Raw genomic sequence first — 57,671 nt, 5'->3', positions numbered from 1 at the left:
ATCGCCAAGTTACTGGTTCACGCTATCAAATCCTCTGCGAAGTAGGATTTGTTGCAGTAGAAGATAGAGTCAAAACAATATTTTTGAGGCGGAAAATTTTTGCGAGTTGCTGCTAGCTCCAGCTCAGCAGCAACTCGAAAAAGTTGGCTGATTCGAGATTTTTGACCTCTACCTTCTACGGTTGGGCAACGCTGCGTTAGAATTAGTGGATATAGGCTCGGCGTGCAATCTTGTACCAGAATAAAAAATCGAGCAGGCTCTAGAAGGCGGTAGCTGTGAAACCAATTCGTTCATTAGAAGATGCTTTAAACCGCTGTCAGGCGATGGGAATGCGCTTGAGCCGCCAGCGTCGATTTATTCTAGAACTTTTGTGGGATGCAAAAGAACACCTCTCGGCTCGGGAAATTTACGATCGCCTGAACCAACAAGCGCATTCGATCGGTCATACTTCTGTTTATCAAAATCTGGAAGCTTTGTCGAGAGAAGGGATTATTGAGTGCCTAGAACGCTCGGAAGGACGTTTGTACGGGAATGTCAGCGACTCTCACTCTCATGTTAACTGTCTGGATACGGCTCAAATTCTCGACGTTCACGTGGAACTGCCGATCGACTTGATCGAACAAATCCAACAGCAAACCGGTGTCAAAATTGTAGACTACCGGATAGATTTTTACGGATACCGCTCGTCCGTGTCGGCCACGGAAGCATCGACTGCGAGCGATACGCCAAAGGCTTCTTAGCCAGAAAAATCTAGGCTGTCCCCGGCAAAACCGAGGTGGCAATGCGGAGGGTGTGCGGTATAAAATAATTTTAGTATAGAGAGCAGGGCGGGTTTTGTACCGAGATTGTTTGCTGTCACAATCCTTGGCTAAACCCGCCCCTACAAATTATTCGTTCATTGGTAGGGGCAGGGCGGGTTTTGTACCGAGATTGTTTGCTGTCACAATCCTTGGCTAAACCGGCCCCTACAAATTATTCGTTCATTGGTAGGGGCAGGGCGGGTTTTGTACCGAGATTGTTTGCTGTCACAATCCTTGGCTAAACCGGCCCCTACAAATTATTCGTTCATTGGTAGGGGCAGGGCGGGTTTTGTACCGAGATTGTTTGCTGTCACAATCCTTGGCTAAACCGGCCCCTACAAATTATTCGTTCATTGGTAGGGGCAGGGCGGGTTTTGTACCGAGATTGTTTGCTGTCACAATCCTTGGCTAAACCGGCCCCTACAAATATGCGTTTTTTTCGCTTACTTACTTAGCTTGACAATAGGTTTCGTAAACACCATCAAGTGAAAGTCGATCGGCAATTTGCGATCGCTTGGGCAGAAAATTTCCGACTAAACCCCAAATTTATCTGGGGAGTAAAATCTAGAATGCGAAAATCTAGAATGCGAAAATCGAAAATCGATCGGGGCTCGATCGTGTTTTTTCTGGTAAACTGCCAGCGAGAGCTGTGAATAACAGTTGGATAACTGGTATGATTTACGTGCTTCGAGACCCAAAAAATCTCGGCAGCAAACAGTGGGGCCGGACACGAACCTCACTAGAAAACGCCGTAGAGGGAAAGATTGCCGGTACCTTGAAGGAAGTTCTCGATCTCCTTAACAGGAGTCAGAAGCTGACATCACAATCTATGATTTGATGTCGGAGTGTTACGCAGAGAGCGCATTACAGGACAGGCTGAAGTAATGGCGAGACGACAATCTGACCAATTCCACACACCACCCCCATACAACCCATCCCCCAAACCGACGGCACAGTTGAGTGCAGAGGCAACAGGCGATGCGAACTCCTCCCTCACGGCGCCACCAAAAGATGGCAAAAGAAGTTTTTGGCAGTGGCAACTGATCTGGCTGAGTCTCCTGGTGGGATTTGGAGTAACGGGTGCCGCTGCATTTCTGTGGTTGCTGACGATGCCGCCGCCGCCAAATTGCCAGCAACTGTCGCCGCTGGCGGCAGACGGAGAGCGACTTTACTGCGCTCAACAAGCGGCTAAGTCGGGCAAACTAGAACAGCTAGAATCGGCAATGGCACTGGTGCAGGCTTGGCCGAAAGAACACCCGCTGTACTCCCAGGGCCAACATTTGATCGGGGACTGGTCGAAATCCATGCTGGGATTTGCCAAGGCAAAAATTGAGCTGGGCGATTTGAAAGGCGCTCTGGCGATTGTGGCGAAAATTCCGAAAACCAGTCGGTCTTACCCAGAAGTACAGGAGGCTGTTACTGGTTGGGAAAAAAATTGGCAGGAGGGCCAAAAACTCTACGATACAGCCCTAACAGCTTTGAAAAGTGAGGATTTAAAGAAGGCGTGGGATTACGCTCAAGCTCTGTTTAAGCTGGAAAATATTTTCTGGAGTCAGAAGCGCTACAACGAGCTGATAGGGCAGATTTCTTTGGAAAGAAACGGCTGGCAGCGCTTGCAAGAGGCGAGAGATTTGGCGCAGGATGGAACTCCGCAAAAGTTCGCTGAGGCGATCGTCCTGGCTCGCAAAATAGACGCGAAGCTGTTTGCCCGCGCTAAAGCTGAGAAGGAAATTGAGGGCTGGAGCCGGACTTTGCTGGCAATGGCAAATAAGCGGTTGGGGGTGAAAGACCTCCCAGGGGCGATCGAGGCTGCTTCTGTGGTGCCGCAGGATTCGCCGCTGTTTGCGGAAGCTCAAGATTTGATGCAGTTGGGTCGAGCTCAGGCGGTGACGTGGAACCAGTCGATATCAACTCCGCTGGCGCAACACATTTTTATCTTGCTGGAAGGGCAAGGGGCTGCTAGCCAAATTGCTCCGGGCCGCCCTCTGTACAAGCAGGCTCAAGTTCAAGTTGAAAATTTGCAGGTGCAGTTTCAAGATTTGCTGCGGCTGCAAGTGGCGAGCACGATCGCCAGTTTCGGTCAGACAGGGGCGCTTCAGGCAGCGATCGAGCAAGCGCAAACGATCGGGCCTAAACAGCCGCGCCGGGTTCACGCTCAAACTTTGGTGGCTACTTGGCGCCGGGAAATTCAACGGATCGAAGACAAATCTTTTGTGAGTCTGGCGAAGCAGTTGGCACAACCGGGAACGGTTGAAGGACTCAAAGGTGGCATCGCTCAGCTACTTCTGATCGCTCAAAACCGCCCCCGCAGGGTAGAGGCGCAAACTCTTTTGGCTCAGTGGACGAAACGGATAGAAGTTATTCAAGATCAGCCTTTTTTGGATGAAGCTATCGCCCTGGCGAAGCAAGGAAAACTGGGCGCTGCTATTGAAAAAGCTTCGGAAATTAAGAGCGGCAGGACTCTGTACGCCAAGGCTCAGGATAATGTTTATCAGTGGGTGAGCGAATTGCAAGTGGCTCAAGACAGACCGATTCTCGATCGAGCTGCGGAATTGGCTTCTGGCGGTAGTCTCTCAGCGGCGATCGATATGGCTTCCCAAATCGGTTACGGTAGGGCGCTGCATTCCGAGGCGGCAGGGGCGATCGGGCGCTGGAGTGCCGAACTCAGAGCCAACACTGCACCGCCAGCTCGCGAGTACGCGCCGGCTCCGCGACAGGAGGATTACGCCCCGGCTCCGCGACAGGAGGATTACGCCCCGGCTCCGCGACAGGAGGATTACGCGCCTGCTCCCGAGCAGGCTCCTGCTCCGGAGCCTTACTATCCGCCCGCCAGACAAGAGGCCCCGGCTCCGGCTCCGGAACCTTACTATCCGCCTGCTCGGGAGGCGGAGCCTTACTATCCGCCCGCTAGGCAAGCGGAGCCTTACTATCCGCCCGCCAGGCAAGCGGAGCCTTACTATCCGCCTGCTCGGGAGCCAGAACCTTACTATCCGCCCGCCAGACAAGAGGCTCCGGCTCCGGCTCCGGCTCCGGCTCCGGAACCAGCGCCGCCCTCGATTCCTCAACCTGCTGGGCCTCCTGATGCTAATTTGATCCCCGAGTAATTGGGTTTTAGCTGAAGTGCTTCTCAAATCTCAAATCTCAAATTTAAAATCCAGTGAGTAATTTGCAACTGCTGTCGATCGATAGCGACCCCATTTTCCGGCTGGGGCTGCGAGTAGCCTGCGAGCAGTATCCAGACTTGCAAGTTGTCGCCTCGGTTGCCACCGCAACCGAGGCTTTGCGAGTTCTAGAAGATCGCTCGATCGCCTCTGGAGCAAGCCAGAAGCCCGCTGATTTGGTAATTTTGGCTGTTGAGACGTTAAATGTGCGATCGGGTCAAATAGAGGCGCTGGCAGTTTGTGGCGATCTCAAAAGTTTGTACCCCAACCTGCCGCTGTTGCTGCTAGGTGGGCCGCTGACACCAGAGTTGTTGGTGCACTTACAGGCTGCGGGCGCGAATGGCTATTGTCCTAAAGGTAGAGATATTTCCCTGACAATCGAAGCTATTCGCGCGGTGGCATCGGGACACAGTTATTGGCCGGCGGATGCGGCAGCTAACTCGGAATTAGAATTAAATTCAGCGGTGGTTCAAACAGTAGAAAACTCACCAGTAAGTGCAGACGAAAATGCGGATGATCCGACAGTCAATCAGCCCGTACACCAAAAACTACTGGCTTATTTTTGTCTCTCTGGATTGCGCGAAATAGATGCAGCTTTGGCGGTTGTCAAAGCTGATTTGCAACAGGTGAGAGCGGCAGATCCGACAGATTTGCCTTCTATTTTAGATGGGGTTGTACTCAGCGGGCGCCGCCGAGAATTGCTGGCTGCTCGTTGGATTGTCAGTCAGTTCTTGTTTGATGGAAGAGGAGAGAAGGAAGAAGGAAGAAGGAAGAAGGAAGAAGGAAGAAGGAAGAAAGAAGAGGAAGACGGGAGACGGAAGACGGGAGACGGAAGACAAGAGAGTTTGTTGAATAATTCTCAGTTGCAAGTCGCGAATTCCACAGTTTCGGGTGAAGCTTTGGCGGTTGCGAGTGATTGGCAAGGAAGTTTGTTTGACTCTGTGGCGGCTAAATTGCAGTTTGATTGGGTGAATTTGACTGGCGTGCCTTTGGAAATCGATATTTTGCGATCGACCAAAAAGCGCGAATTGATTAGTTCCATCCTGCGGAAGTTACAGGATTTGCTGGAAGAATTGCGCTTTTCGCAAGTAGAGCAAACTCAATTGTCGCAAAAAATGCCTGCTATTTTGCGGGATTTGTGGGAAGCGACAATGATTGATTTTTTTGGCAGGTACTATACGCTGCAAACGGGAGAACCTCGGGTTTTTGACGGCAGTCAAACAAGCTTGAAACTGCCAGAAATTCAAGGGGGAAGTCCTGCTTTTTTGATTTCCGGCAGCGGCGTAGAAGTTGTGCCGGTGCTGCTGGCAGATGAAAAAGCAGTTGCCGCAGAAATACTTGACAAAATCCCGATGATTGTTGATTTATTTGCACATTTGCTATTTGAAATTCCGCTAACTGTTGACAATATTTCTTGTCTTCCTGGCAGCCCGCAAGCGATGCAGCGAGCTGAAGCTTTGCTGGAAAATTTGGTAATCCAAGTTGCTAGCGGAGTGGTGCAGCCTCTGCTCAATAATTTTGCGGATATTGAGGAAATCAAGCAAAGTTTTTACGATGGCAAGTTGATTTCGACGCGAGAAATTGAGCAGTTTCGGAATGATTTATCGTGGAGATATCGCTGGGATAGCTATTTTGTGGAACCGAAAGCTATTTTTGAAAGCAGGTTTTGGCTGTTTGTTTTGGGCGATTCTGGAATTAAGAGGATTTCTATTTATGCTCCTAGAAATGGGGAGTTAGCACAGCTTTCTGGGTGGCAGTTGGCTTTGACTTTGCTGCTGGAAACTCGGGATGCGATCGCACCTAGAGTTCGGGCTGCTATTTCGCTATTGGGTGCTGCGGTTGTTTACGTTTTGACGCAGGTTATAGGGCGGGGAATTGGTTTGATCGGGCGGGGAATTATCCAGGGGATTGGTAATTCTTTGCAGGATGGCAAGTTTGGGAAAAATGGGTGAGTTGACAGTTGACAGTTGACAGTTGACAGTTGACAGTTGACAGAAGCAATAATGAAGAATGAAAAAGGCAGAGTTGACAGTTGACAGTTGACAGTTGAGCGAATAAAGAAGGAAGAATGAACAGGGGAATGTACGGGATTGAACTGATTGAGATGAATCAGTCGGATTTGATATAATTGGCAATTGGTAATTGGTGATTGGTGGTATTATAGATCGTGACTTAATGTTATAAGGTTGAGTTTTTATGAGTATTATGATAGCGGTAGATGCCGATCGCATAAACAGCTTAGATTTGTCTCCGGTGCGGACTGTGATTGAACAGTGGCTGGCGGCTGGGGCGATCGCCCAAAACGAACAACAGGTACAATTTGAAATTGAGTATCCGCGCGAAGAATTAGATCCGCGAGAAATCTCGGAACTTCCAGAAGTGCGGCTGTGGTTTATTCGCTTGGATGCTTGTTATCCTTGGCTGCCATTTGTTCTCGATTGGAAAGGGGGAGAATTGGCGCGCTATGCGGCGATGTTGGTGCCGCACCAGTTCCACCGCACCCAAGGCATTCAGTACAATCCTGAAGCTTTGGAAATGTTTTTGATGAGCAAAATTTTTGTGTTGACTGATTGGTTGAACCAGCAGGGAATTCCCAGTAAATCGAAGTTGATGGCGATGTCGCAGATGTTTGGTTATGATTTGGATGATGCTTTTTTTGATGTGATCGTCCCGCACAAATAAGCGATCGGATCTCTAATTAACATCATCCTAATTAGGTAAATGAGTCTATACCTTAAGACTTACGTACAAAGGTATAAACTCGGTTTTTTTCCTTGTGGGGCGAACTGGAAAAAAAACCGGGCGGTTGAAACCGCGGCTATACAAACAAAACCCGCATTGCCAAGGGTTGAATAACAGGCGGTGAAAATTACGTTTTACATTATTTTCTTGACACCGCGTCGGCGGACATCGTTTTTGTAGACGCGGTTTCAACCGTACGTCCGATCTTAATTAATCTTAATAGCAACCGCAAAACGGCTTTAATACAATGCTTTAACCATCTCGCCCAGCAATGCTGTTGCTTGACTTCACACTTTCCTCAGAATTTAGAGTTAGTTTAGATAAACACCGATCGCCCGATTCAATCGATCGAGGAAATATCCCATGAAAACAGATTACCTCATCGTCGGCAGTGGTTTATCAGCACTGGTTTTCGGAGCTTTGATGGCAAACTCCGGCAAAATCGTACACATCCTCGAAGCTCACGAGCACCCCGGAGGCTTTGGCCACACCTTTACAATGGCCAAAAAATACACGTTTAATGCCCAATTCCACTACGTTTGGGACTGCGGCGAAGGACATACAGTCAATCGAGTGCTCAAAAAACTCGGTCTCGATCGAGATGTCACCTTTGAGCGGTACGATCCGAATGGCTACGACCACATGAGAATGCCTGGGTATGCACTGGATATTCCCTCGGAACCAGAGGAACTAATCCGCAGATTGTCGGCGCTGTTTCCCGAAGCAAGCGAGAACATTCGCAAATTCGTCAACGAAGTCGAGCAAACCGGCGCGGGACTCAGAAAACTCGCTCCTCCCGTCAAACCAATTGAATTGCTCAAAAATTTCGGTGACGTATTCTGCGCCATCCAACACCTCAATAGTACACTTCAGGACGTTTTCGACAAGTTCCAACTCCCGCAAGCCGCCCAGACCCTATTAGCCCTGCAATGGCCGGACTTTTTGCTGCCGCCGAACCAACTTTCTTTCTATGCTTGGATTGCCTTATTTCGAGGCTATCAAGAAGGTGCATTCTACCCGACGCAGCATTTTGAAGATGTGATCAATTCTTTAGTTAAAGTCATTGAATCCAACGGGGGGAAAGTTCTACTAAATCATGAAGTCACAAATTTCAGGCTGACAGATAGAACTGTCACGGGAGTTGAAGCGATGGATTTGACCACGCATCAAACCCATGAATTCACTGGCGACACAGTAATTTGCAACCTCGATCCCAAACGAGCGGCTAAGATGATTGGAGAGGAACTGTTCTCTAAAACAGTGCGGCGGAAACTCAACTATGAGTATTCGGCATCTAACTACATGGTGTACTGTGTTGTCAAAGATATCGACCTCCGAGACTATGGATTTGGCAAGTGGAATACGTTTCATTCCGAACACTTGGATCTGAATGAAGCTTTTGCTCAAATGTATGATAAAAATGATTTTTCCCGTCCGAGTTTTGCGATTACAACGCCGACTTTTTTGACGGAAGCGCGGGGGGATTGTCCAGAAAATTGTCAAATTGTGGAATTTCTGACTGTTGCTAATTATGGTTATTTTAAGCAACTTTGGGAGAGCGATAAAAAAGCTTACAGGCAGAAGAAACAAGAGATTCTGGACTCGATTTTAGATGTTGTTGAAAAACACTATGTTCCAGATTTTCGCAAACATATGGTGTTTCATATTACCGGAAGTCCTACCACTAACGAGCGCTTCTGTTGGTGTCCTAATGGCAATTCCTACGGTTCTACCCTGACGCCGCGCAACATGGGGGTCGATCGGCTAAATCACGAAACCTCCCTCAATAATTTCTATTTCTGCAACGCTTCCTCGGGCTATCCAGGCTTTGCGCCGACATTTTGGACGGGGGCGCTGCTTTATCAACGTTTATCCGGTGATGCGATTTTAGGGTGAAGAATAACAATTAAATAACAGCGATATTTCGTGGCTTGGGTTGAGGCTTTGGGAAATCAAAAATTGGCTGATATCCATGAGGACACGGCAGATGCAGACGGCGGTTGAAACCGCGTCTATAAAAACTAAGTCCGCCGACGCTCCCTTAATAAAACAACCTAATTTTAACCGCCAGTTCTTCAACCCGCGCACCATCCGGGTTTTGTTTGTGTAGACGCGGTTTCAACCGCGAGCGTCTTCTATCAATTTAGGAGTAAACTATGAGAATTGCAATTGTTGGGGGCGGAGCTAGCGGTATGGCGACAGCCTACTGGCTCGATAAACAGGGACATCACGTCACTGTTTTGGAAAGGGAGCCGATTTTAGGCGGACACATTCGGACGCTCAACAAAAATGTCGAACCCAATCAATCTGAGTGCAATGAAATATTAGAAAATGGGGTGCTGGAATTTCCCACTGTGTTTTACAATTTCGTTGCTTTGATGCAGGAGCTAGGCGTTGAATTAGAACCTGTGCAGATTGGTTCAGTGCTGTTTTTTAAAGATGGCGAACACTTTTTGTCGCGAGTATCTATCGAAAAGAATTTCACCGGTATCCAACGCCTGATTGAGTATTTGCGGCTCGATAGTCTGTACGCTCGTTCGGCTGGATTTATTTTAAAAATGCGGTTTGCTAAACAGCACGATTTCTACGATATGCCGCTTTCTCAGAGTTTGAAAAGCTCGTGCGTCCGCAATGATTGGCTGAAGTTGCTGACGATGTACAGCTACTCAATACCGTTTGAATTGCTCGACAATTTTCCGGCAGAATTGGCGATACCGATGCTGCGCGCCTATGCCTCGGTTAGTTGGGTGAGGATTAAAGGCGGGGTGTATTCTTACATTGAAAAGATTCTGGAGCGGTTTAAGGGCGATATACTGCTGAACGTGGAGATTGCCAAGATTTTTAGAAGTGCTGATGCTGTAAAAATTGTGCTGGCTAATGGGGAGATTTTCGAGTTTGATCAGGTGGTTTTTGCGATGCCGCCCGACCAGGTGATGAGGCTGTTGGCTGATCCGACGGAGGCGGAAACGAAGCGGTTTGTGGCGTGGAAACCTAATTATGCGACGACTGTGCTGCATTCGGATACTTCGATGTACGATCGCTATGGTATTCGCAAGTTATCAGAATTTGATTTTTTCGAGACGGACAAGGGATGGGGCTATAATGCGAGCTTGAATCAGCTTTGCGGCATCACATCGCCGCGGGAGTACAGCTTAGCATTTAAACTGGAAGAGTCGATCGCCAAAAAACACATTATTCACATCCAAAAACATCACACGCCGCTGTATAATGTGGAGTCTTTTCGATACCGAGACGAAGTTATCGAGACTAACGGGGAAAACAACACTTATCATGCGGGAGCTTATTTAGGGGATGGTTTGCACGAAGGAGCGATTACCTCTGCTTTGCGAGTCGCGAAATTAATCGGGTGAGATCAATGGTGATGCTAAAAACTCTCGAAAATATCGGTAAATTTCTGGCTGGTGCAGCACTCTCACAAAAGTAATAATGTCTGCATCAAAAGTTAAACCAATGCCAGAGTCGCCGGCTCGGATGCGAGAGTGATTTTTTCCGTTTGCTAAGCTGCGACACAACCCCCGGCATTTAAGTAGACATCATGGCTCACAGATGCGGGCATTGTTGATCCAGCTAACTGAGTACCCTCAAAGTTGGCTCCGATGAACGTTGCCCCGCTCAAGTCGGCTTCGCTCAAGTCTGCATAGCACAGCCTAGCCCAATCGAGGTTTGCCTGCACCAAAGAAACTCCCACCAGATTTGCCCTGGTTAAATCTGCTCCCATCAACTGGACGCCCCGCAACTGAGCCCCGCTGAGATTCGCTGCTAACAAGTTCGAGCCTTCCAAGTTGACCCCGTTCAGTTTGGCCTCGCTCAGGTTGACGCCATTGAGATCCGTCCTGCTCAGGTCGATGCCATTGATGTAAGCTTTGCTGAGATAGATGCCTGTTAGTTGAGCGCCAAAAAGCTTTGCACCGCTGAGTTTTGCCCCTCCGCAGTTTGCCCAGTTGAGGTTTGCTCCCGTGAGGTTGGCACCCCGCAGGTTGATGAATTGTAGGTCGGCTGTACACAAATTGGCGTTCCAGAGGATGGCGCTCCGCAGGTTGCTACCGATGAGTTGGGCGCCACTCAACTTTGCCCTGGGGAGTTTTGCTTTGACGAGGAAAGCTCCGCTGAGATTGGCTTTGGTAAGCTCTGCGTCCGCTAGTCTGGCTTGGCCCATTTTAGCAAAACTCAGATTTGCCCTGTAAAGGTTTGCGCCGTTGAGTTCTGCTTTGGTGAGATGCGCCCGACTCAGGTTAGCTCCCGACAGGTTAGCCCTCGAAAGGTTTACCCCGACCAAGATGGCTCCGCTGAGATTGGCTCCGCTGAGGTCGGCACCAGCAAAGTCTCTGTTTCCATTTTCGTAGTCTTTGAGCAGCTCGGTTACTTCCATAGGGGTCAGATTCCTAATAGCGGAAATTTATCTAGAAATACGCACTCTTTATAAATATTTTATATCTAACCGAGCGGATGCGATCGCACTTTGAAGAAAGCTTAAAATTAACTTTATATTTCTCAATATACTTGGTTCTTTTTGCCACACTTCGGACAGTTTTTGATTGCCAACCGTAGAATAAGGGTTTCAGGGGGATCAGTACGAGGGCAACGCTTGCCGAGGCACAGGATCTGCTTTCGGGTAAATCAATGGTTTCAGACTGTGACCTCAAAACTGTCCGGTTAAAAGTAATTTCCGACATTGCGCCTCTGGGGGATTTCTGGATATGCCTAACGGTAGATGCTATTTGTTCAAAACCTAGTCGATCATCTAGTACAGATTGTACAAAACTAAAAGCGAGCAATATTTGTGTGGGGCAAGTCCCTCTACTTTTAGTTAGGCAGATGTTTCAATCTATGTTATTCTGAGTGAAAATGGAGGAATCATTATGTCAAAAGAAAGAAAAAGCAACAAAGAAGTCAAAAAGCCCAAGAAACAGCCTGACGGTGTGGCTAAGCCGAAGGATGACAACAAAAATTATGGCACAGACAACCGCAAGTAGATAGCGAAAGCCTTAGCAAATTAGGTTTCAGTTTCAATCCCTAATAACGGTTGAGGTTAATTGCGACTTAAGGCAGTTCGCCATGATGATTGTATAATTACGGTTCGCTACAAGTTAGGACTTTTGGGCAAAAATAGCAATTGCGTTGCATCCTCAAAATTTAGTCCCTCGATTTTTACGCCTACTTCCGCTTTTTTGCCCAAAAAATAATGTAGTTCCACAATCCCATCACAGGGATATCTCAGTCACAGCAATATTACCGCCAAAACAGACATCAACATCAGTCCCCGCCGCCCGATCGCGATTACCGTACTCTCCGACATAATAAAAGTATTCTCCCTCCATCCTGTAAACCACAGGCAGCGGCTGCGTCGAAGGCTTGCAAAACACAATTTCCGGTTCCGCACTTCCCGGCGCTAAATGCGGCAAATTCACATTCCAGAAACACCCAGGCTTTGATTCCCGATTTAGCAAATCCGCCAATACCCGCGATGTCCAGCGAGTCGCTAAATCCCAGTCTATTTCCCAAGGCCTTTTCATCCAGTGGGAAATGGCGATACCAGGAATCCCGTGCATTGCTGCTTCCCGCACCGCCGCCACCGTACCCGAAATGTACACGTCAACCCCCAAATTGCCGCCCGCATTAATCCCCGAAAGCACCAAATCCGGCTTGGGACAAACGTGATTCAGAGCGAGGCGCACGCAGTCTGCGGGTGTTCCCCCTACAGCATACTCAGATTCCGATCGCCGATCGACATGAATCGGACTGTGAGCCGTCACTTGATGCCCGCAGCCAGACAACTGCCCCTGCGGAGCCACGATAATTGTCTTACCTTCTACAGCCTGCAAAAGTGCCTGAATCCCTGGAGCGTCGATGCCGTCGTCGTTGGTTAAAATTATCGTCATTGAAAATTACTCCTAAATTTGGCTGCTGTCGGAATTGTCACAAATGCCCACTTGTGGTAAAGTTTTGTGTCGATTGCTTTGCATCAAGGCAATCTGCAAGTTCAGTTAAACGCGCTCACAGCTATGTTTTTGTTACCAATTCTACCCTTAGCTCAAGCAATCCCGACACGTCCCGCCCAAGAACTGATCATCCAGCCAGAAGTCCCGCTACCGGAAAACGAACTGGATTTGCCAAAACCGCAGACAACCGCCCCGCTGAACACTGTAATGCAGCCCCAGCAAGTGCGCGTTTTGCCGGGAAAACTCGACAACATCCCCGTTTTTAATAGTAATAGCCCCGAAGTTGTGCAAACGGAAGGCATTTTGCTCTCCACATTTCCGCAGGAATCTAAACAAGTACCTGCTGCACATTTAAACTTTCCCTTCAAAGGCCGATTTGATATCTTCGCCCACCACATCGCTAAAGCTAAAAATCGCGAACAAACTCGCACCTTATTTCAAGGCATAATTGTTTACAATCCCAACTCGGAACCTGTTACTTTAAATATATTGCAAGGAGCTACCTATTTGACTCGGCCGGATGCTTTGTTTGTCGATTTGCCGTCGTATTTAGAAAATCGATTCGGCACCGTGTTTGCGGGGCCTGGCAGCCGCATCACCAGCGATGTGCTGCGGGGGCACCGACAAGCCATTTTGCCGGCTGCGATCGAAATTCCGGCGAATCAGAGCCGAATGCTGATGAATTTGCCGATACCTGTAGGCCATGTCACGCCTGCTTCCAACGGGCGATCGACTTTGATGCGAATGTCGAGCAGCAATTCGGTTTATGTTGCTAGTTTAGCAATGTTTGCTCCTCAAACTAAAGAAGGAGTCGAGCAATATCCGACTTTAGAACAGTGGGAAAATATTTTAGATACCAAAGGTTTAGCCGGGCCGAGAGATTTGGCACCAACTCCGAGAGGCGAAAATCCGCTGCAAAAAATTTACGGCCGCGTGGCGGGTGTCGCTGAAGGTTCTCAATGGCAAGCTAAAATTACTGACAATTCGAGAACCGATTATTTAACAATTCCTAAGCGCGGCGAGTCATTTTCCTATGCTCTGAGCACTACTGATACTGGTACTTTTGGGACTGGTCAAATTCAAAGCGCTAAAATGTTAGCTCGCTATCCTGATACTGCTTATTTTGCTCACGGTAATTACGGGATTCAATACAACTTAACTTTTCCGCTTTACAACAAATCTCGTGAGTCTCAAGCTGTGAGCATTAGAATGCAAACACCGATTAAAGCAAATACAGAATCGGCGGGATTGATGTTTTACGATCCTCCGGAAAATCGGATATTTTTCCGAGGTACGCTGCGGGTGATGTTTAATGACGATACGGGCAAGACTTTGACGCGCTACATTCACATCGTGCAGCGCCGGGGACAGCAGGGGGAAGCTTTGGTGAATGTGAATATGAAGCCGGGGGAACGCCGTTTGGTTCAGGTGGATTTCTTGTACCCGCCGGATGCTACGCCGCCGCAAGTCTTGACTGTGCGATCAAGCAATTAGTCAGTTGACAGTTGACAGTTGACAGTTGACAGTTGACAGTTGTCAGTTGACAGTTGTCAGTTGACAGTCATTGGTTATTAGTTGCGATCTCAAATCTGCTGACATCGGAATGATATTCGAGTGCTGTCCCAGCTCGCGAGGGCAATGATACCTAGAAGTAGGGTGCGGAGCGAATAATGAGATTTTTGCTCTTTTACTCACAATCTCACTACTGACTACTGACTACTGACTACTGACTACTGACTACTGACTACTGACTACTGACTACTGACTAATGACTAAAGTGTCAAAGATTGAGGATTTGTCTCAATCAATTTGGCTAAATCTTGCAAGAAAGATGCAGCATCAGCACCGTAAATAATCCGGTGATCGCAAGTAATATTCACCTGCATTTGCCGCTTAACTCCCATCAAGCCTTCCTCGTTAGCTACGACTTGCGGCCGCGAAGAGCCGATCGCCAAAATCGATCCTTGATTCGGTGGTAAAATTGCATCAAACTTATCTACTCCAAACATTCCCAAATTGGAAAGAGTAAAAGTTCCCGTGCTGTATTCGTCAGGCTTTAGCTGTTTGGCGCGGGCGCGATCGACTAAATCCTTCCAACTGCGGGAGAGCGAATAGATATCCAGGCGATCGGCATTTTGCAGCACCGGCGTAATCAAACCGCCACCATCCATCGCCACCGCTACCGCCACATTAATATCAGCGCGGTGTTGAATTCCCGACTCCACATAACAAGCATTCAGCAGAGGATGTTTTTGTAAAGTTACTGCTACTGCTTTTGCCAGCAGAGCCGTCATTGTGACGCCTTTCGGCTTAATTTGTTTGTAGAGTTTGTCCAGATTGTCAGTCGTAATTGTGTAGCCGACGCGGAAACATGGCACGCTCAAACTTGCTTCCATATTACGGACTACCGCATTTTGCAGCGCGTTCATCGGTACTCTGTTACCGGAAAGCGCTACCGCTGGGATTGGTGCGGGTGCGGGTTTGGCTGCTGCGGGTGCGGGCGCTGCGGGTGCTGGTGTTGCGGGGACTGTGACTGGTTGCTGAACCGGAGCGGGTTGAGCTTTACCTGCTGCTGCTTCTACATCTTCTGCGACAATCCGACCGTTGGGGCCGCTGCCTTTGAGAGAATTCAAATCTACTTTAAATTCTTTGGCTAACTTGCGAGCGCGGGGAGAAACGACGCTGCGGCCGTTTTGGCGGCTGACATTTTGCTGCAAACCCACTGATGCTGTAGCTGCGACAGGAGCGGGAGCTGCGGCTGCTGGGGCTGCTGCTGCTGGGGCGGCGGCTCCTTGCTGCTGAGCTGCGGCGATTTCGGCTTCTGTTTCTGCTACTAGGGCGATCGCCGCTCCCACCGGAGCAACTTCGCCTGCTGGTACAATAATTATTGCTAGATAGCCTTCGTAGAAAGACTCGACATCCATGTCGGCTTTGTCGGATTCAACCACGACTACGGTTTCGCCCTTTTCTACTTTGTCCCCGGCGGATTTGACCCAGGAAACAATTTTGCCCTCTGTCATGGTAGAGCTCAGGGCTGGCATGAAAACTTCGCGAATCATCTGTAAAAAGTCCTTGTGAGTTGGTAATTGGCGATCGGTATTTGGCGATCGGTATTTTTTGGTATTTTGGCGATCGGCAATCGGCAATAATTATTATTATGCCAGCCTCTAGTCCGAAGATGTGTGACTATTGACTCAAAATTACCTACCAATTACCAATTATCAATTACCAATTACCAATTTCTAATTCCTAAATATCACCTCGAATTTCTTCGACTATGCCATCGCGGAGCAGAACTTCTACTTGCATTTTTTGAATCAAGTTTTCTCCCAGGCCCACAGTGAACGTGCCGTCAATTTGACCTTGACTCACTTCTTGTTCGAGGTCTAGCACCTGCACTTGCTGGAGCTGTTGCAGGTTTTGGTTTTTCTGTTCTAGCAGCTCGCTCTTTTTTTGATTCACCTGCATTTGAATGTTGTCTATTTGCTGCATTACTTGCGGGCCTGGGGGTTGCAGGCTTTGCTTTTGGATTTCTGAAACCATCCGCTGCCCTTGCATTTCTAGCTGTTGTAGCTGAGAATCTATTTGATTGATTTGGGCTTGGAGTTGCTGTTGAGCTTCTTCTTTCCAGCGGGGAGTAACGACGACTTTAACGTTAATCGATCGCTTCAAGAGTAATTCAGGAGTGGACAGTTCCATAAAGTTATTGCTTGTCAATTGGGAATTAGGCATTAGTCGTGAGTCGTGAGTCATTAGTCATTGGTTGGTAAACATTTCCTAATGACTAACGACTGAGGACTCGGACTCGGGACTCGGGTGTTGGTGTCAACTTAACGTCAAACCTATTATCAGTCTTCTGTCTGGCGATTCAGGCCTGATCCCCCCTAGCCCCCTTAAGAAGGGGGGGATAAGAATCTTCTCAAAGTCCCCCTTCTCAAGGGGGATTTAGGGGGATCTTGCCTCTGCTATAAACGAGAGATACAAAGGTTTTCAGGCTTAAGTTGACACTCCTTGGGGACTCGGGTGTTGGGATAATTTTTGCTTCTCCATTCCCCAAGTCCTGCGAATCTTTCAAAACATCCCGTCAATCATATCGCGGTAGTGTTCCGTCACAACCGGGCGCTTAATTTTCAGGGTCTGGGTCAACATTCCATTTTCCATCGAAAACGGCTCCTGAATCAACCGGAACGGGCCGATGCGATCGTCCGCGCGGTATCCGGGGCGATTTTGCACCTCCCGGTTCAATTCTTGGCGGAATAAGTCTTGAATTTTCTTGCTATTCCAGTCAATTTCGTGTATGGGCGGATTCTGAGTTTCGGCCCATTTCTGCACGGCTTCAGGATTGGGGACAATTAAGGCGCCGATCGATCTCTGGTCTTGACCCACTAGCATAATTTGGTCAATGTAGGGGCTGCGGATACAAGCATCTTCGATCGGCTGCGGTTCGATGTTTTCGCCGTTGGTAAGGACGATCGTATCTTTGGCCCGCCCAGTCAAAACTAAGTCGTTTCCCGGTGTCAGCCAGCCCAAATCCCCGGTGTCGAACCAGCCTTCAGAGTCGATCGCCTTTGCAGTAGCTTGCGGATTGAGATAATATCCTGCCATGATTTGCGGCCCGCGGCCCAAGACTAAACCGCGCTGGCCTGTTGGCAGTTGGTTTCTGGTTTCCGGGTCTACTATTTTAATCTCAGTATGGGCGATCGGCTGTCCCGCCGAACCTTTAAGATTGTGCCAAGGGCGGCGGACTGTCAAAACCGGAGATGTTTCGGTTAAACCGTACCCCACCAACAATCCGATATTCGCTATTTCAAAGAAATTGTCTAAATGCGCTGCTAAGGAACCTCCGCCGCTAATCGCCCACTTAAAACGTCCTCCCGTAGCTTCCCGGACTTTTTGGTAAACGAGTTTTTCGGCGATCGCGTGCACGGGAGACAACAGAATGCTTTTGATGCGGGCGACCAGTTTTTCCGAAGCAGAAATCGGTTCTAAACTAAGAGTTAATCCTTGGAAAACGCGGCGGGCATCGATGTATTGCTGGCTGGCAGATAACAGGAAATTTACCAATTTTTGTTTATTGGGCGGCTGTTCCCGAAATTGCTTTTGTACTGCCTCATAAATCGATTCCCAGATGCGCGGAACGCTAACCATGTACTGGGGTTTGCAAGTTTTAAAGTCTTGTTTGAAATACCGAATACTCGTGTAAATTTGCGTGCAGCCTTGGGAAAGCAGGAAGTATTCGACACTGCGTTCGTAGGCGTGCCAACTCGGCAGAATGCTGAGGGCGCAGTCGCCGGCTTCGGGTTGGAGAATTGTGCCAAAGGTGGTGATTTGGTGCAGCAGGTTGCCGTGGGTCAGCATCACGCCTTTGGGTTTGCCGGTGGTGCCGCTGGTGTAGAGGAGGGTGGCGAGGGTTTGCTGGCTGTGGTTGGTGGGTTTGAGAGGGCGGTTTGCCCCTGTGGTCATGACTTGGGAAAATTTGACTGTGTTTAGGGTTGGGCTGGTTTCCGGTTCTTCGTCGGAGAGGAGGACGATGAGTTCGATCGGCAAATCGGGGAGGCGGGCTTGCAGTTTTTTGAGTAATGCCAGGTTTTCGACTACTAAAGCGGTACTGCCGCTGTCTTGGATGATGTAGAGGAGTTCTTCGGGGTCGGCGGTGGCACCTCGAACAGCGTTGGCGGCCCCGGCGGTCATGATGCCTTGGTCGGCTATCAGCCAGCGGGGGCTGTTGTCGGCGAAGAGGGCGACGCGGGGAGGGATTGTTTCTGTTGGGTTTGCGTTGATGCCGAGGGCCTGCAAGCCGCTGGCGAATTGCTGGATTTGTTGGTAGAGGTCGGTGTAGGTGAGTTTGATTTCTGGCTTGCTGTGGGGATCGTGGAGGGCGACGGTTTGGGGAAATCTCTGTTTGACGATCGCCCAAATTTCAGGTATCGATCGAATGGAACTATAATCGATCAAGCGGCTGAGGTTGGCGCGATCGCGATCGGTCATTTGAGAGGTAGTGTCAGGTGCGGGGGGGTTCATAGGGTATTTTCCGGGGTTTTGGGAGATAAAGTTATTGGGTACAAGCTTAATATCAGAGCTATTTTAAAACTATCTGGCAGTGTCGTGACAGTTTGCCAACCTGCCGTTGTTTATTCAGAAAATTAGGGATATCAGATGATGAAATTTATAGTTGGACAGAAATACATGAATTTACGAAAGTTAATAGTAGTTGCTTTGAGTGCGATCGTAGCATCATGTGGAAATGTACTTGGAGCCGAAGTTGCACAGACGCAACCAGAAGATAGTAGACGAACATTTGCTGATTGGTGTCGCCAAAAAGCTAATTTGAATCCTGAAACCAAATATACTGTTGATGTGCTGTTGGAGAAAGCAGGGACTAATGATTGCGATGCGGCCGATCGAAAACTTTCTCTTCTCACGGAACTACAACTGTACTACGATCCAATCAGCGACATCAAACCGCTAGTATCCTTGACTAACCTGACTTCGCTCATCCTCGCCAACAATGAGATCGGTGACATCAAACCGCTAGCATCCTTGACTAACCTGACTTCGCTCGGCCTCATTGGCAATCAAATCAATGACATTAAACCGCTAGCATCCTTGACTAAACTGACCGATCTCGAACTCGTCAACAATCAGATCGGCGACATCAAACCGCTAGCATCCTTAACTAAACTGACTCGGCTCGACCTCAACGAAAATCAAATCAGCGACATCAAACCACTAGCATCCTTGACTAACCTGACTTCGCTCCGCCTCGTCAACAATCAAATTAGCGACATCAAACCGCTAGCATCCTTGACTAACCTGACTCGGCTCGACCTCAGCAGCAATCAGATCGGTGACATCAAACTGCTAGCATCCTTGACTAACCTGACTTCGCTCAGCCTCGAAGGAAATCAGATCGGTGACATCAAACCGCTAGCATCCTTGACTAACCTGACTTCGCTCGGCCTCGTCAACAATCAGATCGGTGACATCAAACCGCTAGTATCCTTGACTAACCTGACTTCGCTCCGCCTCGTCAACAATCAAATTAGCGACATCAAACCACTAGCATCCTTAACTAAACTGACCGATCTCGAACTCGTCAACAATCAGCTCGGTGACATCAAACCGCTAGTATCCTTGACTAACCTGAAGAAGCTCTACCTCATCAACAATCAGATCGGTGACATCAAACCGCTAGCATCCTTAACTAAACTGACCGATCTCTACCTCGACAAAAATCAAATCAGCGACATCAAACCACTAGCATCCTTGACTAACCTGAGAGAGCTCCGCCTCGAAGGAAATAAAATTAGCGACATCAAACCGCTAGCATCCTTGACTAACCTGACTTTTCTCTTACTCAAGAACAATCAAATTAGCGACATCAAACCGCTAGCATCCTTGACTAACCTGACCGATCTCTGGCTCGTCAACAATCAAATTAGCGACATCAAACCGCTAGCATCCTTGACTAACCTGACTTTTCTCTTACTCAGCGGAAATCCGATCGCTCCCAAGACTTGCCCTCTCAAACCAGCCTCTATCTGTATGTGGGAACCACTATCCAAACCATAAAACTTGAAAATGATGCCCGATCGCACTTAAATGCTTTAGTCGCGATGGCTGTGGTGCCGATCGAGTCCGATCGCCAATTCTATCCGCACATCGGCTTCAGTCAGGGAGAGATTGTCGGGAAGGGCGATCGTAATTTGCATGATTTAAGGTACTTTTTAATTTTGATGGTCTTTTAAATGCGATCGATAATGTCTCGAATTTGATTTGCTGGGATATCATCTTGGTCTGACTTGGAGTAGATAACGACCAGTAAGATGTAGGTATCGCCCCTGAGTTGATAGATAACTCGGTATCCGCCACTTTTGCTTTTTTGGATGTCACTATTTTTCAGTCTGACTTTGAATACAGTGTAACCAGTTCCGGGGATTTTGTCGCCGATAAAGTTGCCAGACTGGAGTTCATTAAGTAGTGGTTGTATGTCGGTGCGGATGCTTCGGTAGCGTTTAATGAGGGTGCGAAGTCGTGTTTTGAACTCATCGGAAAAGACAATCTGGATTTGGGGTATCTCGTCAGTCATCAATGCCATCCCAGAGTTCGGAAATAGGATGTAATTTACCTTCTTTAATTTGCTGCATAGAGTTGCGGAGGCTGGCTAGTATGAGTTCGGCAGGTTCGTCATCGGGATCTGCTGGCGGGGTGACGATATGGCGATCGATTAATATTTGGTAGAAATCGTCCGCTGAAATTTTAGCGAGTTGAGTGGCTTTATCTAGACGGAGGCTGTGCTGCTGATAAAGTACGATCGCCAATTCTATCCGCACATCGGCTTCAGTCAGGGGGAGATTGTCGGGAAGGTCGATCGTAATTTGCATGATTTAAGGTACTTTTTAATTTCTAGTTTATCTTTAAGTTTCACAATTTGGCAATCCTACCAGAGCGCAATTATTAGCTAAATCTGCCAAATCTTGCCAAGTGTGAAAGGAAAAGTAGCGTTTGTTTGCTGCCTGATTCCATTCACCCTTTGGAACACTCCTCTCATGGCCGATCGGGCGCTTAAAACGGTGCTACTTTATCGCGTTCAACCTCCTCGCGGGGAGCCGTTTTTCCATCCAAATTTGTGTCATCATGGGGCGGATGTTGCGAGCGATCGCTTTACAAAACGCGATCGCGAGTCGAGACAATCACTACATACAGCACCGGCACCATAAACAAACTCAAGAAAGTAGAAACAACCATCCCCCCCGCGATCGCATTCCCGAGCGGCGACTGGCTGCACCTGCACCTTCAGGATTAACCAAAGGCAGAATCCCTCGAAGTCGGCCGATTCTGGGGAGTCAGTCGCCCACTGCTGCGATCGCGCCTTGTTCCTTGGCTATTTGGTCGGTTAACCACTGGATTTCAAACTGGAGGGTGCTTTTACACCTTTCCCAGGATGCTGCTTGATAGAGGTCAACGCGATCGTCCTGTTCAGTTTGTTGAGCCTCTAGGTAGTCTTGGCGCAGGTAGCAGACTCTCAAGCGGTGTTCGAGCAACTTGATTCTTTCTGGGGTTTCTAAGTCACCAAAAAAGAAAAACTTGATTTGGAAGCGCGATCGACTATTTACCCAGCTTTCTTGAGGGTGTTCGAGCATTTGTTCTCGCCAGAGTTCGCGCCCTTGGGCTGTAATGTCGTAGATTTTGCGCGGGTTGCCGCCATCTCCGGCAACTTGGGCCATTACCGAAATCTCGCCTCGCTCTTCCAAGCGCTTCAGCAGCGGGTAAATTGCTCCGTAGTTGACGCTGATGTAACTGCTCATAAACAGCTCCAGTTGTTGTTTTAGCCGATAGCCGTGCAGGGGTTGTCGCTGTAGCAGGCCAAGGGCTGATAATTCAAGCATTTATATCACTTTGATATTATAGTCTGGACTACACAACTCTACCTGATTGAAGGGCGATCTGATAAATAGCTAGTTTCAAATAATTCGCGTAATTTCTGCTACAAATTAGCAACATTTCTTTACATCAAGCCTTCTGGAATGCACAAATTATCGAGAATTGAAATCTTTTAATCTTTAATTAAGCTATTTACGTGTATTTACGTACAAAAATGGGAAGCGTTCTGGGCTTTACTTCACACAATCTTCACAATTATCCGCGACTATACGGTTAAATTATAAAGATTGTGTAAAGATAACCATTGAACCGTAGCCAATATAGCTATTTTCTGAGCTATGATTAGAGCGAGCGAAACCAACACTTACGCAATAACCGCACTTTCCTGAAAAAAAACCGAATTCCGACATCCCAAAAGTTGTCAAAAATGTTGGAAATATGAGGTTTTCGACGCACAAATCAACAAGTATTTTTCAGCCAGATAGGTTTCAAAAAAAAACTCAAAATTGGGCAGAATCTGGTTAGTTATCGATCAAGAAATCTGACACAAAAATTCAACAGGGAAAGCAGGGAAAGCTATGAAAAAAAGTTTAGGGGTACAAAATTACTTCGAGCGCTCCCAAGCCTCATTGCCAACTATTCCAGCCCTTGAGAAACTCTTGGAGGAAATCAGTCCAGAACCGACATTAATTGCAAAATTAAATACAGCCTGTGAAATTTGCGATTTTCAGCTCGGAGATGAAATAACCCAATATCAAACACCGGATAATACCAACAATTTAGTTGAACAAGCACAGAGCGATCGCAATTTTTATTTAGTTTGCCAGGGCAGAGTCAGGCTGCTAGCGGTAGAAGCCTCTAAACAGCAGGAAGTTTCGGCGACTGTACTGGAACTCGGCGCATTGTTTGGGACTGACAACCTCTTGATTGAAAGCGGACTGCCTTACAGGGCAATTGCGGCCGGCATCTGCCAAATCGCTCGAATTAACGCTGCTAAATTGCAGCTTGTTTTAGAGGAATTCCCCCAACTGCAACAGCACTTGCAGCAAGAATTTCAACAGCGACAGTGGTTAATATTTTTTAAGACGCAAACAGATTTGCGATCGCTCGCTCCCCACCAACAACAGCTTCTGTGGCCGAACTTACTTCCTTACCTAGAAGAAAACCGAATTACCGCCGGAGTTTCCATCGCTGAACACTGCCAAAAATCCACCAATCATTTTTGGCTCCGCAGCGGTAAAATTCAAGGTCAAGCACCGCCAATTATCGGCAGTAACTGGGGACATTCAGGCGTACCGAGCGACTGGCAAGCCGCAACAGACCTGCTAATTTACCAGCTTAGCTCCGAACAGTGGGAAATCGCCCAAGCCACAATTACTTCCGACAGTAAATCTCGCCCTAAAATTATCCGCAAATCTCCGATTTTAAGCTTAGTACCTGCGCCAAAAGATGCCACCTCTGCCTCAAACACTGAGCCGTCAAAATTAACCGCAGTCGAGCATCCCAAATCGGGATCGGGAATCATTAGTTTTCCCAAACCTAAGCGGCGCAGATGGTTGAGCAGCGGACACCCATTCATTCAACAACAGAGTACAGCAGATTGCGGAGCTACCTGCTTAGCCATGATTAGCGAATATTGGGGTAAGAAATTCAGCCTGAATTACTTGCGTGAATTGGCGGAAATCGGCCGCAGCGGCGCGTCGCTAAAAAGTCTGGCAAAAGCAGCGGAAAGGATGGGGTTTCAAACCCGTCCCGTGCGAGCTTCTTTAACTCCACTCCGCAATCAAAATCCCTGGATTGCTCACTGGCAAGGAAATCACTACGTTGCAGTTTACAGATTCAAGAATCAACAGGTTTTAGTTGCCGATCCGGCGGCGGGCAAGCGGTGGATGAGCATTAAAGAATTTACCGAAAATTGGACTGGATATGCCCTGATCTTAGACCCGACAGCGGAACTTTACCGCAATCACAGTGCTGAACATAAAGGGATTAAAGTTAAAAATTTTCTGGGCATAATCTGGCCATATCGGGCTGCGATCGCCCAAATCCTGGTACTATCCTTGCTGATCCAACTATTTGGCCTAGTTACTCCCCTATTTACCCAGGTAATTCTTGACCAAGTGGTTGTCAGCAAAAGCATCGTCACTCTGCACGTTTTCGCGATCGGGCTGCTGATGTTTAGTGTTTGGCGATCGCTGTTGAGCGCAACGAGACAGTATTTGCTGGATTATTTGTCCAACCGCATTGACTTAACTTTAATTAGCGGGTTTATCAGTCACACTCTCAGTTTGCCGATCAAGTTTTTTGAATCTCGTCAGGTGGGCGATATCTTGACGCGGGTTCAGGAAAATCAAAAGATTCAGTCGTTTTTGACTCGCCAAGCTATTACTGCTTGGTTGGATGCTTTGATGGCTGTGGTTTACATCGCACTGATGGTTTACTATAACTGGCGTCTGGCTTTGTTGGTGCTGGCTTTGATTCCACCGATCGTGATTTTGACTTTAGTGGCAACTCCGTTTCTGCGCCAAGTATCGCGGGAGATTTTTAAGGAAAGTGCCAAACAAAATTCATCTTTGGTGGAGATGATTACTGGGGTGGCGACGATTAAGGCAACTGCTGCTGAGCGAGAAATGCGCTGGCGCTGGGAAGACCAATTAACCTGCATGATTAATGCTAAGTTTCGGGGACAGAAGTTGGCGAATTCTTTGCAGGTAGTTGGGGGTGGGATTAATACTTTGGGCAGCACGGCTTTGCTTTGGTATGGGGCAATGCTGGTGATTCAAGATGAGTTGACGATCGGTCAATTTGTGGCTTTTAATATGATGATTGGGAGTGTGATTTCTCCTGTGCTTTCGGTGGTGGGACTTTGGGACGAGTTTCAAGAGGTGTTGGTGTCGATCGAGCGTTTGGATGATGTATTCTCGGCCCAAGCTGAAGAAAGTCCTTACAAACCAATGCTGGTGCTGCCTCGCATTCATGGAACCATCAAGTTTGACAATGTTTCTTTCCGCTATTCTCAGGATGAGGAACGCAATACGCTGCAAAATCTTTGCTTTGAGGTGCAAGCTGGGGAAACTGTGGCAATTGTCGGCCGCAGCGGTTCTGGTAAGAGCACTTTGGTGAAGCTGCTGCAAGGTTTCTATTATCCAGAAAAAGGGCGGCTGACGGTTGACGGCCACGATATTCGGCATATTTCTTTGCAGTCGCTGCGAATTCAGTTGGGTGTTGTCCCTCAAGATTGTTTCTTGTTTTCGGGAACGATTTTGGAAAATATTACGCTGTACAAAAATTTTCAAACCCCCGCGAGTCAAGGGGAGGAAGGAAGATTTGCTGATTCTACAAGCTTGGAAGAGGCGATCGAAGTTGCGAAGTTAGCAGAAGCTCACGCTTTTATTCAAGATATGCCGCTGGGGTATCAAACTCCTGTGGGGGAGAGGGGAACGAGTTTGTCTGGGGGCCAGCGGCAGCGAATTGCGATCGCCCGTGCTTTGTTGGGCGATCCCCGAGTTTTGATTTTGGATGAAGCAACTTCTTCGCTGGATACGGAGTCTGAGCGCAGGTTCCAGCAAAATCTGGCTCGCATTAGTCGCGATCGCACTGTGTTTATCATCGCTCACAGGTTGTCTACGGTGCGGAATGCCGATCGAATTTTGGTTCTAGACAAAGGCATTTTAGCCGAACAAGGCAACCACGACGAATTAATGGTCGAACGCGGACTTTACTATCACCTCGCTCAGCAACAGCTCGATCTTTAAAGTCAGTTGACAGTTGACAGTTGACAGTTGACAGTTGACAGTTGTCAGTTGACAGTTGTCATTAGCAACCAACACAAGACTAACGATAATTTTCAATTACCGATTCCCCATTACCAATTCCCAATGCCCAATGCCCAATGCCCAATGCCCAATGCCCAATGCCCAATGCCCAATGCCCAATGCCCAATGCCCAATGCCCTATTTGGAGTAAGAATCATGGTTTCACAAGATGGCAAAGAATTAAGCACCGCTCCCGATGAGATAGCTGAAGTCTATGGGGGCGTAGCTTTAAGGCAAGAAAACGAAGCCAGAAAAACAGACCGCTCTTTAGAAGTAGTCGAATCCAAAAATCGCTCTTCTAAAACTAATGAATATATCTATCCGGCAAAGTTTCGGCAGCCTGATGTTGATAATTGGTCTACTTCTTTGCATTCGGTACTAGACCAACCGCCAGTATCTTTTCCCCAGCGGTTGATCTTAGGAGGACTGGTTTTTTCCGTAGCTTTTGGAGCGTGGGCTACTTTGGGCAAAATCGATCAAGTCGGCCACGCTCAGGGCAAATTAGTTCCCAAAGGTGCTGTTTACAAAATTCATCCGACTGAGCCGGGAAAAATTATTAACCTCGCGATCAAAGAAGGTCAAAAAATCAAAGCTGGACAATTATTGGCGGAATTAGACCCGGAAACGGCTTCCAGCGAGGTGGAGCGTCTCGATAAAATTCTGGACGCTTATCAGATTCAATTGGTACAGCAGATTAGTTCGATCGAGAGAACTCGACTGGAAGCTCAGGCGAGCCTCGCGATTGCTGCGGCGGACAAGCGGGGGGCCCAAGCTGCGATCGACCGATCGCGCGCTACACTCGCCACCACGCAGTCTCAAATCGAGCAATTGCACGCAGATGTAGTGTCTCAGAAAGCGCGGCAGGAACAGATCAAACCTCTGGAAAAGCAGGCACAAAATCTGTTGTCGCAACTGAAAACTGATATCACTTCTCAAGAGGCGAGGCGCGATCGCGTGAAACCGCTGCAAAATAAGAGTCAAGACTTGCTGACACAATTGCGAGCAAAAGTAGCGGCTCACAAAGAGCGGATCGGGCGACTCAAACCTTTGGTAGATGAGGGAGCGCTGTCAAAAGATGTATTGTTTCAAGCTGAGGAAGCTCTGCGGGAAAGCGAAAATGCGGTGATTAGAAGCCAGTTGGGGGAGACAACTCAGGCTGACGATCGAGTATTTGAGGTTGAGCAAACCGTGCGCGACAGGCAAAGTGCTGCGATCAGGAGTCAACTTTCTGAGACAACTCAGGTTAAGGAAAGGCTGTTTGAGGTTGAGCAAGGTTTGCGCGATCGCACGAGCTCGATCGGCAAAATGCAAGGCCAATTAACCGAACAACTCGCAGAAGTCGATCGGCTGCAAGCCGAAGCCGCCAGCAAACAAGCCGCAGCGCGCCAAATGCAGTTAGAAAAAGAGCAAAAAGTTCAGCAGTTGGAAATGGAATTAAACCAAGTCAAATCCAAAATTGCCGAAACCCAAACCCTGCTCGCTCAAGCCAAAAATAAGCTCAAACAAAGATTTCTCTACGCACCAGTCAGCGGAGTGATTTCCGCGCTCAACATTCACAACATCGGCGAAGTAGTGCAACAAGGTCAAACTATTGCAGAAATGACTCCGAATCACGCTCCTCTGGTGCTGGAAGTCAGTTTGCCAAATCGAGAAGCGGGTTTTGTCAAACTCGGAATGCCGGTACAAGTGAAATTCGATGCTTTTCCTTATCAAAATTACGGCGTGATTGCGGGAAAAGTTGTATCAATTTCGCCGGATGCCAAAACAGACGAGCGATTGGGTGTTTTTTACCGGGTGGAAGTTAGTATCGATCGAGATTCAGTGAAAGCCAACAATCAAACCTGGAAACTCAAAGCTGGCCAGACAGCTACTGCGGAAATTGTGATCCGCCAGCGCTCCATAGCCGACATTTTGCTCGATCCGCTCAAGCAACTACAAAAAGGCGGCATGAGTTTGTAGTCAGTTGACAGTAGTCAGTAGTCAGTTGGCAGTTGGCAGTTGGCAGTTGGCAGTTGGCAGTTGGCAGTTGGCAGTTGGCAGTTGGCAGTTGGCAGTTGGCAGTTGTCAACAAATTTGCACTTTACACAAAACAGGATAAAACGATGAATTCGCAATTTCACCATTCTGTCAATCATTCTCAAGTTGGTATCAAACCCGAACAATTGGATGAGATAATTTCAGCGATTTTGGCAGGAAAGTATTCTTGGGCTTGTTTTTTGCTTTTGCGGTGTACGGGTTACAACCCTCTCGACTATATTCCATACCGCACTTCTAACCGCTTGCTCAAGGAAAATACCCAAACGAGGAAATCAGAAACTCAGTCGGCGCTGGGCAAAATTGCGGATTTAGATTATGTGGAAGTGGCGCGGGAAAAACGAGCCGGAGTTCGAGGTGGTTATGTAACTCAGGCTGTTAGCGAGTTGTACTCAGATAGCGCAGGTTTTGTCGCCCAAGTCGGCGGCGAAGGTTCAAATATCTCGTCGCCGGCGGTTGATGTTGACAATCAAGGATTTTTTGCGGGATTTAAGACGCGCTGGTTTAATTTTGCGGGAATGTAATTTAGTCGATCGCGCGATAACCCGGTTGCTAGCATCGAGTGTACCTGTTTTTGGTTGACTCGCTGCGGGCGATCGGGTTTTTTAGTAGCCACACAACATTTTTCTGCCCGGAGCTTAACAAAATTTCATCAAGTTATCGTTACATTCTGATTTAAGATAAATCTGCCAAAATGGCAACACGGTGTGGCGAGCGTACCTGATAATTTGTTAAGTGGTAAAAGAAGACAAACTGACCTGTAATTTATAGGGTTTTGCATGGGCAGTCTTTGTCTATACAAGTTATCAATTAAGCCAAATACTACAATCTTCCAGTCTCGTTAATAGAGTATAAAACGAGGCTGGTTTTTGAATGTCAAAATACATCGATTTTCTGTAGCTTTTGAACAAACAATTCACAAATATTCATGAATTTAACTTTACATTTTAATTTCCACAAATCTGCCAAATTGGCAACACAGCTCTAATTAGTCCAGATATATTAGGTACATCGAAAGAAAACAAGGTTGCTTCAAACAACCACTCAATTAAAAGGACAAAAACCATGATTATCTCTGACCTAAACCATGTCGAAGTTGTTTCCGAAGCAACCAGAATAGAAGGCGGCAGTTTCTATGAAGCTGATTTTATTTACGGCCAAGTTTCTTTCATTTCGCTGACTGCTGGTCTAGCAATTGGTCACGTAGCAGCAGCAGATGCAGGTGCCAGTGCTTACGGTTATGGCACATTTACCAAGGCAGCTACCAACACATATACGAGTCCTTGGTCGAGTCAATCCGCTGCATTTTCTGTATCGGTTTCCAATTAGAAAGTCAGTCGCCCGCTGCTAGTATAATAAGTCCGAACTGCGGGCAGCGGAACGATAGAATTACACAGTTTTTCAGTCAAAACAAAACCTAGAATATTAAAGGAAAAAAACCCATGATTATCTCAGACTTGAACCATGTAGAAGTTGTTTCCGAAGCCACCAGCGTAGTCGGCGGTTTTTATGAAGTTGATGTCATTTACGGCCAAGTTTCTTTCATTTCGCTGACTGCTGGTCTAGCAATTGGTCACGTAGCAGCAGCAGATGCAGGTGCCGGTGCTTACGGTTATTATGGCACATTTACCAAGGCAGCTACCAACACATATACGTCTCCTTGGTCGAGTTCATCCGGTGCATTTTCTGTATCGGTTTCCAATTAATTTGGAATCAGTCGCCCGCTGCTAGTTGAATAAGTCCGAACTGCTAGCAGCGGCACGATAGACATACACAGTTTAGTAAAAATTCCTGCCTGATCCAAGAATAGTAATCAGATAGAGGTAAAAATTAATGAGTATTGAGGATTTGACATATTTGGATCAAATTTCTGACGAAGGCAATATTGTTGGCGGTTTTGCTTCAGCCGATATCAGTGTTTTCGGCTCAGCGTTCGGTGCATTAACCTTAACTGCTGCTAATTCTCAGTCTTGGGCTATATCTTCGCCTTACGGTGGTTCTCTAGCGGTTGGTTACGGTCAGGTATTTGCGATCGCCTACACTCCGCCGTCATTTCCCAAGTTCCCAAACAACTTTCCCTAAATATTAGAAATCAAATAAGTTATATGAGCTCGATGGGGGAAGAAAATCACAATAAAAATGTATAGCTCCATTGCTTTGACCCACAGCAATATTCAGTTGATTTATTAAGCTTAAAACAAATTTTAAGGAGATTAACAGCGATGCCTCAATTAGACGCATCTGCTCCTCCTACCCTAACGGTTGGTAGCAGCAGTCCCAGCGGCTCTAGCTGGTTAGCGGGTGGAACTACTGCAAGTAGTAATGAACCTACTAACTATTCAGCATCTTCAGAATCAGCCGCAACAGCGAACACTTCTCAAATTTCTACTCCCAGCGCGGCTTCAGGAGGCAGCAGCAGTTTAGCCAAGTCCAACTCATCCACTTCCGGCAGCGGTGCAGGGAGTACAAGTAGTGCGACAGCCACTTCCCCGACGGGAAGCAGTACCAGTAGTGAGACTGCTTATGCTGCGGGGGCTACATCGAGCAGCGGCAGCGCTGCTGCGAGTGCTTCTACAGTCGCGCCCCCAACTACTAGCGCCACAGCTTCGGTTCCAGCAGCACCTGCGCCTGCGCCAACACCAACACCTGCGCCCATACCAACACCTGCGCCTGCGCCTGCGCCTGCGCCTGCGCCTGCGCCTGCGCCTGCGCCTGCGCCTGCACCAACACCTGCACCAACACCTGCGCCTGCGCCTGCGCCAACACCTGCGCCAACGCCTGCGCCTGCGCCAACGCCTGCGCCTGCGCCTGCACCAACACCTGCGCCGTTAGGAGACAGCAGCGGTGCGAGCAGCACCAGCAGCGCGACAGCGACTTCTCCGACAGGGAGCAGCAGCAGCACTCAGACAGCATCGGCTCCCGGTGGCACTTCTAGTAATGCGAGTGCCTCAGCTAGCAGCGGTTTATCTACTCCCCCGACTACTAGCGCCACAGCTTCGGCCCCTACTCCTGCACCTGCACCTACTCCTGCACCTACTCCTGCACCTGCACCTGCACCTGCACCTGCTGCGGCTGCCACAGAGTCTGCACCGGCAATTAATATCACAGCGCCAACAGCAACAGCAACACCAACACCAACACCAACACCAACACCAGCGCCAATAACAATACCAATACGGCTAACTCCAACACCAGCACCCGCACCAACTCCAACACCGTCCAATAATGGCGGTGCGCCATTTGCTTCGGTGACTGGCGGCACTTCTAGTAATTCAAGTCCTTCTAATTTGTCTCCAGACAGTACCGGTGGTGGTGGTGAGAGTACGATAATTGCTGAGCCAACAGATAACGCTACCAGCAATTTTCCCGCACTTCCCGATAACAGTACCAACAACAGCAATGCTGATACAACCCCAGCCCCAGAAATTACTGCCCCAGAAAACAATCCTGCGGAATTAACTGTCACCTACGACAGTAACGGCGGCGGATATTGGCTGGGCACGAGCGACATCGATGTGATTACTTGCGGTAGCGGGTTCGATCGCGTTTTTGCAGGTAGCGGCGATGATATTGTTAAAGGTAACAGAGGTGATGATGCGATCGACGGAGGCGATGGCAACGACACTTTGCGGGGAGGAAGAGGTCAAGATTTGCTGATTGGCGGCAACGGCGACGATTTTCTTTGCGGTGACTTCGGCATCGATACATTGATTGGAGGTAGCGGGGCTGATACCTTTGCATTTAGGCCGGAGACAACGAGTTCTGTGGCTAATCTATTTTTAGCCGATCGACTCGTTGATTTCAATGCCGCTGAAGGTGATAAAATTGGGCTGACAGGCGGACTTTCTGCCACAGACATTGTACTGGTGGCGTTTGACACTGACAGTGACGGTATAGCAGACGTGACTTTGGTCAAGTTTAGTTCAAATAATGGCGATCGAATTTTAGCCGTTGTTTTGGGAACAGTTAACGCAGCGGGTGCAACAACTTTGAGCAATGCTGATTTTATCAGTTTGCCAAATAACATCTTGTAGCTAACCTAACCGTTAACGCGAATTCCCCGGCAGCAAGCATCGGGGGATGAGTTTAATAAAGTTAGATAGGTTGAGAGAAAGATGAAGGACGGTTCCCAGCCATTGATTGAATCAAGTGAAATCATCGAACTACTCAGACAAGAGCTGCAATTAAAGCCATTTTGTCAAAAAGTTTTGCAGAAAAAAGTTATTGACAAAGCAGCCGGGGAACGGGGGTTAACTGTAACTCCCGAAGAAATTCAAGTTGTGGGCGACCAACTCCGGCGCGAGAAGCGTCTAGAGAAAGCAGCGGATACGATTGCTTGGCTGGCGGATCAGATGATTTCCGTAGAAGACTTAGAGGCCGGAATTTGCGATCGAATTCTCTCCCAAAAATTAGCAGAACACTTATTTGCCAAAGAAGTAGAAAAGATTTTTGTGCAAAGCAAATTGCAATTCGATCAAATAATTCTTTATCAAATAATTGTTACCAACCTACAACTTGCCCAAGAAATATTTTATGAAATTCAAGAAGGAGAAATCAGCTTTTTTGATGCTGCTCACCTTTACGACATTGACGAAAATCGCCGGCATTTATGCGGTTGCGAAGGCAAGGTTTATCGGTGGGGTTTAAAACCAGACATAGCGGTGGCCGTATTTAGCGCTAAACCCGGAGAAGTGATTCGTCCCATTGAAACAGAGCGAGGATATCACTTGTTCATGGTTGAAAAGTTTATCCAGGCGGAATTAACCCCTGAACGGTATCAAGAAATATTGCACAATATGTTTAACGAATGGCTGGCTAATGAGGTCAACCATTTATTGTATAATTCTAAAATGTAGGGTGCGCCCGGAGTGCAGAGAAACCTATACATGAGTCCAAACAGCTACTTGTTTAATTCTCATTTCCCCCTCCTATCAATCAATTATCTGCGTCCATCTGCGTACATCAGCCTACATCTGCGGTCAAAAACTAACATAATTTTGCCGCCACCAAGCGCGCACAAACTTAATCTCATCAAACGTATAACGTTCTTGCAAAAATTCATAAATCGCTCTCAATTTTTCATCTCCAATAACTTCAATTGCTTGGACAATAGCCTGCTGGCTTTCCGATTCCACCAACAAATTTATATCCACTTCCCGGCCCATGTCCATCAATTCTACCAGATGCCCAGAAATAGTATTAGGACTCATCCCCCGCGCATTCGCTATGGCTTGAACTGTCAAACCTTGTCGGTATAATTCCCAGGTTTGCATCTGGGAATAAGACGGAGAATTTGCTAGATTAACGACATCAGGAGATACAGGGCTAGTTGGCAATCCTTGTTCTTTGCAAAAAGTACGAATTGCTTCTAAGAAAACTTTGCCGTACTTATCTCGCTTGTTGCTGCCAACGCCGTAAACTTCCTCAAAGTCTGTGAGAGTTTGCGGGCGTTTTTCTGCCATGTCTCGCAAGCTTCTATCAGCAAAAACTACGTAAGGTGGCACAAATTGTTCGTCGGCAATTTGTTTGCGCAGTGTCCGCAGTATGGCAAATAAACCTTCGACTTCTACTACCAAAGACCGAGTTCTTCCCTGTACTTCTCGCGGCGCTTCGATGGCTATTTCAACTGTGCGCTGGCGTTTCATGATTTCCCAACTTTTTTCGTTGAGTTTCAAAATGGGAAAACCGTCTGTTCTTTCGTCTAATAAACCTTGATTTATCAGTGAACGACTCAACCTTTTCCAATCGTCTGCACTTCTATCTTTGCCGATTCCGTAGGTGGAAAGTTGGTTGTGCTGGTATTGCAATATTTTTTGACTTTTTGAGCCGCGTAGCACGTCAATAATATGATTCATGCCGAATTTTTCTTGGCATCTGGCGATGCAGGACAGAAATTTCATGGCTTCAAGTGTCCAGTCTTCTACTGGTTTTTTGTTGCAACAGTTATCGCAATTCCCGCAGTTTCCGGGAAATGAATCGCCGAAATAACTTAACTGGACTGTGCGGCGGCAATCGCTGGATTCTGCATAGTTGATTACTCGCCGTAATTGTTGGCGGGCTATTCTTTGTTCTTGTTCGTCGGGCTTTTGTTCGATGATGTATTCGATGGTTTTGACATCGCCGAATCCGAAAAATAAGGTGCAATGGGATGGTTCGTTGTCTCTGCCGGCGCGGCCTGATTCTTGATAGTATCCTTCGAGATTCTTGGGTAAGTCGTGGTGAATTACAAATCGCACGTCTGGTTTGTTGATTCCCATACCGAAGGCGACTGTTGCTACCATTACTTGCACGTCGTCGCGAATGAACCGGGTTTGATTGGTCGATCGATCGACATCGTTCATGCCTGCATGGTATGGTAAGGCTTGGATGCCACTTTGTTGCAATTTGTAGGCAACTTCGTCAACTTTTTTGCGGCTGAGGCAGTAGATGATTCCTGAACCGCCTTTTTTTTGGATGATTTGCAAAACTTCGGCAAAACTGTGCTTGGTTTTGGGGCGGACTTCGTAGTATAAATTTGGCCGGTTGAAGCTGGCGACGTGGATGTAGGGATTTCGCAGGTTGAGCTGCTGGATGATGTCTTGACGGACGCGCTCGGTGGCGGTGGCGGTTAGTCCCATAATGGGGATGTCGGGATATCGATCGCGCACTCGCTGCATTTGCCTGTATTCTGGCCGAAAGTCGTGTCCCCATTCCGAAACGCAGTGGGCTTCGTCGATCGCAAATGCCGAAATTCCTAACTTATTTGCTACTATATCTAAAAATGGCAAAAATCTCTCGCCCAGCAACCGTTCGGGCGCAACATACAGCAGTTTAATTTTACCTTCGAGAATTGCTGTTTCGCGCGATCGGGTTTCCATCGCGCTCAAAGTGCTGTTGAGAAAAGTCGCCCCAATGCCATTATCCTGCAAAGCTTCCACCTGGTCTTGCATCAGGGCAATCAGAGGCGAAACAACCACAGTCAATCCCGGTTTCAACAAAGCTGGTAATTGAAAGCACAAAGACTTGCCACCGCCAGTCGGCATGACAATCATCATATCCCGTTGTTGTAAAGCAGCTTCGACAATTTCCCGCTGCCCCGGGCGGAAAGAGTCATAGCCAAAGAAATGTTTGAGGGATTGTTCGAGGGAGGAGGGCACGAGAGATGTTGGCGGATTCGACCCTGACATTTGCAGTAGTTGGTTGTTGACTTCTACCCTATTCTATGTCTTTTGAGCACAAATACAGTTACAATATTTGAGAATCTCAATTTAAGCAGAGAAACTGATGCCGAAAGCAATTTGGAATGGTGCCGTTTTGGCCGAGAGCGACAAGTGCGAAATGGTAGACAATAACTATTATTTCCCGGCGGATGCAATCAACCGCGAGTATTTCAAGGATAGCAGCACTAACACTACTTGCGGTTGGAAAGGTGTTGCTAGTTATTACAGTGTTGAAGTCGGTGGACAAGTTAATAAGGATGCTGCTTGGTACTATCCTACTCCGAAAGATGCTGCTAAAAATATTGCAGGATATATCGCTTTTTGGAAAGGAGTTAAGGTAGAGGCTTAGGTTTTTGCCGCAGGTTTGTTAGCCGCGATTTCGATAAGCGTCCAATCGAGGATGCAATAATGTTCATTAGTGTCAACTTTAGCTGCGAACGTACTCATAGACTTCTGTTTACCGCCGAGGCCAGATCCCCCCTAGCCCCCCGAAAGCAAGGGGGGAACAAGATTATTCTCAAAGTCCCCCTTGCTTTCGGGGGATTTAGGGGGATCTAGACTTGGATACTAATCAGAGATACAAAGGTTTTAGGCAATTGTTGACACTAAAGGGGGGGACAAGATTCTGATCAAAGTCCCCCTTTTTAAGGGGGATTTAGGGGGATCTAGACTTGGATACTAATCAGAGATACAAAGGTTTTAGGCAATTGTTGACATGAATGAACATTGTTGTGTCCCTACGGGCGATCGCAATTCCCTACAAATTTTAATCTTTTTCCCAAGCGGCGGCGGCTTCCCATCCCAAACCGCGGCGAACCACAATCGGTTCGCTTTCTGTCAAATCAAGAATGGTAGAAACTTGATATCCCGGATCGGAATCATCATCGACAATGATATCTACTAACTTCAAAAAAGAGTCAAATAGTTCAGCTTTGCCAAAGCTTTCTTCTTGTCCAGACGGCACGGGTGCTGCACCTTCATCATCAGTTGTAATATGAGCAGATGTTGAAATAATCGGATTTCCCAAAGCTTCCACAAGTGTAAAACAAAGCGGGTGCGAGGGAACGCGAATTCCTGTGGTTTTCCGTTTTGGGTTCATTACCAATTTGGGCACTAACTTGGTAGCTGGTAGCAGAAATGTGTAAGGCCCAGGAATTAAGCGCTTGATAATTCTGTATGCTTGATCGCTGACGGCAGCATACTCGGTGATATTTGACAATGAGGAACACAGGAAGGTTAAAGGCTTATCATTGGATAGTTGCTTGATCTGCCTGACTCGTTCTACCGCAGATTTAGAATTTAGATCGCAGCCGATCGCGTAAACTGTATCTGTGGGATAAAGCATCACGGCCCCATCTTTGAGAGCTTTTTTAATTTTCTCGATTCGGTCTTTCTGGGGTGCAACTGGATGGATTCCGTAAATAATTGCCATGTTAAGATATTGCAGGCTAAGTGGGCGATCGACAAATGTGCTAAAACAATCAATGTTGAAAATTAATTGCTAATAATGAATAAAATAGCTTATTTTGACTGTCCCACCGGCATTGCTGGCGATATGTGCCTCGGAGCTCTTGTACACGCGGGTGTTCCCTTAGACTACCTAATCGAAAAACTCCATTTACTAGGCATTTCGACTGAGTACCAATTGCGGGCCCAATTAGTTCACCGCAATACTCAACAAGCAACTAAATTTTATGTGGATTTAGCAGCCGATTTGCCTTTAAAATCAAACAATCCGGCTGCTGACTCCGCCCTCGATCCCTCGGAAACTGAATCGCCGACTTTCGACAGGCGCCACCACCACCAGCATCATCATGATGGGGAAGAACATTCTCACAGTCACGGCGAAGCAGATGCGGAAATTAGCCACACTCATCACCGCCATTTGCCGGAAATTGAGCAGATTATCATCGCTGCAAAATTGCCTCCGCGCGTGGAAGCGTGGAGTTTGGCGGTATTTCGCAAATTAGCAGATGCAGAGGGTGCTGTACACGGTATCCCCGCCAGTGAGGTTCACTTTCACGAGGTGGGGGCTACGGATGCACTTGTTGATATTATCGGTACTTGTTTGGGTTTGGATTGGTTGGATATTAACGAGTTTTACTTTTCGCCGATGCCGACTGGTGGGGGTACGGTGAAGGCTGCACATGGCAAGTTGGTTGTGCCCACGCCTGCTGTGATGCGGTTGTGGGAAACTCACCGAGTGCCGGTTTATAGCAATGGGATCGATCGCGAATTGTGCACTCCTACGGGTACTGCGATCGCTTGTACTCTCGCCTCCGCTTTTGGCCCGCCGCCGCCGATGCAGGTTCTGACTATTGGTTTGGGTGCGGGTTCTCGCAATCTGGCAATTCCTAATATTTTGCGCCTCTGGATTGGGGAGAAGAAGGGAAGATTAGCAACGGATTTTGTAACGGATTTAACGGATGGAAGTCAGAGGCAAGAAGTCATAGGGAAGCAGGAAGAAAATTATCGATTACCCATTGCCAATTCGCAAGAAACAGTCTGTGTTTTGGAAACGCAAATTGATGATTTGAGTCCGCAGGCGATCGGTTATGTTTTTGATGCTTTGTTTGTGGCTGGAGCTCTGGATGTGTTCACTGCGCCTATTGTGATGAAAAAGTCGCGGTTGGGGGTTTTATTAACTGTGATTTGTCATCCCGAATTTCAGGATGCTTGCGAAGCTGTGATGTTTCGGGAGACTACTACTTTGGGTATTAGGATCTCGACTCAACAGAGAACTATTTTGGATCGAGAATTCGAGAGAGTTCAAACAGAGTACGGCGAAGTGAAAATAAAAGTTGCGAAGTCGGGACAAACGATTGTTAACGTGCAGCCGGAATATGAAGATTGCGCGGAAATTGCCAGACTTAAAAATGTTAGTTGGCGCGAGGTTCATCGGTTGGCGCTGCAAAGTTGGTACGATCGCACTTAATAGACTATTCTGAAGAACAGGCAAGATGCCTGTTCCACAAAGAATTAATTTTATTGTGGGGTGGGCATCTTGCCCGCCAATCAAAGAAGACACGGCGGTTGAAACCGCGTCTATACAGACAAAACCTGCCTCCGCAGGTTGAAGATTAAAGCCGTCGGCGCGCGTCTAAAATTTGTTGTTGCAATTCCTCGAAAGCGGGCATTTTTGAGTTATGATTTTGCTCAACGAGATCCTTTATTTGGTCGATTAGCTCGATCGCCAGCGGTACGCCAAGCTGCAATTGTTCCAGGACATCCCGTTGAGCAAAAACGCCTTCGGGAGTGCCTTCTAAAATCAGTTTTCCGCGATCCATCACAAACACCCAATCAGCCCAGCGGTAGATGAAATCGAGGTCGTGACTTGCTAAAAGTATGGTGGTTCCGGCTGCGTGAATTTGTTGCAGCAAACCGATCAGTTGTCGGGTGTGGCGCGGATCGAGATAGGCGGTAGGTTCATCTAATAGCAGCAGTTTGGGCTTGAGCACCATGATATCTGCGATGGAAACGCGCTTTTTTTGTCCTAAACTGAGGTTGTGGATTGGTTCGCGAGCGAGTTCGCTTAAGTCGAATTGCTCGATCGCCTTTTCCACTTTTTCAGCAATATCAGATTCTGGCAATCCTAGATTGTACAATCCGTAGGAGATATCTTCTTCTACCGTGGAAGCGACTAATTGATGTTCGGGATTTTGAAAGACGAGTCCGATTTGTTGGCGCAGTTTCATGAGAGATTTGCGATCGTAGCGAAACGGTTCGCCTTCCCAGCGAATGATTCCCTGTTGCGGTTGGTATAAGCCATTTGCTAACAGGAAAAAGGTGGTTTTGCCGCAGCCGTTTTGACCGATCAACCCGCAGCGTTTCCCAGCAGGGATTTTCAGGCTTAAATCCTGAATTGCTACTCGCGAACCGCAGGGATATGAGTAAGAAGTGCGATCGAATTCGAGAATTGATTGAGACATATATTAGTAATTAGATAAGATAAGATAAGATAAGACGGCGAATGGAATTCGCGACTATATAAACGATGTCCGCCGGACGCCGACTGAAGAAGATAACGTAATTTTAACGGCTTTTTCTTCAACCCGCTCCCGTCGGGTTTTGTCTGTATAGACGCGGTTTCAACCGCCCGGTTTTCTTCAACCCGCTCCCGTCGGGTTTTGTCTGTATAGACGCGGTTTCAACCGCCGAGTCTTCTATTAACCGCGTTTATCTTTTTCTACCAACTGCCAAAGTTGAATCTCATAACAGAGATTCTGCTCAAAAAGTTGACTAGCCTCCAATCCTTCAACCACCAACTTCTTAAACCAGCGGCGAAATATCCAACGCAGGAATTTATGAATGGGCGGAACCGCAATCGAAATTAAATCCGCAACATAAATCATTGTGTTCAGTCCATACCTGCGGAAAGTATCGACATATAAATCAATTGTTGGTAAAATATGAGTGGAAATATCCTCAGCTTTTACTAAATTAAACCCCGCTTGCATCAATGCAGTTTCAAGCTCTTTCACAACATGACAGTTAGAAAACATTCCTTCTGTATAATTAGGATTAGAGCGCATCATATCCGCAAGCAGTACGTAGCCTCCAAGATTGAGGATAGCCGCCGCACCTTTAGCTATATCGATAGCAGACATATACTGGCTACTTTCGCTAAAGAGAACTAAATCGTAGGAGTGGGTGGCTTGGAAGTCTTCAAATTTGGTGAGGTGGAAGATGGCGCGATCGCCTGTACACTTGAGAAAGCGCTGTTGTTGGAACGGATCGGGCGCGAGCCCTTCGACTGCAAAAGCGCGATCGAGCAAATAAGCCGCATTTCCCCCAATCCCGCATCCTACGTCCAGCACCGTCTTGACTTCTTTGGGGATAAAATCTAACAATTTATCTGTGTAAGCTTGCTGAGCGTTGCGCAGGCGCGCGATCGTGAGTTCATCAGCAGGCACAGGCAGAGTCTTCCAATAGCCGTAATGAAGATAGGGCGAATCTGTCAGCCCCAAATAGTAATTCAGCGCTGCGTTTTGGTAGCGAGTTACTTTGGAAATAGAAATTGATGTTTGCTTCGACATGGGGAGAATTGGATAAAATTGAGGATTTCCGGGAGGGTTAAAATTCTTCCCAGTGCTTGCATATATGTTAATAGCACTGAATGGCATAAATTGCCAAGTTTTGCCACAAAATCCAAAATTTCCTTGTCATTCGCGATCGACAAACCGACAACAACAGCAGATCAATTGTAAAAATACTGAACTAACCATCATCTATACCTCGCAGATGAAAACAACAGGTAAACAAATCGGCGGGCATCCTGACTCAGAGATTTAACTATCCTAGTATTATCTCATTACAGTTGCGGGACAGCGCCGGATTTTCACCGAACTTTCCCCCTTGCGTCTGATGGCTGTTCTCCATCAGAGCCGATCGATCTGCCGAGATATTAGCACTATTTTAGATCTTTCACAAAATACTGATTCTGCTGGGGCGATCGCCTATTTCCCCTCACTGTTCATGATTCTTTCATTTTCCCCGATTCTGTGATAAATTTAAAAAATGAAAAGATTATGAAAATTAGCGATAGTCGATCGGGCTGTCTGCCGTAATCTGTGGCAAATTTAGCTAGCATTTTGGAATATATGCGAAAAAATAGTCAAATTCTCCCCTCATCTCCCTCTTTCCCCTTCTCCCTCCTCTCCCCTCCCGTTTGGAAAAAGTATCAAATAGTTGGATTGGGGTTGTTGCTGGGAGTGTGCGTCAGCGGCTGCAACACTCAGACGACGGTAGAGCCTCAAACCAATCAAAATCGAGCTTCTAGCCCAACCGCCACCGATTCGACCCGAAAAGACAAAAAAGTCATTCTTACCACCTTTACCGTGTTGGCAGACATGGCGCAGAATGTCGCTGGTGACAAGGTAACTGTTGAATCCATCACAAAGCCTGGGGCGGAAATTCACGGCTATGAAGTCACTCCTAGCGACTTAAAACGAGGGCAAGGTGCTAGTCTAATTTTGGATAACGGATTGAATTTGGAACGCTGGGCAACTCGGTTTTATAACAGTTTTCCCAAAGTTACTCGCATTACTGTGAGTGAAGGAATTAAACCGATTAATATTGCCGAAGACTCCTATAAAGGCAAACCGAATCCTCATGCTTGGATGTCCCCTAAAAATGCTTTAATTTACGTTAAAAATATTCGCCAAGCTTTATCAAATGTCGATCCATCTAATGCTGCAACCTATGAAGCAAATTCGACAAAATACAGTGATGAAATTCGGGCGATTGATGAAAGGCTCAAACAAGCTATCTCAGCGATTCCGCCAGAAAAACGCTACATAGTTAGTTGCGAAGGCGCATTTTCTTACATTGCCCGTGATTACGGACTAAAGGAAGTTTATATTTGGCCTGTTAATGCCGAACAACAATCTACACCGAAACAAGTTGAGAGAGTGATTAATACAGTCAAAGCAAACAAAATACCGGCTGTATTTTGTGAGAGTACCGTCAACAACGAAGCACAGCTTCAGGTAGCAAAGGAAACAGGCGCAAAATTTGCTGGGGTGTTTTATGTCGATTCCCTATCTCCATCCGAAGGGCCCGCATCAACCTACCTTAAGATGCTTGAATATAATGTCAATACTTTGATAAAAGGTTTACAAGGAAATTAAAGGAGAAACTGGTATGGATGGAATCAGTGTCGATATTGAAAATGTGACGGTTGCCTATCATGGCAAAGTCGCCTTGCATAGCGCCTCGCTGCAACTCAAAGCGGGGACAATTTGCGGTTTGGTGGGGATGAATGGTGCGGGAAAATCGACGCTGTTCAAGGTGATGATGGGGCTGGTGAAGCCGACTACTGGACGAATTTTGATGAATGGATTGCCGATTCGTCAAGTCCAAAAAAGCAATTTGGTAGCTTATGTACCTCAGTCGGAGGAGGTAGATTGGAATTTTCCGGTGAATGTTTCTGATGTGGTGATGATGGGGCGCTACGGCTACATGAATCTGTTGCGGATTCCTCGATCGATCGACAAACAAGCGGTGCGAGAAAGCTTGGAAAGGGTGGAAATGTGGCCAATGCGCGATCGGCAAATCGGAGAATTATCCGGCGGACAAAAGAAACGCACTTTTTTTGCGCGGGCTTTGGCGCAACAAGCAACGGTTTTGCTGCTGGATGAACCCTTTGCCGGAGTTGATATCAAAACTGAGAAAATGATGATTGATTTGCTAATGGAATTGCGGCAAACAGGGCATACAATTCTCGTTTCAACTCACGATTTAGACTCTATTACTACGTTTTGCGACCAAGTTGTATTAATTAATCGCAGCATTCTCGCCTATGGTAACACCTCGGATGTGTTTACCGAGGAAAATCTCTCTCGTACCTTTGGTGGTGCGATCGGCGATTTATCTTTGGCCAAAAATCGTTTAACTCAAGTCGATCGGGAGGAGCAATAATGGACTTAATTCAGTGGTTTGCCGCACCGTTGCAGTATGAATTTATGGTGAAGGCGATTTTAGTCAGCGCCTTAGTAGGGGTTGTTTGTTCGGCGCTTTCGTGCTATATGACTTTGAAGGGATGGGCATTGATGGGTGATGCAGTTTCTCATGCGGTGATGCCGGGGGTTGTGATTGCTTATGTGCTGAATATTCCTTTGGCGGTGGGGGCGTTTGTGTTTGGTGTGGGATCGGTAATTGCGATCGGCTTTATCAAAGCAAAAACTCGCGTTAAAGAAGATACAGTGATTGGTTTAGTGTTTACCGGATTTTTTGCCTTTGGTTTAGTGTTAATTTCTAAAATCAGAAGTTCGATCGACTTGACGCATATTTTGTTTGGCAATGTCTTAGGGATTTCGGATTCGGATATTGTTCAAACTGTGATTATTAGTGTCATTACCATAGTGACGCTGGCAGTTTTACGCAAAGATTTAATTCTGTTTTGTTTTGATTCGACTCACGCGCGATCGATCGGTTTAAATATCACTTTTCTATATTACGTTTTGCTATCTTTGCTATCACTGACAGCAGTTGCCGGACTTCAGACAGTCGGCATTATTTTAGTAGTAGCAATGTTGGTAACTCCGGGAGCAACCGCCTACTTGTTGAGCGATAATTTTGACCACATGATGCTAATTGCGATGGCTTCTGGCGTATTTTCTAGCGTCATGGGAACTTATATCAGCTATCACATTGATGGTTCGACGGGCGGATGTATTGTTGTGCTGCAAACGCTGCTGTTTGTGTTGGCGATGGTTTTTGCCCCGAAATATGGTTTGTTGGTTAGAACTAGGGACTCAGGGGCGATCGATTAATCAGACTGGGCGATTTAAACCGCTCCTATACAAACCAAATCCGCCTCGATATTTAAGCCGGATTTGGTATAACATCCAACTCAATATTTTCATACAAATCTGCCACCACAAATTCTACAGGAATAGAGGTTAATGCAACTCGATCGCCCGCGCAGCTATATTCCGAAAAAATCCACTTATTATTCGCTTCAGTTTTAGAATATTGCTGCACCTGTAGCCGATATTGGTCTATCAATAAATACTCCTGAAAACTAGGAATACTCCGATAAGCCGCAAACTTATCATCGCGATCGTAAGCTTTGGTACTTTTAGAAAGCACTTCCGCAATCAGCACAGGATTAGTAATTGTATCCGTGCGTCCCAATTGTAACTCGATCGGGCGCGCTACTACCATCACATCAGGGTAAGTATAGTTATTAAACAGGGGAATCCAAAGCCGTTGGTTCGAGATAAAAGTATGATAGGATTTCCCTCGCAATGCCAGTCTCAGTAGCAACATTAAACTTCCTGCAAGTTCATTATGATTTAGTGTGCTACCTGCCATCAGAACTATCTCCCCATTGATAAATTCATGTCGCTCTTCTGAATTGATCTCCAATTCTAGATATTCCTCAGCCGTGTAGGTTTTTGTTTCAACTTGCGCGATCATACACAACGGTCTCCTTTAATCGACTGATTCCAGTTTATCATAAAGTTTCAGCATTGACTAAAAACTTCAAGAGAGGACTTCTGTCCTCTCTTAAAGATTGGACAGATCAACTTAAATATCGGAGAATTCACCAAATAGCGAATCAAGATCGTCCTCTGCAAGAGCCTCAGATTTAGCAACTGGTAAATGATTCGGAGACTCCGGTAACTCAGGCGATTTCACTGATACGGAATTAACCTTTGCTACAGATAATTCAGCCACAGATTCCACAAGAATAGGCTCCGATTTATGTCCGTTGAGTACAGGTATTTTTTCTGCTTTGTCTCCATTTTTGGTGGTTTCATTCCGCATGAATGTTGCCATCAAACCGTCAAGCAAACCGCCACCGCCACCGCTACCGTTGACTGCGACATCGGGAACGACGCGAACGCTACCATCTGCGATCGCCTGAATAGCTTGCAACATCGTGTAACTCTCAATCCCCAGAGCGCTGACACCAACTTGATAAGCATCGGCTTTTGCTTCTCCCATCAAGCGAATTCCTTGTGCTTCACCGCTGGCGTGTTCGATCGCAGCGCTAGCAGTCAATTGGGCAATTTTCACGCCTTGTTCTGCGGCCACCACCTCATGTTGAATATTGGCGATCGCAGTTGCACGCACCAATTCTTGACGCTGGGACTCTGAATTGCGCTGTGCTTCGTAGGTTTTCTCCTGTTCCTGGGCAATTTTGCGATCGGTCAACGTTTGCATTAACTCCGCTGGTGGCGAAATCAAACCAATCAGGGTATCAACCGCTTGCACATCATAGGCGCGCAATGCCTGACGCACGTGTTCTGCTGCCTCTGCTTGCCGCACGCTGCGGGCAATCAAAAAATCGAGTATGGTATATTCTTGAGCAGAATTGCGGAAGTAATTACCCACAATTGGACGCAGCACTTGGTCAATTAGATTCTGCATTGAACCTTGCCGCGAAATCACTCTCGGTGCATCTAATGTGCCGACATGAATGATTTGAAAAATTTCTAATTCAAAGCCAAATCCGTCAAAAGAAAGCAATTTCATGGCACTTAACTTGGAGTCGTAGCCGTGTTCTCCACTAAACCGTGATGTGAAGTTCAAAACTACATCGGTTGTGGGAACAAGTTCTACTTTCATCACTTTTGTATTGACGGGATGTTTGCCTGGATACAGCGGTTCTACCCACACACCTTTATTGCCTTTGGTGACGAGATTGCCGTGAGTAAAAGCCTCCCCACTTACGTCTTTCTGCGATTCCCCCACGAAGGAAATTACTACGCCTACATAACCGATCGGCACTTCGGTCATCTTTACCTGTTCAACTTGCACAAACCAGGGATTGAGGTTCCACGAACCGGATAGAATTATCTGTTCTTGCAAGCCCCTGCTCCCGCCACCTTTGATGAAAGATTGCGCTTTTTGGAAATTGTTGTGACCGGGAATTATGGGGCCGGCAATTTCACCTTCATTAATGGGAACGCCATCTAGTATGGTCACAATTCCCACACGCTCTGGAGCAAGTTTGTATACTTCAAACTCCCACGGTTCCATACCCTTTTGAGCGGCATTGGCTGAAGTTATAACCTCAAATATAGCTGTATTGATCCGATAAGTACCCGTTGTGATTATGGCTAGCTGCCGTCCTTTTTCTCCGCCGTTGGTGAGGAATTTGCGGGCATTTTGAAAATTGTCGCAATCGACGACTGTACCTAAAATGCGATCGGGAGGAATTGTTGCTCCGTCATTGGCAATAATTAAACCGATTTCATCTTGAGGGACGATAACAACTGGTTCTTTTTTAATGCTATATTGCCACGGAAAATAACCAAAATGCCAGCCGGGAGGCAGGGTATCTGCTTGCAAACCTCCTTCGCCATCGAGGGCAATTAATCTACTGGATGGCAAGTTTTTGCTGGAGAATTTCTTGGTGACAATTCCTACTTCTCGTTCGCCGATCGCAATTAACCCTAAAATCCAGCCAATTTTAGGTACGAAGATAAAAAATACTAGAAGTCCTCCGATGGGATAGATCCACATGGGGATGCCAATTCCTTCAGCCGGCGCGACTTGGACTTGTTGGGCTTGGGGTGGTGGCGGATTGGTTTGGGCGGATGCTGGTGGGGCGATCGCGCCTGCTGCTGCGATCGTTGTTGCTAAGGATACTGTTAGGGGTAAAAGTTTGCGAAACCAACGTGCTAATTTAGTCATGTTTTTCTACCTGCTTTAATCTAAGATGTACAGAAGAGTTGTTATCTACGATCAGTATTCAACTAATTTCTTTGAACGTCAATTCATAAAGTTCATTGATTTAGTTCATAAAAGTCATATTTGGAATATGATTTTGTAGGGAGTGCGATCGGTTTATCTCAAAATCAAGCAAATTCGGACACGGCAATGCCGTTTCCCTACCCTAAAATAATCAATCTTCCTCGATTAAAAATGTAACCATCGCCCGATTATTTGTAGGGAAACGGCACTGCCGTCTCCTGAACTTGGGTGATATCAATATATCAACGGGTGCTCAGAAACCGGGTTTTTTGCAACAATACTTCGCTACAGCCCACAGATTAAGTAAAAACCCGGTTTCTTTGATTGTGATGCGTAAGTCGCGTTGATATTAACCACCACCGCCACCGCCACCACCGCCACCGCCACCGCCACCGCCGCCACCGCCACCGCCACCACCGCCACCACCACCGCCACCACCACCGTCATAGCCGCCACCGCCACTGTCATTGCTCAAAATTCCCATTACTACTTCATACTTGTGATGGTAAGAGCAGTTTCGACATTTGCAGGTAACTTCCTTCTTTCCTGCACTGGTATATGTAGGCTTAAACAAAACTTTATAAGTCCGTTTGAGTTTGAGTGTTTGGCACTCAGGGCAGCGTCGCTTTTCGATTTCCTCTTTCCTTACTATTACAATCATTAAAATGGGAATACCAAAAAAAAACAAAGCACACAAAATTAAAAAAGCGGAGTTATAAAACACTATTGCTTCCGAAGAAGATTGAGATCGAGGTAGATTGAGAACTTGTTGCCAACGAGGTTGAGGTAGATTTAGAATTGCCTGGGGAAATGCGATTTGCACTTCTAATTCTTGTTCCGGTAGAACAGGCTTACTTGCCACAAATTCATAGGTTTTAGCATCTACTTGACTAGGGATAGCTGGCGTACCATAATTCGTAAACGATAGAACTTTACCTGACAAAGATTCTGGTAATTTTACTCTAACCTTTGCAGCATTAATCGGGGCTTTGCGACCTGATGAAATGGCTTTCCAATAAACTTGAGTATCCTGGCCATCTAGCTGCAATCCGCCTAATACGCGATATTTCAGGACAAAAGTATGTGATTCTGGCGCTTTTAATTGATGTTGCCAACGAATCCAAAGTTGATTGTTTTCATCAATCCCAGTTGTACTGGCAATTATTTGATTATTTTCGGCAACTGTCACATCTTTAATTTCATCGACTTTGCCTAAAGGAATGTAGCGATATCGTTCAGTGTTGTAGTCGGCTGTGAATACATATTTTTGTGTTTCGGTGACTAACATATCTCCGTTTGTCTGAACGTCGATAATGACATCGATATTTTCCCAGTAGAAGGGTAGTTGTTGGGCGGCTACATGAGTTACTGTGACCAGAAATATGGTCAATAAGGTGGTGAAGAAATAAAGTATTTTTTTGAGTTGCCGTTTATTCATAATATGATTCCTACTGAACAGCTATTGATTACTATTATTCAATAGGTTTCTTGTCAGGTCAATTCATAAAATTCATTGGTTTAGTTCATAAAAGTCATATTGATAAGATGAGACAGATGAGACGGCGGTTGAAACCGCGTCTACATAAACGATGTCCGAGATGAGACGGCGGTTGAAACCGCGTCTACACAAACAATGTCCGCCTCCGCGGACTCAAGAAAATAAGATGGTTTTAACCGCCGATTCTTTAACCTGCGGAGGCAGGTTTTGTCTGTATAGACGCGGTTTTAACCGCCGATTCTGTATAGATGCGGTTTCAACCGCCGATTCTTCTTAAAATACTTACTAGGGTTAAAACCGTGCAGCCAAACACGGCTTCAAATGTATATCTGCGCGAAGGTTTGTAAGGGTTGGAATTCCAAACGCGCAGTTCTCCATTGAAGCCGCGCGAGGCTAAACTTAGCGAAACTTGACGATAGTTTTCCAAAGTTCGTTGCAGCAATTGCCCGATCAAAATGCCTAAACTGTGCATTCCTAATTTCCAAGTGCGGTAGCCGCAGCGGGAGTTTTGGGCGATCCAAATTTCATCTGCGATCGCCAATAAGCTAAAAATAAAGCGATACATTAGTAATAGCAGTTCTGTGACTAACTCTGGACACCTTAATTTTCGGAGAATCTGCAAGATTTCGGTAAAAGGTACTGTCAACAGGATGAAGTACATACAGCTTGTCGATGCGAAGGCGCGGGCAAATAGCAAGCTCACTTGATATACTCCAGTACGACTCACATAGAGATAAAAAGTGCCGATGCTAATCCCCCAACCTTGCCAAATATCCCACTGAATTGCTGGAATTCGATCGCCCGCAACCGCACTCATCGCCAAAGCAGGCAAACTCGTCAGCAAAAACATCAACGGTAGCGACAGCAACCGCAGATAGAGTTTCGCCGGAATTCCCGCATAAATCACGATCCAGACTGTCAACCAAAGGCCGATCGACAACTGCACCGCTACATGGGAAACTAGAGACAGGATTAATAGGGCGATCGCAAAAGATAGCTTGTGAGTTGGCGGCAACCCCCGCAAACGATTTGTATAAGCCAGACTATCAATCTGATGGTTCATTCCGAGGATTTGCGATCGGAATTCTGCCGAGATTGCGATCGGCCTTTATACAACCCAATCACGTACCCAACTACGCCAGCCCCTATTGCCGCTTGAGACGCAAACAATAGACTAGCAATTTCTCCGCTAGCAGGCTCAACTAAGTGATTGAACCAAGGCTTATAATCCGGTTGAATTTCGGTAATTGCTTTCTTAGCTTGGTCATCGGAACCGCCGTATTCACCCCGCACAAAAACGAGAGGAATAACAGCAAGAACAACTACAGCGCCCGCCAATAACCAATTTTGCCGCGAAGTAGCTTGCTGATTTGTAGGTTTTTGATTCACAGTTTATGACTCCTGTCTCAATAATTTCAAAGTTTCCAACTCCGGCTTTCCGTAAGAATGCAGCCAATTCCAGACCAATACAGTCAGCAATCCCTCACTAATAGCCAGAGGTACTTGAGTGATTGCAAAGATGCCAGCAAACTTGAGAAACGAAGCCATAAAACCGCCGCTTGCTGCCGGGAAAGCTAACGCTAATTGAATCGAAGTCGTCACATAAGTCAGCAAATCTGCCAAAGCCACCGCACAAAAAATTGCCGCCCGCTGGCTACCAGTTCGCAACAGCAAATGATAGATAAAATACGCAGCAAAAGGGCCGACAATCGCCATCGAAAACATATTCGCGCCCAGCGTTGTCAAGCCACCGTGGGCTAACAGTAACGTTTGAAATAACAGCACTAAAGCCCCCAGTACAGCCATCACCGAAGGGCCGAACAAAATCGCACCCAAACCAGTTCCCGTCGGGTGAGAACAACTGCCAGTTACCGAGGGAATCTTTAAAGCAGAAAGCACAAAAGTAAACGCACCCGCCAAAGCTAACAGCAGTTTAAGTTCCGGGTGTTCTTTTGTGATAAGGGCGATCGATCGCAAACCCAACACAAAAAAAGGCAACGCCACCATCCACCAAAACACAGCCCATTGCACAGGCAAAAAACCTTCCGAAATGTGCATAGCTGCGGCAGGCGTTGCCGATGCTAGGACAATATAACAACTCAAGCCAGCCATCAATCCCAGGCTGACTAATTTCCGATTTCTGGCCTTCATGCTGAACCTCGCAGATGAGACAATTTAAACCAACACATCGGCGGGCATCCTGACTCAGAAAGCGACACGACTTTCATTACAGTTGCGGGACAGCGCCGGACTTGCACCGAACTTTCCCCCTTTCCTCTAACGGCTGTTCCCCATTAGAACCGACTGCTTAGACATAGTTTAGTCGATCGCGTAATTCTCAGCCGATATTTTACAAAAATTATTTCAAATTAAGTAACTCAAGATTACCTATATCTTGCTTTTCTTCCTTTTCTTACTTAGCGTCTTTGCGATCCATAAAAACCTTAACCAAATACAAAAAAATACCCAACAACTAAATGCTATAATATTAATGAGTTTTGAGAAAAACCGCCATGTTAGATTACAACTTTCCCAAACACTGGCCCTCAGCCGACGAACTACCAGACTCAGATGAAACACCAGTGGATAACGAACTGCAAGAACTAATACCAGGATTGCTAAAAGCAATATTGCTCATAATTTGGGCCGAACGTATGGACTGGTTTTTTGGCATAGATATGGCTATTTACCATCACCTCAAAAAACCTGTCATTGTGCCAGATGCTTTCTTAAGTTTAGGAGTAAGACGGTTTTACGATGAAGAATTGCGTCCCAGTTACGTGCTGTGGGAGGAAAAAGTGATGCCAACTTTTGTCCTCGAAGTTGTTTCCCCGACTTCTCGCAAAGAATACACCGCCAAGTTGGAAGAATATCAAAGGTTAGGCGTACTTTATTACGTCATTTATTCTTCTCGCCGCCGACGTAAACCCCGCTTGGAAGTATATAAGTTAGTCAATGGTTCCTATGACTTACAGCCAGGAAATCTAGTTTGGATGCCAGAAATTGGTTTGGGAATTGGCTGTGAAAGGGGAAATTATTCTGGGGTGACGAGGGAGTGGTTGTATTGGTATGATGCTGATGGTAAACGCTATCTGACTCCTGAAGAACAGTTGAAAGAATCAGCGCAACGTCTCCAACAGGAATTCCAGCGCGCACAACAGGAAGCCCAGCGTGCACAACAGGAATCCCAACGTGCACAACAGGAATCCCAACGTGCCGATCGACTAGCTGAACGATTGCGCGAGTTGGGAATAGATCCAGATAATCTTACCTGATTGCCGAATATTTGGGATTTTGCAGGGGTAATTCCGCTGTGTTTGCCCCTCTCCTTCTGTCCACAAGAGTGGTCTAATATCAAAGTTATAATCTTAGTATTTTTTGAGGAAAGCAGCCATGTTAGATGACGAATTGCCGACGCACTCACCATCACCAGAAGAACGACAAAACTTCTATCAACCACCTGCGGATAACGAACTTAAAGAATTAATTCCAGGATTACTAAAAGCAATATTGCTCATAATTTGGGCAGAACGCATGGACTGGTTTTTGGGTTTGCATATGGGTATTTACCAAGACTCAGACCAAGAGTACATCATGCCAGATGCTTTCTTGAGTTTAGATATAGAACGGTTTTATGATGAAGAATTGCGTCCCAATTACCTGTTATGGGATGAAAATATCATACCAAGTTTTGTCCTCGAATTGCTTTCGGCTACTTATCACCAAAAACATACCGGAAAGTGGGAAAAATATAAAGATTTAGGCATACTTTATTACGTGGTTTATTCTTCCCGCCGCCGTTACGATCCCCGTTTTGAAGTATATAAGTTGGTCAATGGTTGCTATGAGTTACAGCCAGGAAATCCTGTTTGGATGCCAGAAATTGGTTTGGGAATTGGTTGTGAAAGGGGGAATTATTCTGGGGTGACAAGGGAATGGTTGTATTGGTATGATGCCGATGGAAAACGTTATTTGACTCCTGAAGAACAGGTGAAAGAATCAGCGCAACGTCTGCAACAGGAATCGCAACGTGCCGATCGCCTAGCTCAGCGATTGCGACAGTTGGGGATAGATCCTGATAATATAACCTAATTGCAGTCAAGAGTACGACACAGACGCACTCTGCGGGCGATCGCCAACCAGATTTTTCAACTTGCGCGATCGCCCCCAACCGATAATCTTCCGGAAAAACCCCGTTTCTGCGTCCAGGAATATGTGAATATTTATCATAAAAATCAGGAAAGATGCGACCTTATTTGGAACAAACAGACAGTTTGACGGCAAAAATTGAGATGCAGATCGAAAAAATGGCGATCGGGAGAGGTAATTAAATAATGCTGATGAATCTGCGTTCTTACGATATCATCTGCTTTGGTGATGAAGTTCCAGGAGTTCTAGCCGTTATCTCAGCAGCACGAGAATACCGTCGCCGGACAAAGCTTTATCCGCGAGTTTTGCTGATGTCTAAAGGAAGCTTGCAAGAAGGAATTGGCGGGCATTTAGTCAGAGGAGGCTTGGCTTATTTAGATAGAAGTCAGGTAAGTCAAGAACTGCAACAATCTTTAAATTTAGATACCTTCGGTTCACCGCCGACAATCTATAAAGAATTCCTGCAAAAATCTGGTGTCAGCGCGATCGCCCTTGACCCCAGCAAAGCCAGCGCAGCCATGAAAGCAATGCTGGTACAAGCAGGAGTCGCACTCCTGAGCAAAGTAGAAATTAAATCAATCAATAAAGAAGGCAAAAAAATTACTAGCATAATTACCTCAAAAGAGACAGTTTATGTAGCAAAACAATTTATTGATGCCACTGTCAATGGCGAATTAGCTCAAGCGGCAGGTGTGCGAAAGCTGAATGGATTTGAAACCTTTGGTTTGCCTAACTCAGAACTTCCAGTCACCCTAGTTTTTGAAACCCAAGGACTTAGTGTCAGAAGACTAAAAGAACTCGATTATATTTATCTAAAACGCTTCACAAACCTTGCCGATTCTGAGGCTCAAAAATTTTTGCTGTCCGCTGCGGGGAAAGATGCCAAACTAGCAGAAGAACTCCGGCGGGAAATGCTCGACACCAGAGGCAATCTCAAAACTCTGTGGGCGGGCAACGATTACATCGATGTGCGATCGCCTGCGCTGTCTGTAGCATACCACTCTTTTAGAGGAACAAAGCTATCTTTTCCTCAAACCGGCGTAATTTTAGATGAGGGAAATATAGCAATACTTCCAAATGAAAGACTTTCGTGGAATGCCCTGTTATTTGCAGTCACCGCTAGCGAAGCAGAAGCCTTAGCGAGAAACGGGAGCAAACCCACAGCTAATATGCAAAAAGAGATGTTATTTGTGGCAACTTGGCTGAGGAGTTTGGGGGCTACTTCTGTTACTTCTGCCTCAGAACTTTATATCAGACACGCCGGGAATGTGACGGGAGTTGTAGAACCTTTAACAGGCGCACAAATGCTGTTAGGTGGCGTACCTGCTAATGAGGCACTGGCAACATTTAGCTATCATTTTGATGTCCGCGGAGGCATCCCGGGTATTGGCGAGAAAGCAAACAGTCGAGGGTGGTTTAAAAGTCTGAGTTTTAAACAGCCTATCTTGAATGTTGGCATCCGCCACGCATTAATTAAAAACGTTCCTAACCTGGCAGTGGTGAGTCCGTGCTCTGGATTTGAAGGGTTTGCCTCTTCTGTGGGCCGAATTGTGGAATTTAACGCTGCGGTTGGTCAAGGTGTCGGTATAGCTGCCGTTAATGCCATTCTCAATAACAAAAATTTAGCCGATGTATCTAACCGAGAAGTGAGACAAGTTCTCGCCGAAACAGGTCAGTTACCTAGAATTTTTGGAGTTGCAAACAATGCTGATGGAATGCTATTGGCGCAATTCGAGACTCTTGTCGGTGCCGATGCTATTGCGTAATATCAAGGTTCGTAGTGAGGACTTTAGTCCTTATAAAAATCAGAGAACTTGCATATCTCACTAGACAAAAAAACAATAATGAGGACGGGCTAGAAGCCCATCCCACACAATTTTTCTTCTTGTGGGATGGGCTTCTAGCCCGTCCCTAAAATTTGATTAAAAGAACTTTTGCAAGAGGTCTACTACAAACCGATAACAATCAACCCTTAATTCTTCGGCGGGCACTTCGGATGACTCCCCCCTTGCAAACAAATGTAAGCAATTTGACTTTGATCTAAATTCTTAGCCTCGGCAAAATTAACTCCTTGGAATCGACCCGATTTACTACCGGCCGGACTTTGAATAAATTGCTCCGAAGCCGCCTTCCCCAGAAACACAGCCCCTTGAAAATTCGCTCCCGCTAAATTCGCGCCCCTAAAATCAACCGAACTCACGTCTGCATTCCGCAAATTAGCATCTTGCAACCGAGCATCTTTAAAATTCGCGTTGGCGAGTTTAGCCGAACTCAAATCGGCGTTTTGTAAGTTGGCGCCGCTCAAATCTGCACCGGACAAATCAGCACCTTGCCATTCCGATTTAGACAAATTTGTCAAGGACAACTGAGTGCCTTGAGCCTTCACTTTGCCCAAACGTGCACCTGACAAATTCGCTCCCGAAAAATTCGCGCTTCCTATATCTGCCCCGGTAAAACTTGCCTCTTTTAAGATTGCTTGCTGCAAAGAAGCCCCAATTAAAAGAGCACTGCTAAAATTAGCTCCATTCAAGTTTCCGCTTGAAAAATTAGCTTTGTTCAGGACAGCGCGCACAAAACTGGTGCGGTTCATTACTGCACTGTTCAAAGATGCTCCGGTTAAATTTGCTCCTTCAAAATTAGCGCCGCTCAAGTCAGCAATCCAATCGTCAAATGTACCCGGACGCCTGTCTTCGCCGGTGCCGTAAAAGCGAGTTCCCTGCAAGCTGGCATTGGTTAAATTGGTGTTTCTCAGCTTAATTCCTGACAAGTCAACTTTGTCTAATACTAAAGTAAACTGACCTGGGCCAGCCGGACTTTGCCCTAAATCTGTGCGGCTCAAATCCGCGCCGTTGAGCTGGCTGCTATACACTGTGAGAATTTTGCCGATCGCCCTTTGCACTGTTCTCTGACGGGCGGCCGCTAACTCGCGTTCCGGGGCCTTCCCCCCGTAGCGCAGGGATTCGAGGTCGTTGCTGAGAGCTTGGTTCAACCGCTGCAACTCAGGCAAAGCTTTCGGCCCGGTACTGACTAAAGCTTGCTGGATCGCGTCCAGCATCGGGCGGCTGTCTTCTTGGGCCAGCAAATCGGCTAACAGCGGTACGGCGCGGGAGTCTTCCACCGCCCCCAAAGCCAAAATAGCCGATCGCCTCCCCGATGTTCCGTTAGCCGAAGTCGGAGACAATTTATTCACTAAAGCCACAAATAATTCGTCATTCCGCTGCCGAGAATCCCGCAAATTTGCTTGACTTTGAGTGTAGATCAAAGTGCCAACAAACAAACTTAAAATCAATCCCGCGCTGCCAATAATAACTATTACTAAAGTTGTGCCTGGGTGTTGGCGAATCCAATTCCACAAACTGGGATCTTCTTTCACGTCGGTTTCCGGAGTCAAAACCAAAGCTGCAATCTGCGCGTCTTCCTCAGTCCATTCTTGACTTTTGACAGGATTGGCAGATAATTCGATCGATCGAGCATTGACAACCAAAGTATTCGCGAGGCGATCGTGCCCCGATTGCCGCTTGTAACGCAATCCAAACGCGCCATCTGCGAGCACGGCCAAGGCGCTTAGCCCCCCTAAAATGATTAAATCCGGAAACGCGCCACTCAAGCGCCAAATGCCGTAAGCGACGCCCAGAGGCACTCCCCAGCGTCCGAAACTTTCGCGAATTAGCACTCGCCGAAAACCCGGAGGAATACCCGACGCTGTGACGACTTTCACCCCGAACCAGCGTTTGGGGAGAGTTTGACCGGTTCTGGCGAGCAAAAACAATTGCCACGCGGCTAAAACTGTCGGTGCCAGCAGCGCCCCAGACCAGAATAGATTAGTTAGGGGTGCGACTCTGGGGTTGCGATCGCGCACGGGGATAGCCAAAACACGGGCGACAGTTTCGGATGCTGCTGCTACCGAGGGATTGAGTGGCACGGTTTGAGTTTCCTTGTTAACCAATGCCCCGATGCTGAAGGGAACGAGGACGCTGGCTGCAATTAACGAAATTTCAACGGCCCAAGCGCCGCACCGGCGAACCAGCAGTGGCATTTGCTGGGATTGTGTCTGCCAAGACGGATCGGGTTGATTGATATCACCGGGTGCGGTTGGGCTAGCCATATTTATAATTTCCTATTTTTAGTCGTTAGTTGGAGGAATCAGGAGCAATTGCCAATTTGTACGCTATGTAGATTAGCACTCCCAGAACGGCAAGAGTCATCAGCGCAGAAATTAGTTGTACGATGCTATTGAAGACTGTCAGGACAACGATCGCTCCAACGGCAAAGACTGCTACCTGTCCCGGTTTGGGGAGTCTTTGAAACTTGTCCAGAAACTGATTGTAGAAGGTTCCGACGGCTTGATAGCTGTTTGGATTTTGTTGGATGAGGGGCGATCGCTCTAGTTTAGCTTTTAGTTCTCCGATCGCCTGCTGCCAATTGAAGTTATTTTGAGGATTCATAAAAAAATTCAGTAGTTAGTTTAGATTAATGTGTTTGGAACCGCAATTATCGTCTACCGTCAAAGAACTAGGACTAAATGGCATTGTGTGAGTGAGGAAATATGAAGATACACTGTGCGGGCGATCGCAGCAAAAGCAAACCGTGGTTTAGTGCGATCGTGACCCTAGCCTTGGGAATGATTTTAGCGGATGCTGGAGCCCTTCGGAGCCAACCGCTGCAAATTGCTCCGGGATTTCCCGAACCGCTGAACGTTTCGGGAGTCTCCGGCGGCCCGAACAATAGCGGCGACTGCGGTTTTGTGGCCCAAGGGCCGAACCACGTCATCGAAGTAACGCAGGATTTACCTTACTGGCGGATTGCGGTACAAACTGCGGGATCTCCGAGTTTGATGATTCAGGGGCCGAGGGGGCGTTTCTGCGTCCTACCGGCGAATGCTGCTGCGGGAAATGTAGAATTTTCCGGTTATGGGGACAAGGGAACTTATGTTATTTTTGTGGGCGATCGATCTCAAGGTCAACACCCTTACTCTCTGTCTATTTCCCAAAAGCGCAATTAACAGTACAACGAGATTAGGGCGTTTGCTGTCAGAAAAATCGGGATTTGCGATCGTGAAAAAGCCAAATTTATGACAGCAAGTGCGTCAAAGACTAGACTTAAATTGCATAAGTCTTTGATCGATCAGCAAACCGCAGATTTTAGGCAGATTAACGCAGATTAACGCAGATAATTTCCCGATAATCTAGGACTCTTGCAATCTTGTCTACTAGGGATTTGCGATCAATTTTGTATTTGCTCTCTAACCCACTTACGAAACAATCGGAGAGTTTGACTCGTGCCCGCTGTTTGACTTTGTTCGCAATACTGAGAAATAGCTTCAATAATTGGCAGATTGGGAAATGTCGGACTTATTTCCGATTCAACATATTTCCCATCTTCAAGCACATTAATCAGAAGCCTTTTATTTTCATAGCGCCAGATTTCAGGGACTCCCAGCGCCTCGTAAGCGTCCAGTTGAGTTTTGGAAGTTAAATCGACTTCAATTGCTAAATCCGGCGGTGGATCGACAGTTAAGTCGATGCGCTTTTTGTTAATCATTAGAGCGTAATTCTGGATATAAAAACATTCATCAGGTTCAATTCCTTGTAACATACTTTTTCGTTTAAAAGTCGTCGAACCAAATGGTTCAAAGTCTATTTCAAGTTCCTCAAACAAAATTTTCACTAAATAGCCAATAATGATTTTAGCTTTTTCGTGTTCTGGTAGCGGCATCCTAAT

The 57,671-nt window shown here is 46.8% G+C and carries 49 protein-coding genes and 2 riboswitches (2 of these 51 running past the window's edge); of the genes, 28 read left to right on the top strand and 21 right to left on the bottom strand.

Annotation, left to right across the window (positions count from 1 at the left end; translation table 11 throughout):
* The 7 genes from QUB68_RS17255 to QUB68_RS17225 form a co-directional block, all read left to right on the top strand.
* Positions 1-45: the end of an Hpt domain-containing protein gene (locus tag QUB68_RS17255; RefSeq protein ID WP_442923100.1), read on the top strand. 1,023 nt of this gene lie to the left of the window's left edge; only the last 45 of its 1,068 coding nucleotides appear in the window; its start codon lies beyond the left edge, outside the window; its stop codon occupies positions 43-45.
* A 230-nt stretch (positions 46-275) separates the two neighbouring features.
* A complete protein-coding gene (locus tag QUB68_RS17250) occupies positions 276-740 on the top strand; it encodes a Fur family transcriptional regulator (protein ID WP_332994676.1) in 465 nt (154 codons plus the stop codon).
* A 944-nt stretch (positions 741-1,684) separates the two neighbouring features.
* A complete protein-coding gene (locus QUB68_RS17245) occupies positions 1,685-3,904 on the top strand; it encodes a hypothetical protein (protein WP_332994674.1) in 2,220 nt (739 codons plus the stop codon).
* A gap of 53 nt (positions 3,905-3,957) precedes the next feature.
* Positions 3,958-5,913 (top strand): DUF3685 domain-containing protein, encoded by a 1,956-nt coding sequence (locus QUB68_RS17240; RefSeq protein ID WP_332994673.1) that lies wholly within the window; start codon positions 3,958-3,960, stop codon positions 5,911-5,913.
* Between the two features lie 244 nt (positions 5,914-6,157).
* Positions 6,158-6,643, top strand: a complete 486-nt coding sequence (locus QUB68_RS17235) for a CRR6 family NdhI maturation factor (protein ID WP_332994672.1) — start codon at positions 6,158-6,160, stop codon at positions 6,641-6,643.
* Between the two features lie 423 nt (positions 6,644-7,066).
* Positions 7,067-8,599 (top strand): phytoene desaturase family protein, encoded by a 1,533-nt coding sequence (locus QUB68_RS17230; protein ID WP_332994669.1) that lies wholly within the window; start codon positions 7,067-7,069, stop codon positions 8,597-8,599.
* Positions 8,600-8,859: 260 nt separating this feature from the next.
* Complete coding sequence (locus QUB68_RS17225) at positions 8,860-10,074, top strand: FAD-dependent oxidoreductase (protein ID WP_332994667.1); 1,215 nt, start codon at positions 8,860-8,862, stop codon at positions 10,072-10,074.
* A gap of 146 nt (positions 10,075-10,220) precedes the next feature.
* On the opposite strand, the gene QUB68_RS17220 is transcribed toward QUB68_RS17225, so the two are convergent.
* Positions 10,221-11,093, bottom strand: a complete 873-nt coding sequence (locus QUB68_RS17220) for a pentapeptide repeat-containing protein (RefSeq protein ID WP_332994665.1) — start codon at positions 11,091-11,093, stop codon at positions 10,221-10,223.
* Positions 11,094-11,925: 832 nt separating this feature from the next.
* Positions 11,926-12,603 carry a 5'/3'-nucleotidase SurE gene (gene surE / locus QUB68_RS17215; RefSeq protein ID WP_332994664.1) on the bottom strand — a complete coding sequence of 226 codons (678 nt, stop codon included), beginning with the start codon at positions 12,601-12,603 and terminating at the stop codon, positions 11,926-11,928.
* 123 nt (positions 12,604-12,726) lie between these two features.
* Between surE and QUB68_RS17210 the strand changes: the two genes are divergently transcribed.
* Entirely contained in the window at positions 12,727-14,157 is a 1,431-nt protein-coding gene (locus QUB68_RS17210; protein ID WP_332994710.1) for a DUF3370 domain-containing protein, read from the top strand.
* Between the two features lie 278 nt (positions 14,158-14,435).
* On the opposite strand, the gene QUB68_RS17205 is transcribed toward QUB68_RS17210, so the two are convergent.
* The 3 genes from QUB68_RS17205 to QUB68_RS17195 all read right to left on the bottom strand — a co-directional run bounded on the left by QUB68_RS17205 (position 14,436) and on the right by QUB68_RS17195 (position 18,684).
* Positions 14,436-15,722 (bottom strand): dihydrolipoamide acetyltransferase family protein, encoded by a 1,287-nt coding sequence (locus QUB68_RS17205; RefSeq protein WP_332994709.1) that lies wholly within the window; start codon positions 15,720-15,722, stop codon positions 14,436-14,438.
* 190 nt (positions 15,723-15,912) lie between these two features.
* Entirely contained in the window at positions 15,913-16,362 is a 450-nt protein-coding gene (locus QUB68_RS17200; RefSeq protein WP_332994707.1) for a YlqD family protein, read from the bottom strand.
* A 372-nt stretch (positions 16,363-16,734) separates the two neighbouring features.
* On the bottom strand, positions 16,735-18,684 hold the full coding sequence (locus tag QUB68_RS17195) for a long-chain fatty acid--CoA ligase (RefSeq protein WP_332994663.1): 1,950 nt from the start codon (positions 18,682-18,684) through the stop codon (positions 16,735-16,737).
* Between the two features lie 135 nt (positions 18,685-18,819).
* Here QUB68_RS17195 and QUB68_RS17190 point away from each other — a divergent pair, with 135 nt between their 5' ends.
* Positions 18,820-20,235: a leucine-rich repeat domain-containing protein gene (locus QUB68_RS17190; RefSeq protein WP_332994661.1), complete on the top strand. Its 1,416-nt coding sequence runs from the start codon at positions 18,820-18,822 to the stop codon at positions 20,233-20,235.
* Positions 20,236-20,407: 172 nt separating this feature from the next.
* Here QUB68_RS17190 and QUB68_RS17185 read toward each other — a convergent pair whose 3' ends face one another.
* Together QUB68_RS17185 and QUB68_RS17180 are read right to left on the bottom strand one after the other, a co-directional pair.
* On the bottom strand, positions 20,408-20,752 hold the full coding sequence (locus QUB68_RS17185) for a type II toxin-antitoxin system RelE family toxin (protein WP_332994659.1): 345 nt from the start codon (positions 20,750-20,752) through the stop codon (positions 20,408-20,410).
* On the bottom strand, positions 20,745-21,047 hold the full coding sequence (locus tag QUB68_RS17180) for a UPF0175 family protein (protein WP_332994656.1): 303 nt from the start codon (positions 21,045-21,047) through the stop codon (positions 20,745-20,747). The genes QUB68_RS17185 and QUB68_RS17180 overlap by 8 nt, the downstream gene beginning before the upstream one ends.
* Before the next feature lie 245 nt (positions 21,048-21,292).
* On the opposite strand from QUB68_RS17180, the gene QUB68_RS29980 reads away from it, so the two are divergent.
* On the top strand, positions 21,293-21,469 hold the full coding sequence (locus QUB68_RS29980) for a hypothetical protein (protein ID WP_442923099.1): 177 nt from the start codon (positions 21,293-21,295) through the stop codon (positions 21,467-21,469).
* A gap of 40 nt (positions 21,470-21,509) precedes the next feature.
* Here QUB68_RS29980 and QUB68_RS17170 read toward each other — a convergent pair whose 3' ends face one another.
* Entirely contained in the window at positions 21,510-22,052 is a 543-nt protein-coding gene (locus QUB68_RS17170; RefSeq protein WP_332994654.1) for a PadR family transcriptional regulator, read from the bottom strand.
* 573 nt (positions 22,053-22,625) lie between these two features.
* Between QUB68_RS17170 and QUB68_RS17165 the strand changes: the two genes are divergently transcribed.
* The 9 genes from QUB68_RS17165 to QUB68_RS17125 all read left to right on the top strand — a co-directional run bounded on the left by QUB68_RS17165 (position 22,626) and on the right by QUB68_RS17125 (position 32,752).
* Positions 22,626-25,802, top strand: coding sequence for an ABC transporter transmembrane domain-containing protein (locus QUB68_RS17165; protein ID WP_332994651.1), 3,177 nt, complete (start codon positions 22,626-22,628; stop codon positions 25,800-25,802).
* A 216-nt stretch (positions 25,803-26,018) separates the two neighbouring features.
* Positions 26,019-27,821 (top strand): HlyD family efflux transporter periplasmic adaptor subunit, encoded by a 1,803-nt coding sequence (locus tag QUB68_RS17160; protein ID WP_332994649.1) that lies wholly within the window; start codon positions 26,019-26,021, stop codon positions 27,819-27,821.
* Between the two features lie 4 nt (positions 27,822-27,825).
* A complete protein-coding gene (locus QUB68_RS17155) occupies positions 27,826-27,960 on the top strand; it encodes a hypothetical protein (RefSeq protein ID WP_332994647.1) in 135 nt (44 codons plus the stop codon).
* A gap of 4 nt (positions 27,961-27,964) precedes the next feature.
* Positions 27,965-28,420, top strand: coding sequence for a HetP family heterocyst commitment protein (locus QUB68_RS17150; protein ID WP_332994645.1), 456 nt, complete (start codon positions 27,965-27,967; stop codon positions 28,418-28,420).
* A gap of 541 nt (positions 28,421-28,961) precedes the next feature.
* A complete protein-coding gene (locus QUB68_RS17145; RefSeq protein WP_332994642.1) occupies positions 28,962-29,225 on the top strand; it encodes a hypothetical protein in 264 nt (87 codons plus the stop codon).
* A 113-nt stretch (positions 29,226-29,338) separates the two neighbouring features.
* On the top strand, positions 29,339-29,602 hold the full coding sequence (locus QUB68_RS17140; protein WP_332994638.1) for a hypothetical protein: 264 nt from the start codon (positions 29,339-29,341) through the stop codon (positions 29,600-29,602).
* Between the two features lie 127 nt (positions 29,603-29,729).
* Positions 29,730-29,978 (top strand): hypothetical protein, encoded by a 249-nt coding sequence (locus QUB68_RS17135; protein ID WP_332994636.1) that lies wholly within the window; start codon positions 29,730-29,732, stop codon positions 29,976-29,978.
* Positions 29,979-30,118: 140 nt separating this feature from the next.
* The gene (locus tag QUB68_RS17130; protein WP_332994634.1) at positions 30,119-31,930 is read left to right on the top strand and encodes a calcium-binding protein; all 1,812 of its coding nucleotides are present in this window, start codon (positions 30,119-30,121) and stop codon (positions 31,928-31,930) included.
* Between the two features lie 81 nt (positions 31,931-32,011).
* On the top strand, positions 32,012-32,752 hold the full coding sequence (locus QUB68_RS17125) for a peptidylprolyl isomerase (RefSeq protein WP_332994632.1): 741 nt from the start codon (positions 32,012-32,014) through the stop codon (positions 32,750-32,752).
* Positions 32,753-32,875: 123 nt separating this feature from the next.
* Here QUB68_RS17125 and recQ read toward each other — a convergent pair whose 3' ends face one another.
* Positions 32,876-35,062: a DNA helicase RecQ gene (gene recQ / locus QUB68_RS17120; RefSeq protein ID WP_332994630.1), complete on the bottom strand. Its 2,187-nt coding sequence runs from the start codon at positions 35,060-35,062 to the stop codon at positions 32,876-32,878.
* Between the two features lie 97 nt (positions 35,063-35,159).
* Here recQ and QUB68_RS17115 point away from each other — a divergent pair, with 97 nt between their 5' ends.
* Positions 35,160-35,444, top strand: a complete 285-nt coding sequence (locus tag QUB68_RS17115; RefSeq protein ID WP_332994628.1) for a DUF427 domain-containing protein — start codon at positions 35,160-35,162, stop codon at positions 35,442-35,444.
* 417 nt (positions 35,445-35,861) lie between these two features.
* Here QUB68_RS17115 and QUB68_RS17110 read toward each other — a convergent pair whose 3' ends face one another.
* Positions 35,862-36,527: an L-threonylcarbamoyladenylate synthase gene (locus QUB68_RS17110; protein ID WP_332994626.1), complete on the bottom strand. Its 666-nt coding sequence runs from the start codon at positions 36,525-36,527 to the stop codon at positions 35,862-35,864.
* 75 nt (positions 36,528-36,602) lie between these two features.
* Between QUB68_RS17110 and larC the strand changes: the two genes are divergently transcribed.
* Positions 36,603-38,030, top strand: coding sequence for a nickel pincer cofactor biosynthesis protein LarC (gene larC, locus QUB68_RS17105; RefSeq protein ID WP_332994623.1), 1,428 nt, complete (start codon positions 36,603-36,605; stop codon positions 38,028-38,030).
* A 145-nt stretch (positions 38,031-38,175) separates the two neighbouring features.
* Here the strand turns inward: larC and QUB68_RS17100 are convergent, their stop codons facing one another.
* Both QUB68_RS17100 and QUB68_RS17095 read right to left on the bottom strand, forming a co-directional pair.
* On the bottom strand, positions 38,176-39,024 hold the full coding sequence (locus tag QUB68_RS17100; protein WP_332994621.1) for an energy-coupling factor ABC transporter ATP-binding protein: 849 nt from the start codon (positions 39,022-39,024) through the stop codon (positions 38,176-38,178).
* Between the two features lie 237 nt (positions 39,025-39,261).
* The gene (locus QUB68_RS17095) at positions 39,262-40,218 is read right to left on the bottom strand and encodes a class I SAM-dependent methyltransferase (RefSeq protein WP_332994618.1); all 957 of its coding nucleotides are present in this window, start codon (positions 40,216-40,218) and stop codon (positions 39,262-39,264) included.
* Between the two features lie 125 nt (positions 40,219-40,343).
* Positions 40,344-40,499: riboswitch (cobalamin riboswitch) on the bottom strand.
* 166 nt (positions 40,500-40,665) lie between these two features.
* Between QUB68_RS17095 and QUB68_RS17090 the strand changes: the two genes are divergently transcribed.
* From QUB68_RS17090 to QUB68_RS17080, 3 genes are read left to right on the top strand one after another with little or no spacing between them, the layout of a single operon-like run.
* Entirely contained in the window at positions 40,666-41,724 is a 1,059-nt protein-coding gene (locus tag QUB68_RS17090; protein ID WP_332994616.1) for a metal ABC transporter substrate-binding protein, read from the top strand.
* Positions 41,725-41,737: 13 nt separating this feature from the next.
* The gene (locus tag QUB68_RS17085; protein ID WP_332994615.1) at positions 41,738-42,514 is read left to right on the top strand and encodes a metal ABC transporter ATP-binding protein; all 777 of its coding nucleotides are present in this window, start codon (positions 41,738-41,740) and stop codon (positions 42,512-42,514) included.
* Positions 42,514-43,368 (top strand): metal ABC transporter permease, encoded by an 855-nt coding sequence (locus QUB68_RS17080; RefSeq protein WP_332994613.1) that lies wholly within the window; start codon positions 42,514-42,516, stop codon positions 43,366-43,368. The genes QUB68_RS17085 and QUB68_RS17080 overlap by 1 nt, the downstream gene beginning before the upstream one ends.
* A gap of 52 nt (positions 43,369-43,420) precedes the next feature.
* Here the strand turns inward: QUB68_RS17080 and QUB68_RS17075 are convergent, their stop codons facing one another.
* The 6 genes from QUB68_RS17075 to QUB68_RS17050 all read right to left on the bottom strand — a co-directional run bounded on the left by QUB68_RS17075 (position 43,421) and on the right by QUB68_RS17050 (position 49,952).
* Positions 43,421-44,017 carry a Uma2 family endonuclease gene (locus tag QUB68_RS17075; protein WP_332994610.1) on the bottom strand — a complete coding sequence of 199 codons (597 nt, stop codon included), beginning with the start codon at positions 44,015-44,017 and terminating at the stop codon, positions 43,421-43,423.
* Positions 44,018-44,128: 111 nt separating this feature from the next.
* Positions 44,129-46,243, bottom strand: coding sequence for an SPFH domain-containing protein (locus QUB68_RS17070; RefSeq protein ID WP_332994608.1), 2,115 nt, complete (start codon positions 46,241-46,243; stop codon positions 44,129-44,131).
* A gap of 409 nt (positions 46,244-46,652) precedes the next feature.
* Positions 46,653-47,741, bottom strand: coding sequence for a DUF2207 domain-containing protein (locus QUB68_RS17065; RefSeq protein WP_332994606.1), 1,089 nt, complete (start codon positions 47,739-47,741; stop codon positions 46,653-46,655).
* 316 nt (positions 47,742-48,057) lie between these two features.
* Positions 48,058-48,864, bottom strand: coding sequence for a cobalt ECF transporter T component CbiQ (gene cbiQ / locus QUB68_RS17060; RefSeq protein ID WP_332994605.1), 807 nt, complete (start codon positions 48,862-48,864; stop codon positions 48,058-48,060).
* On the bottom strand, positions 48,861-49,190 hold the full coding sequence (locus QUB68_RS17055) for an energy-coupling factor ABC transporter substrate-binding protein (RefSeq protein WP_332994602.1): 330 nt from the start codon (positions 49,188-49,190) through the stop codon (positions 48,861-48,863). The genes cbiQ and QUB68_RS17055 overlap by 4 nt, the downstream gene beginning before the upstream one ends.
* A gap of 3 nt (positions 49,191-49,193) precedes the next feature.
* The gene (locus QUB68_RS17050; protein WP_332994600.1) at positions 49,194-49,952 is read right to left on the bottom strand and encodes an energy-coupling factor ABC transporter permease; all 759 of its coding nucleotides are present in this window, start codon (positions 49,950-49,952) and stop codon (positions 49,194-49,196) included.
* Positions 49,953-49,974: 22 nt separating this feature from the next.
* Positions 49,975-50,121, bottom strand: a riboswitch (cobalamin riboswitch).
* A gap of 193 nt (positions 50,122-50,314) precedes the next feature.
* On the opposite strand from QUB68_RS17050, the gene QUB68_RS17045 reads away from it, so the two are divergent.
* The 3 genes from QUB68_RS17045 (at position 50,315) to QUB68_RS17035 (ending at position 53,716) form a co-directional block, all read left to right on the top strand.
* Complete coding sequence (locus QUB68_RS17045; protein ID WP_332994598.1) at positions 50,315-51,076, top strand: Uma2 family endonuclease; 762 nt, start codon at positions 50,315-50,317, stop codon at positions 51,074-51,076.
* Between the two features lie 118 nt (positions 51,077-51,194).
* Positions 51,195-51,893 carry a Uma2 family endonuclease gene (locus tag QUB68_RS17040; RefSeq protein ID WP_332994596.1) on the top strand — a complete coding sequence of 233 codons (699 nt, stop codon included), beginning with the start codon at positions 51,195-51,197 and terminating at the stop codon, positions 51,891-51,893.
* Between the two features lie 242 nt (positions 51,894-52,135).
* Positions 52,136-53,716 carry an FAD-dependent oxidoreductase gene (locus QUB68_RS17035; RefSeq protein ID WP_332994594.1) on the top strand — a complete coding sequence of 527 codons (1,581 nt, stop codon included), beginning with the start codon at positions 52,136-52,138 and terminating at the stop codon, positions 53,714-53,716.
* Between the two features lie 206 nt (positions 53,717-53,922).
* On the opposite strand, the gene QUB68_RS17030 is transcribed toward QUB68_RS17035, so the two are convergent.
* Positions 53,923-56,055, bottom strand: a complete 2,133-nt coding sequence (locus QUB68_RS17030; protein ID WP_332994591.1) for a pentapeptide repeat-containing protein — start codon at positions 56,053-56,055, stop codon at positions 53,923-53,925.
* 25 nt (positions 56,056-56,080) lie between these two features.
* Entirely contained in the window at positions 56,081-56,395 is a 315-nt protein-coding gene (locus QUB68_RS17025) for a hypothetical protein (protein ID WP_332994589.1), read from the bottom strand.
* Between the two features lie 101 nt (positions 56,396-56,496).
* On the opposite strand from QUB68_RS17025, the gene QUB68_RS17020 reads away from it, so the two are divergent.
* Complete coding sequence (locus tag QUB68_RS17020; RefSeq protein WP_332994587.1) at positions 56,497-56,952, top strand: hypothetical protein; 456 nt, start codon at positions 56,497-56,499, stop codon at positions 56,950-56,952.
* Positions 56,953-57,173: 221 nt separating this feature from the next.
* Here QUB68_RS17020 and QUB68_RS17015 read toward each other — a convergent pair whose 3' ends face one another.
* Positions 57,174-57,671, bottom strand: the 3' portion of a protein-coding gene (locus QUB68_RS17015; RefSeq protein WP_332994585.1) for a Uma2 family endonuclease. 150 nt of this gene lie beyond the right edge of the window; only the last 498 of its 648 coding nucleotides appear in the window; its start codon lies beyond the right edge, outside the window; the stop codon is at positions 57,174-57,176.

The organism is Microcoleus sp. A006_D1 (genome assembly GCF_036702805.1).
Lineage (GTDB): Bacteria > Cyanobacteriota > Cyanobacteriia > Cyanobacteriales > Microcoleaceae > Microcoleus.
Note: the sequence above shows the minus strand (reverse complement) of the source record. Positions and strands in the feature narration are given on the sequence as shown.

Coding starts and splice junctions, on each gene's coding strand:
- larC (WP_332994623.1), top strand. CDS start 36,603: ATGAATAAAATAGCTTATTTTGACTGTCCCACCGGCATTGCTGGCGAT.
- QUB68_RS17080 (WP_332994613.1), top strand. CDS start 42,514: ATGGACTTAATTCAGTGGTTTGCCGCACCGTTGCAGTATGAATTTATG.
- QUB68_RS17220 (WP_332994665.1), bottom strand. CDS start 11,093: ATGGAAGTAACCGAGCTGCTCAAAGACTACGAAAATGGAAACAGAGAC.
- QUB68_RS17150 (WP_332994645.1), top strand. CDS start 27,965: ATGAATTCGCAATTTCACCATTCTGTCAATCATTCTCAAGTTGGTATC.
- QUB68_RS17030 (WP_332994591.1), bottom strand. CDS start 56,055: ATGGCTAGCCCAACCGCACCCGGTGATATCAATCAACCCGATCCGTCT.
- QUB68_RS17085 (WP_332994615.1), top strand. CDS start 41,738: ATGGATGGAATCAGTGTCGATATTGAAAATGTGACGGTTGCCTATCAT.
- QUB68_RS17125 (WP_332994632.1), top strand. CDS start 32,012: ATGAAGGACGGTTCCCAGCCATTGATTGAATCAAGTGAAATCATCGAA.
- QUB68_RS17195 (WP_332994663.1), bottom strand. CDS start 18,684: ATGAACCCCCCCGCACCTGACACTACCTCTCAAATGACCGATCGCGAT.
- QUB68_RS17245 (WP_332994674.1), top strand. CDS start 1,685: ATGGCGAGACGACAATCTGACCAATTCCACACACCACCCCCATACAAC.
- QUB68_RS17160 (WP_332994649.1), top strand. CDS start 26,019: ATGGTTTCACAAGATGGCAAAGAATTAAGCACCGCTCCCGATGAGATA.
- QUB68_RS17180 (WP_332994656.1), bottom strand. CDS start 21,047: ATGCAAATTACGATCGACCTTCCCGACAATCTCCCCCTGACTGAAGCC.
- QUB68_RS17205 (WP_332994709.1), bottom strand. CDS start 15,722: ATGATTCGCGAAGTTTTCATGCCAGCCCTGAGCTCTACCATGACAGAG.
- QUB68_RS17235 (WP_332994672.1), top strand. CDS start 6,158: ATGAGTATTATGATAGCGGTAGATGCCGATCGCATAAACAGCTTAGAT.
- QUB68_RS17050 (WP_332994600.1), bottom strand. CDS start 49,952: ATGAAGGCCAGAAATCGGAAATTAGTCAGCCTGGGATTGATGGCTGGC.
- QUB68_RS17095 (WP_332994618.1), bottom strand. CDS start 40,218: ATGCCATTCAGTGCTATTAACATATATGCAAGCACTGGGAAGAATTTT.
- QUB68_RS17100 (WP_332994621.1), bottom strand. CDS start 39,024: ATGTCTCAATCAATTCTCGAATTCGATCGCACTTCTTACTCATATCCC.
- QUB68_RS17065 (WP_332994606.1), bottom strand. CDS start 47,741: ATGAATAAACGGCAACTCAAAAAAATACTTTATTTCTTCACCACCTTA.
- QUB68_RS17165 (WP_332994651.1), top strand. CDS start 22,626: ATGAAAAAAAGTTTAGGGGTACAAAATTACTTCGAGCGCTCCCAAGCC.
- QUB68_RS17025 (WP_332994589.1), bottom strand. CDS start 56,395: ATGAATCCTCAAAATAACTTCAATTGGCAGCAGGCGATCGGAGAACTA.
- QUB68_RS17110 (WP_332994626.1), bottom strand. CDS start 36,527: ATGGCAATTATTTACGGAATCCATCCAGTTGCACCCCAGAAAGACCGA.
- cbiQ (WP_332994605.1), bottom strand. CDS start 48,864: ATGAACCATCAGATTGATAGTCTGGCTTATACAAATCGTTTGCGGGGG.
- QUB68_RS17020 (WP_332994587.1), top strand. CDS start 56,497: ATGAAGATACACTGTGCGGGCGATCGCAGCAAAAGCAAACCGTGGTTT.
- QUB68_RS17230 (WP_332994669.1), top strand. CDS start 7,067: ATGAAAACAGATTACCTCATCGTCGGCAGTGGTTTATCAGCACTGGTT.
- QUB68_RS17035 (WP_332994594.1), top strand. CDS start 52,136: ATGCTGATGAATCTGCGTTCTTACGATATCATCTGCTTTGGTGATGAA.
- surE (WP_332994664.1), bottom strand. CDS start 12,603: ATGACGATAATTTTAACCAACGACGACGGCATCGACGCTCCAGGGATT.
- QUB68_RS17040 (WP_332994596.1), top strand. CDS start 51,195: ATGTTAGATGACGAATTGCCGACGCACTCACCATCACCAGAAGAACGA.
- QUB68_RS17145 (WP_332994642.1), top strand. CDS start 28,962: ATGATTATCTCTGACCTAAACCATGTCGAAGTTGTTTCCGAAGCAACC.
- QUB68_RS17185 (WP_332994659.1), bottom strand. CDS start 20,752: ATGACTGACGAGATACCCCAAATCCAGATTGTCTTTTCCGATGAGTTC.
- QUB68_RS17140 (WP_332994638.1), top strand. CDS start 29,339: ATGATTATCTCAGACTTGAACCATGTAGAAGTTGTTTCCGAAGCCACC.
- QUB68_RS17225 (WP_332994667.1), top strand. CDS start 8,860: ATGAGAATTGCAATTGTTGGGGGCGGAGCTAGCGGTATGGCGACAGCC.
- QUB68_RS17200 (WP_332994707.1), bottom strand. CDS start 16,362: ATGGAACTGTCCACTCCTGAATTACTCTTGAAGCGATCGATTAACGTT.
- QUB68_RS17135 (WP_332994636.1), top strand. CDS start 29,730: ATGAGTATTGAGGATTTGACATATTTGGATCAAATTTCTGACGAAGGC.
- QUB68_RS17190 (WP_332994661.1), top strand. CDS start 18,820: ATGATGAAATTTATAGTTGGACAGAAATACATGAATTTACGAAAGTTA.
- QUB68_RS17075 (WP_332994610.1), bottom strand. CDS start 44,017: ATGATCGCGCAAGTTGAAACAAAAACCTACACGGCTGAGGAATATCTA.
- QUB68_RS17070 (WP_332994608.1), bottom strand. CDS start 46,243: ATGACTAAATTAGCACGTTGGTTTCGCAAACTTTTACCCCTAACAGTA.
- recQ (WP_332994630.1), bottom strand. CDS start 35,062: ATGTCAGGGTCGAATCCGCCAACATCTCTCGTGCCCTCCTCCCTCGAA.
- QUB68_RS17210 (WP_332994710.1), top strand. CDS start 12,727: ATGTTTTTGTTACCAATTCTACCCTTAGCTCAAGCAATCCCGACACGT.
- QUB68_RS17170 (WP_332994654.1), bottom strand. CDS start 22,052: ATGCTTGAATTATCAGCCCTTGGCCTGCTACAGCGACAACCCCTGCAC.
- QUB68_RS17115 (WP_332994628.1), top strand. CDS start 35,160: ATGCCGAAAGCAATTTGGAATGGTGCCGTTTTGGCCGAGAGCGACAAG.
- QUB68_RS17045 (WP_332994598.1), top strand. CDS start 50,315: ATGTTAGATTACAACTTTCCCAAACACTGGCCCTCAGCCGACGAACTA.
- QUB68_RS17130 (WP_332994634.1), top strand. CDS start 30,119: ATGCCTCAATTAGACGCATCTGCTCCTCCTACCCTAACGGTTGGTAGC.